Source organism: Streptomyces sp. NPDC014882 (genome assembly GCF_043081325.1).
Classification (GTDB): Bacteria; Actinomycetota; Actinomycetes; order Streptomycetales; family Streptomycetaceae; genus Streptomyces.
In genome coordinates, this window is record NZ_JBIBWL010000006.1 from 363,059 (window position 1) to 412,209 (window position 49,151).

41 protein-coding genes (1 of these 41 cut by a window edge) are annotated in these 49,151 nt (G+C 75.4%); 13 read left to right on the top strand and 28 right to left on the bottom strand.

What is annotated here, in order from left to right; genetic code table 11:
- Positions 1–720: the end of an N-acetylmuramoyl-L-alanine amidase gene (locus ACF09K_RS17590; RefSeq protein ID WP_392244463.1), read on the top strand. It extends 1,287 nt beyond the left edge of the window; only the last 720 of its 2,007 coding nucleotides appear in the window; the start codon falls outside the window, past its left edge; it ends in the stop codon at positions 718–720.
- Positions 721–726: 6 nt separating this feature from the next.
- On the opposite strand, the gene ACF09K_RS17595 is transcribed toward ACF09K_RS17590, so the two are convergent.
- The 5 genes from ACF09K_RS17595 to ACF09K_RS17615 all read right to left on the bottom strand — a co-directional run bounded on the left by ACF09K_RS17595 (position 727) and on the right by ACF09K_RS17615 (position 4,358).
- Positions 727–1,224 (bottom strand): hypothetical protein, encoded by a 498-nt coding sequence (locus ACF09K_RS17595; protein WP_392244465.1) that lies wholly within the window; start codon positions 1,222–1,224, stop codon positions 727–729.
- A 158-nt stretch (positions 1,225–1,382) separates the two neighbouring features.
- A complete protein-coding gene (locus ACF09K_RS17600) occupies positions 1,383–1,982 on the bottom strand; it encodes a CGNR zinc finger domain-containing protein (protein ID WP_392244467.1) in 600 nt (199 codons plus the stop codon).
- A 42-nt stretch (positions 1,983–2,024) separates the two neighbouring features.
- Positions 2,025–2,927, bottom strand: coding sequence for a universal stress protein (locus ACF09K_RS17605; RefSeq protein ID WP_392244468.1), 903 nt, complete (start codon positions 2,925–2,927; stop codon positions 2,025–2,027).
- Positions 2,928–3,093: 166 nt separating this feature from the next.
- A complete protein-coding gene (locus ACF09K_RS17610) occupies positions 3,094–3,336 on the bottom strand; it encodes a DUF397 domain-containing protein (protein WP_392244470.1) in 243 nt (80 codons plus the stop codon).
- Between the two features lie 155 nt (positions 3,337–3,491).
- A complete protein-coding gene (locus tag ACF09K_RS17615) occupies positions 3,492–4,358 on the bottom strand; it encodes an alpha/beta fold hydrolase (protein ID WP_392244472.1) in 867 nt (288 codons plus the stop codon).
- Between the two features lie 167 nt (positions 4,359–4,525).
- Between ACF09K_RS17615 and paaK the strand changes: the two genes are divergently transcribed.
- A complete protein-coding gene (paaK, locus tag ACF09K_RS17620; protein ID WP_392244474.1) occupies positions 4,526–5,824 on the top strand; it encodes a phenylacetate--CoA ligase PaaK in 1,299 nt (432 codons plus the stop codon).
- Between the two features lie 104 nt (positions 5,825–5,928).
- On the opposite strand, the gene ACF09K_RS17625 is transcribed toward paaK, so the two are convergent.
- The 3 genes from ACF09K_RS17625 to ACF09K_RS17635 form a co-directional block, all read right to left on the bottom strand.
- Complete coding sequence (locus tag ACF09K_RS17625) at positions 5,929–7,428, bottom strand: acyl-CoA synthetase (RefSeq protein ID WP_392244476.1); 1,500 nt, start codon at positions 7,426–7,428, stop codon at positions 5,929–5,931.
- A gap of 182 nt (positions 7,429–7,610) precedes the next feature.
- Positions 7,611–9,188 (bottom strand): phytoene desaturase family protein, encoded by a 1,578-nt coding sequence (locus ACF09K_RS17630; RefSeq protein ID WP_392244478.1) that lies wholly within the window; start codon positions 9,186–9,188, stop codon positions 7,611–7,613.
- Between the two features lie 204 nt (positions 9,189–9,392).
- Positions 9,393–10,721, bottom strand: coding sequence for a phosphoribosyltransferase family protein (locus ACF09K_RS17635; protein WP_392244479.1), 1,329 nt, complete (start codon positions 10,719–10,721; stop codon positions 9,393–9,395).
- Between the two features lie 551 nt (positions 10,722–11,272).
- Here ACF09K_RS17635 and ACF09K_RS17640 point away from each other — a divergent pair.
- Complete coding sequence (locus ACF09K_RS17640) at positions 11,273–12,799, top strand: ATP-binding protein (RefSeq protein ID WP_392244480.1); 1,527 nt, start codon at positions 11,273–11,275, stop codon at positions 12,797–12,799.
- Between the two features lie 344 nt (positions 12,800–13,143).
- Here ACF09K_RS17640 and ACF09K_RS17645 read toward each other — a convergent pair whose 3' ends face one another.
- From ACF09K_RS17645 to ACF09K_RS17660, 4 genes are all read right to left on the bottom strand, one after another.
- On the bottom strand, positions 13,144–14,052 hold the full coding sequence (locus tag ACF09K_RS17645) for a universal stress protein (protein ID WP_392244481.1): 909 nt from the start codon (positions 14,050–14,052) through the stop codon (positions 13,144–13,146).
- 195 nt (positions 14,053–14,247) lie between these two features.
- Positions 14,248–15,162 (bottom strand): universal stress protein, encoded by a 915-nt coding sequence (locus ACF09K_RS17650; protein ID WP_392244483.1) that lies wholly within the window; start codon positions 15,160–15,162, stop codon positions 14,248–14,250.
- Positions 15,163–15,506: 344 nt separating this feature from the next.
- The gene (locus tag ACF09K_RS17655) at positions 15,507–17,000 is read right to left on the bottom strand and encodes a sensor histidine kinase (RefSeq protein ID WP_392244551.1); all 1,494 of its coding nucleotides are present in this window, start codon (positions 16,998–17,000) and stop codon (positions 15,507–15,509) included.
- Between the two features lie 77 nt (positions 17,001–17,077).
- The gene (locus ACF09K_RS17660; RefSeq protein ID WP_392244484.1) at positions 17,078–17,827 is read right to left on the bottom strand and encodes a response regulator transcription factor; all 750 of its coding nucleotides are present in this window, start codon (positions 17,825–17,827) and stop codon (positions 17,078–17,080) included.
- Positions 17,828–18,109: 282 nt separating this feature from the next.
- Between ACF09K_RS17660 and ACF09K_RS17665 the strand changes: the two genes are divergently transcribed.
- The 3 genes from ACF09K_RS17665 to ACF09K_RS17675 all read left to right on the top strand — a co-directional run bounded on the left by ACF09K_RS17665 (position 18,110) and on the right by ACF09K_RS17675 (position 20,611).
- Positions 18,110–19,471 carry a ferric reductase-like transmembrane domain-containing protein gene (locus ACF09K_RS17665; protein ID WP_392244485.1) on the top strand — a complete coding sequence of 454 codons (1,362 nt, stop codon included), beginning with the start codon at positions 18,110–18,112 and terminating at the stop codon, positions 19,469–19,471.
- A gap of 7 nt (positions 19,472–19,478) precedes the next feature.
- Positions 19,479–19,982 carry an FMN-binding protein gene (locus ACF09K_RS17670; protein WP_392244487.1) on the top strand — a complete coding sequence of 168 codons (504 nt, stop codon included), beginning with the start codon at positions 19,479–19,481 and terminating at the stop codon, positions 19,980–19,982.
- 140 nt (positions 19,983–20,122) lie between these two features.
- Entirely contained in the window at positions 20,123–20,611 is a 489-nt protein-coding gene (locus ACF09K_RS17675; RefSeq protein WP_392244489.1) for a pyridoxamine 5'-phosphate oxidase family protein, read from the top strand.
- A gap of 213 nt (positions 20,612–20,824) precedes the next feature.
- Here ACF09K_RS17675 and ACF09K_RS17680 read toward each other — a convergent pair whose 3' ends face one another.
- From ACF09K_RS17680 to ACF09K_RS17690, 3 genes are all read right to left on the bottom strand, one after another.
- Positions 20,825–21,709 (bottom strand): universal stress protein, encoded by an 885-nt coding sequence (locus ACF09K_RS17680; RefSeq protein WP_392244491.1) that lies wholly within the window; start codon positions 21,707–21,709, stop codon positions 20,825–20,827.
- 114 nt (positions 21,710–21,823) lie between these two features.
- Complete coding sequence (locus ACF09K_RS17685; protein ID WP_392244492.1) at positions 21,824–22,729, bottom strand: universal stress protein; 906 nt, start codon at positions 22,727–22,729, stop codon at positions 21,824–21,826.
- A 281-nt stretch (positions 22,730–23,010) separates the two neighbouring features.
- Positions 23,011–23,385 (bottom strand): ferredoxin, encoded by a 375-nt coding sequence (locus tag ACF09K_RS17690; RefSeq protein ID WP_392244494.1) that lies wholly within the window; start codon positions 23,383–23,385, stop codon positions 23,011–23,013.
- Positions 23,386–23,678: 293 nt separating this feature from the next.
- Here ACF09K_RS17690 and ACF09K_RS17695 point away from each other — a divergent pair, with 293 nt between their 5' ends.
- Positions 23,679–24,044 carry a DUF6479 family protein gene (locus ACF09K_RS17695; protein ID WP_392244496.1) on the top strand — a complete coding sequence of 122 codons (366 nt, stop codon included), beginning with the start codon at positions 23,679–23,681 and terminating at the stop codon, positions 24,042–24,044.
- 36 nt (positions 24,045–24,080) lie between these two features.
- On the opposite strand, the gene ACF09K_RS17700 is transcribed toward ACF09K_RS17695, so the two are convergent.
- Positions 24,081–26,468 (bottom strand): ATP-binding cassette domain-containing protein, encoded by a 2,388-nt coding sequence (locus ACF09K_RS17700; RefSeq protein ID WP_392244498.1) that lies wholly within the window; start codon positions 26,466–26,468, stop codon positions 24,081–24,083.
- Between the two features lie 317 nt (positions 26,469–26,785).
- Here ACF09K_RS17700 and ACF09K_RS17705 point away from each other — a divergent pair, with 317 nt between their 5' ends.
- Positions 26,786–28,324 (top strand): PAS domain S-box protein, encoded by a 1,539-nt coding sequence (locus ACF09K_RS17705; RefSeq protein ID WP_392244553.1) that lies wholly within the window; start codon positions 26,786–26,788, stop codon positions 28,322–28,324.
- Positions 28,325–28,489: 165 nt separating this feature from the next.
- Here the strand turns inward: ACF09K_RS17705 and ACF09K_RS17710 are convergent, their stop codons facing one another.
- The 4 genes from ACF09K_RS17710 to ACF09K_RS17725 form a co-directional block, all read right to left on the bottom strand.
- Positions 28,490–29,506: a RimK family alpha-L-glutamate ligase gene (locus tag ACF09K_RS17710; RefSeq protein WP_392244500.1), complete on the bottom strand. Its 1,017-nt coding sequence runs from the start codon at positions 29,504–29,506 to the stop codon at positions 28,490–28,492.
- A gap of 406 nt (positions 29,507–29,912) precedes the next feature.
- Positions 29,913–32,297, bottom strand: a complete 2,385-nt coding sequence (locus ACF09K_RS17715) for a phosphoketolase (RefSeq protein WP_392244502.1) — start codon at positions 32,295–32,297, stop codon at positions 29,913–29,915.
- Positions 32,298–32,714: 417 nt separating this feature from the next.
- A complete protein-coding gene (locus ACF09K_RS17720; protein ID WP_392244503.1) occupies positions 32,715–33,203 on the bottom strand; it encodes an RpiB/LacA/LacB family sugar-phosphate isomerase in 489 nt (162 codons plus the stop codon).
- Between the two features lie 330 nt (positions 33,204–33,533).
- Positions 33,534–34,472: a hypothetical protein gene (locus ACF09K_RS17725; protein ID WP_392244504.1), complete on the bottom strand. Its 939-nt coding sequence runs from the start codon at positions 34,470–34,472 to the stop codon at positions 33,534–33,536.
- 167 nt (positions 34,473–34,639) lie between these two features.
- On the opposite strand from ACF09K_RS17725, the gene ACF09K_RS17730 reads away from it, so the two are divergent.
- Together ACF09K_RS17730 and ACF09K_RS17735 are read left to right on the top strand one after the other, a co-directional pair.
- Entirely contained in the window at positions 34,640–35,383 is a 744-nt protein-coding gene (locus ACF09K_RS17730) for a hypothetical protein (protein ID WP_392244505.1), read from the top strand.
- Positions 35,344–36,081 (top strand): DUF1775 domain-containing protein, encoded by a 738-nt coding sequence (locus ACF09K_RS17735; RefSeq protein ID WP_392244507.1) that lies wholly within the window; start codon positions 35,344–35,346, stop codon positions 36,079–36,081. Before ACF09K_RS17730 ends, ACF09K_RS17735 begins: the two co-directional genes overlap by 40 nt.
- Before the next feature lie 187 nt (positions 36,082–36,268).
- On the opposite strand, the gene ACF09K_RS17740 is transcribed toward ACF09K_RS17735, so the two are convergent.
- Positions 36,269–36,628 (bottom strand): ArsR/SmtB family transcription factor, encoded by a 360-nt coding sequence (locus tag ACF09K_RS17740; protein WP_392244509.1) that lies wholly within the window; start codon positions 36,626–36,628, stop codon positions 36,269–36,271.
- A 275-nt stretch (positions 36,629–36,903) separates the two neighbouring features.
- On the opposite strand from ACF09K_RS17740, the gene ACF09K_RS17745 reads away from it, so the two are divergent.
- The gene (locus ACF09K_RS17745; RefSeq protein ID WP_392244511.1) at positions 36,904–38,250 is read left to right on the top strand and encodes an MFS transporter; all 1,347 of its coding nucleotides are present in this window, start codon (positions 36,904–36,906) and stop codon (positions 38,248–38,250) included.
- A 505-nt stretch (positions 38,251–38,755) separates the two neighbouring features.
- Here the strand turns inward: ACF09K_RS17745 and ACF09K_RS17750 are convergent.
- Positions 38,756–38,971 carry a hypothetical protein gene (locus tag ACF09K_RS17750; protein WP_392244513.1) on the bottom strand — a complete coding sequence of 72 codons (216 nt, stop codon included), beginning with the start codon at positions 38,969–38,971 and terminating at the stop codon, positions 38,756–38,758.
- A 61-nt stretch (positions 38,972–39,032) separates the two neighbouring features.
- Positions 39,033–39,629, bottom strand: coding sequence for a TetR/AcrR family transcriptional regulator (locus tag ACF09K_RS17755; RefSeq protein ID WP_392244514.1), 597 nt, complete (start codon positions 39,627–39,629; stop codon positions 39,033–39,035).
- A gap of 143 nt (positions 39,630–39,772) precedes the next feature.
- Here ACF09K_RS17755 and ACF09K_RS17760 point away from each other — a divergent pair, with 143 nt between their 5' ends.
- Positions 39,773–40,648, top strand: a complete 876-nt coding sequence (locus ACF09K_RS17760; RefSeq protein WP_392244555.1) for an NAD(P)-dependent oxidoreductase — start codon at positions 39,773–39,775, stop codon at positions 40,646–40,648.
- 109 nt (positions 40,649–40,757) lie between these two features.
- Here the strand turns inward: ACF09K_RS17760 and ACF09K_RS17765 are convergent, their stop codons facing one another.
- Positions 40,758–41,924: a PucR family transcriptional regulator gene (locus ACF09K_RS17765; protein WP_392244515.1), complete on the bottom strand. Its 1,167-nt coding sequence runs from the start codon at positions 41,922–41,924 to the stop codon at positions 40,758–40,760.
- A 158-nt stretch (positions 41,925–42,082) separates the two neighbouring features.
- On the opposite strand from ACF09K_RS17765, the gene ACF09K_RS17770 reads away from it, so the two are divergent.
- The gene (locus ACF09K_RS17770; RefSeq protein WP_392244516.1) at positions 42,083–43,576 is read left to right on the top strand and encodes a long-chain fatty acid--CoA ligase; all 1,494 of its coding nucleotides are present in this window, start codon (positions 42,083–42,085) and stop codon (positions 43,574–43,576) included.
- Positions 43,577–43,919: 343 nt separating this feature from the next.
- On the opposite strand, the gene ACF09K_RS17775 is transcribed toward ACF09K_RS17770, so the two are convergent.
- The 4 genes from ACF09K_RS17775 to ACF09K_RS17790 form a co-directional block, all read right to left on the bottom strand.
- Positions 43,920–44,654, bottom strand: a complete 735-nt coding sequence (locus ACF09K_RS17775) for a response regulator (protein ID WP_392244518.1) — start codon at positions 44,652–44,654, stop codon at positions 43,920–43,922.
- Positions 44,651–46,039: a sensor histidine kinase gene (locus ACF09K_RS17780; RefSeq protein WP_392244520.1), complete on the bottom strand. Its 1,389-nt coding sequence runs from the start codon at positions 46,037–46,039 to the stop codon at positions 44,651–44,653. The genes ACF09K_RS17775 and ACF09K_RS17780 overlap by 4 nt, the downstream gene beginning before the upstream one ends.
- A gap of 209 nt (positions 46,040–46,248) precedes the next feature.
- Positions 46,249–47,472: an FAD-dependent monooxygenase gene (locus tag ACF09K_RS17785; protein ID WP_392244522.1), complete on the bottom strand. Its 1,224-nt coding sequence runs from the start codon at positions 47,470–47,472 to the stop codon at positions 46,249–46,251.
- On the bottom strand, positions 47,469–48,884 hold the full coding sequence (locus tag ACF09K_RS17790; RefSeq protein WP_392244523.1) for an MFS transporter: 1,416 nt from the start codon (positions 48,882–48,884) through the stop codon (positions 47,469–47,471). The genes ACF09K_RS17785 and ACF09K_RS17790 overlap by 4 nt, the downstream gene beginning before the upstream one ends.
- Positions 48,885–49,151 lie beyond the last annotated feature (267 nt).

The following is a 49,151-nucleotide window of genomic DNA, read 5'->3' on the forward strand; positions in this document are numbered from 1 at the left end:
CCGGGCATGCACACCGACCCGGGGCCGTACTGGGACTGGCGGCACTACTTCGAGCTGCTGGGCCGGCCGTTCAGGGCCGCGGCCCGCGAGAACGCCGGGGCGGTGACGATCCTGCCGGACTACTCCGCCAACCGGCCGGTGTACACGGGCTGCACGGCGAAGGGCGAGCCGTGCGCGGCGCACGGGTCGAGCGCGGTGCGGCTGTACTCCGACCACGACGAGAACTCCGCCCTGATCACGGACGTCGGCCTCGGCACGGCCCCGACGACGGGCGTGAACGACCTCTCCTCGCGGGTCTCCACCGGCCAGCAGTACGCGGTCGCCGACCGCTTCGGCGACTGGACGGCGATCTGGTACCTGGGCCAGAAGGCCTGGTTCCGCAACCCCGCGGCGCGGCCGACGGCCGTGCCCGCCGAGGCGCTGCTGGTGACCCCGAAGGACGGTGCCGACAGCGTGCCGGTCTACGGGCGCGCCTACCCGGAGGCGTCGGCGTACCCGGCGGACGTGCCCGTCCAGTCGGTGTCGCCGCTGCCGTACCGGCTGCCGGCGGGACAGAAGTACGTGGCCGGTGCCAAGGTGCCCGGCGAGTACTACTACGCGGTCGACTTCACCGGCGACTCGCACCGGGTGGTCGTCGGCGAGGACCTGTACTACGAGATCCAGTACGGGCACCGGGTGGCGTTCGTCCGGGCCGCGGACGTACGGCCGACGGCGCCGTAGGTCCGGTCAGCCCTGCTGGAAAAGCTCCGCCGGGAGCGGCTTCAGCAGGGCGTACAGGTCGTCGGTGATGGGGCGGTCCCAGGCGGCGATGGTCACCAGGACGTTGTCGCTGCGGTCGAACTGCACGCAGGAGATGCGGCTCTCGGAGAGCTTGAGGCGGCGCACGATGAGGAGGTTGTCGCCCTGCATCACCGGCATGTCCTCGGTGCCGACGACGGTCACCTCCTCCTCGTTCTCCAGCGCGAGCAGCAGCTGGGCCACCTCGAAGGGGACCTCGCCCTGAGCGACCTCGCGGGCCGGCGAGCCCTCGGGGAGGTTGCCGATGATCATCGCGGGGCCGCGGCCGCCGAAGAGGTCGTAGCGCAGGAAGACGCCCTGGCACGTGCCGTCGGGGGCGGGCAGCAGGCCGGCGCCGAGGTTGCCGGGCCAGTCACCCGGGTCCATGGCCAGGACGTCGAAGTCGGGCCCGGCGGGCGTGGCACTGCGGCGGCGGAGGAACGACATGGGGCCATGGTACGGGTACGGGGGCCGTCGGCGTCCTGCGGGCGGTCGCCCGTCCGGGGCGGCCGCGCGGCTCTCACCGGGGTGCGGCCGGGCGGCGGCCGTCCGGAGGCCGTTCGGGGTGTTCCAGGGCCGTCCGGGGGTCTTCGGCGCCTCTCGGGTCACGAGGCCCGCCTGTGGCGTTCGTGGTGGCGGGCCACCCGGGCGCGGTTCCCGCAGGACGGTCCGCACCACTCCTGGCGCGGGTGGTCCTCGAGGAAGCAGCGGACGCAGCGCGGGGCGTGGCAGGCGCGCAGGCGCTGCCGGTCCGGGCCGCCCAGGAAGGCGATCACGGCCTGGGCGAGGGCGGCCCCGAGGTCGTCGCCGTCCGGTACGGGCCGCCGGCCGACGCGCGGACCGGCGCCGTCGCCCCGGTGCAGGACGGGGACGGTGGGCAGGCGGGCGGCGGCCGTGTCGAGGCGGTCCAGGGCGTCGGCCGCGGACGGCAGCCGGGCGGCGTCGGCGGGGTTCGGCGCGCCGGGGCGCACGGCGTGCGCGAAGAGGGCCCGGACGGCGGCGCGCAGATCGCGTACGGCGGTGAGGTCCCGGGCGTCGGCGGCGTAGCCCGGAGCGACCGGAAGGACGTCGGCGTGGCCGCGGACCCAGGCGGTGAGTCCCGCGGGGTCGGAGAGGTCGTCGGCGACCCCGCCGTGACCGTCGTGCCGGACGGTCAGCGCGAGGTCGGGGGCGAGGCGGCCGTCGCCGGGGAGCGCGTCCTGCATGCGGCCGATGACAGGCCGCCGGGGTTCACCGGCGGGGGCGGCTCATTCCTCCGCGGGCGTCGGCGGTACCACCGCCACCGGGCTCGCCGCGTGCAGCAGGACCGCGTGGGTGACGGAGCCCAGCATGCGGGCGGGCGCAAGCAGGCGCCGGCGGTGGCGGCCCACCACGACCAGCTCGGCGTCCCGGGAGGCGGCGACGAGGTGGCCGGCCGCGTCGCCGGGGGCGGGGTACGGCTCCACGCGGACCTCGGGGTGGCGCTGCCGGTGCGCGGCGAGGAAGCCGTCGACGAGGGTGCGGGTCTCGTGTTCGAGGGCACCCCGGTCGATGCCGGCCGGGAGGAGTTCGCCGACGGGGGCGGCCCAGGTCTGGACGGGCCAGGGATAGGCGGCGACCACCTGGAGCCGGGCGTCGCGCAGGGCGGCCTCGGTGAAGGCGAGGGCGAGGGCGGCGTCGTCGGGGCTGTCGACGTTGAGGCCGACGACGACCCGCGGGCCGGGTCCGGGCGGCGGGCCGTCCACCTCGCGGCCGGGCCGGGGCACGATCACGACGGGGCACTCGGCGTCGCGGGCGGCGGTCATGCCGTTGGAGCCGAGCAGCAGGCTCCGGAAACCGCCCCGTCCCCGGGACCCGAGCACGAGCAGTTCGGCCTCGGCGCCCAGTTCGGGCAGCAGCACGCCCGGCGCCCCGTCGAGACCGACGTACTCCACGTCCGTGCCGTCCGCCGTCCCCTCCAGCCGGGCGCGCGCGTCGGCGAGGACGGGGTCCTCGTCCGGGGGCGGGGGCGGGGTCACGGGCACGCCGGGCTGGGTCCACGCGGCGTAGTGGCGGACGTGGCAGACGCGCAGGGCCGTCCGGCGCCGACGTGCGGCGTCCACGGCCCAGTCGAGGGCCCGCGTACTGTCCTCGGAACCGTCGACCGCCACGGCGACCGGCAGTGTGCTCATGGTCCTCACCTCCGGGAGACGAACGTCGTCCTGCTGGGGCCAGCCTGGCTCAGGCGTCGGCCCCGGCCGGCTCTCCCCGGCCGCGTGTCCGGAAAATGAGGGCCCGCACCGCCGGTTCGGCCCGCCGCGGCGACGGGCCCGGCGCGGTCGGCGGGGTCGGCGGGGCTCAGGTCAGGTCGAACTCCCCCTCGCGCGCCCCCGAGACGAACGCGCCCCACTCGGCGGGCGTGAAGATCAGGGAGGGGTTCTCGGGGCGGCCGCTGTTGCGCATCGCGACGAATCCCTCGACGAAGGCGATCTGGACATCACCCCGGCCCCTGCTGCCGGACCGCCACTCGGCGTTGCTGAGGTCCAGCTCCGGCTTGTCCCAGCTCGCGAGCGGCTGCTGCTGGATCGTGCTCTCGGCCACGTCCGTGCTCCTCCCGGTTCGTCGTCCGCGGCCAGCCTAGCGACCGGTCCCCGGCGCCGACAGGGCACGTGAGGGGGACCTTCGCGGATCACGGCGGCGTTCCCCCGAGCCGCACGGACCAGGACCGCGCCCCGCCGTCGCGGGCGGGCGCGGGGCTACTCCGCCGCGGCCGGAGGCGGCGCCTCGCCGGCCAGGAAGGCCTCGGTGCGGGCGGTGAACCACGCCGGGTCGTCCAGCCACGGGTAGTGGGCGGCGCCGGGCTGTACGGCGAATTCGGCGTGGGGGAAGGCGTCGGCGAGGAGCCGGGCCGGTTCCGGGCGGGGGCCGCCGTCCAGTTCACCGGCGAGCACGAGCACGGGGGCGTCGACGCCGGCGAGGGCGGCCCGCACCGCGGGCGGGTCGTAGGCGGCCGGGTCGTGGAAGCGGCCCTCGGCCTCCTCGTCGGTCTGCTCGTCCGCGGCGGCCGCGTGGGCGCGGGCGGTGTCGTCCCAGCGGCCGTAGAAGAAGGCGTCGACGGCCGTGAGGTCGACGTCCTCCCCGCCGGCCGTCCAGGCCTCGAAGGCGGGGAAGGCCGTCGTGAACCACGGCTCGTCCGCGCGCAGCCGTGCCGCCGCCAGCCGTTCCCCGGGGGTTGCCGGCCGGCCCAGGACCCGGGGGATGACGGTCACGAGGACGAGCCGGGCCACGCGCCGGGGGTGGCGGGCCGCGTAGAGCAGGGCGAGGCTGCCGCCCGCCGAGTGCGCCAGGAGGTCCATCCGTTCGAGGCCGAGATGGACCCGCAGCGCCTCCACGTCCTCGACCTGGCGGTCGCAGCGGTACGTCGCCGGGTCCGCCGGGGCCGAGGAGTCGCCGGTGCCGCGCAGGTCGAGCAGGATCAGCCGGCGGCGGGCGGCGAGGCCACCGAGGTCGCCGAGGTACTCCGAGGCCCGCATCGGCCCGCCGGGCAGGACGACGAGGGGCTCGCCCTCGCCCCGGACGTGGTAGGCGAGCGGGGTCCCGTCGGGTGCGGTGAAGATCGGCATGCCCGCATCCTGGGGGTCGGCCGGGGCCGGACGCAACGGCGTTCCCCGAGGTCCCGAAAGTACGGCCCGGCCCCTTGCCTCACCGGTGCGCGTCTGGATCAATGGCCCGTGAGGCGTCGACCGAATGATCGGTCGTCCGGATCGGCACGGTCGGCGAGGAGGTGTCCGTGGTGACGGCGAGGGACCTGCGGGACGAGGGCGAACGGCTCGGCCTGGACGCGCTGCGCGCGCTCCAACTGGAGCGCCTGCGGGCCTCGTTGCGGCACGCGTACGCCCACGTCCCGTTCTACCGGGACGCGTTCGACAAGGCGGGGGTCCACCCCGACGACTGCCGCGAACTCGCCGACCTGTCCCGGTTCCCCTTCACCACCAAGGCGGACCTGCGGGAGAACTACCCGTACGGGATGTTCGCCGTGCCGCGCGAGCGGATCCGGCGCATCCACGCCTCCAGCGGCACCACCGGCCGTCCCACCGTCGTCGGGTACACGGAGAACGACCTGTCCCTGTGGGCGGACATGGTGGCCCGCTCGATCCGGGCGGCGGGCGGACGCCCCGGCGACACGGTCCACGTGGCGTACGGCTACGGCCTGTTCACCGGCGGTCTGGGCGCCCACTACGGCGCCGAACGGCTCGGCTGCACGGTCGTCCCCGCCTCCGGCGGCATGACGGCGCGGCAGGTCCAGCTGATCCAGGACCTGAAGCCGGGGATCATCATGGTGACCCCGTCCTACATGCTCACGCTGCTCGACGAGTTCGAGCGGCAGGGCGTCGACCCCCGCGGCACCTCCCTGCGGGTGGGGATCTTCGGCGCCGAGCCGTGGACGGAGGAGATGCGCCGGGAGATCGAGGAGCGGTTCGCGATCGACGCGGTCGACATATACGGGCTGTCGGAGGTGATCGGCCCCGGTGTCGCCCAGGAGTGCGTGGAGACCAAGGACGGGCTGCACGTCTGGGAGGACCACTTCTACCCGGAGATCGTCGACCCGCTCACCGGCGAGGTGCTGCCGGAGGGCGAGGAGGGCGAGCTGGTGTTCACCTCGCTCACCAAGGAGGCGATGCCCGTGGTGCGGTACCGGACCCGGGACCTGACCCGGCTGCTGCCCGGCACGGCGCGGGAGTTCCGGCGGATGCGGAAGGTGACCGGCCGCAGTGACGACCTGGTGATCCTGCGCGGGGTGAACCTCTTCCCCACCCAGATCGAGGAGATCGTGCTGCGCACCCCGGGGGTCGCCCCGCACTTCCAGCTGCGGCTGACCCGCGAGGGCCGCCTCGACGCCCTCACGGTCCGCGCCGAGGCCCGCCCCGACGCCTCGCCCGAGGACCGTGACACGGCCGCCCGTTCGATCGCGGCGGCCGTGAAGGACGGCGTCGGGGTCTCGGTCGCCGTCGAGGTCGTGGACCCGGAGTCGCTGGAGCGGTCGGTGGGGAAGATCCGCCGGATCGTCGACCTGCGCCCGCGCGGGTAGGGACGGCCGGGCGACGGGACGGCGGGGACGGGACGGTCAGGGATGGCGGGGACCGGACGGCCGGGGACGGGACGGTCAGGGGCCGGAGCGACGCGGCCGCGCGCCTACGCTCCGGAGAAGCGGTCGCGCAGCTCCCGCTTGAGGATCTTCCCGCTGGCGTTGCGCGGCAGTCCGTCCACGAACAGCACCCGCTTGGGCGCCTTGAACGCGGCGAGCCTCTCGCGGGCGTGGGCGACGAGTTCGTCCTCCGTGACCTCCCCGCGGGGGACGACGACCGCGGTGACGGCCTCGATCCACTTCTCGTCGGGCAGGCCGACCACGGCGGCCTCGGCGACGGCCTCGTGCGTGTAGAGGACGTCCTCGACCTGCCGCGAGGCGACCAGGACGCCACCGGAGTTGATGACGTCCTTCACCCGGTCGACGATCGTGAAGTAGCCGTGGGCGTCCCGCACGGCGAGGTCGCCGGAGTGGAACCAGCCGTCGCGGAAGGCCTCGGCGGTCTCCTCGGGCTTGTCCCAGTAGCCCTCGCACAACTGCGGGGAGCGGTAGACGATCTCGCCCGGAGTGCCGTCGGGCACGTCCTCGCCGTCGCCGTCGACCACGCGCGCGTCCACGAACAGGACGGTGCGTCCGCAGGAGTCCATGCGGCCCTCGTGCTCGTCGGGGGCCAGGACGGTGGCGAGGGGGCCGATCTCGCTCTGCCCGAAGCAGTTGTAGAAGGCGAGCCCCGGCAGGCGCTCGCGCAGCCGTTCCAGGACCGGTACCGGCATGACCGACGCACCGTAGTAGGCCTTGCGCAGCCCGCCGAGGTCGCGGGTGCCGAAGTCGGGCCGGTCGGCCAGGCCGATCCACACGGTGGGCGGGGCGAAGAGGCTGTCGACCCGGCCCGCCTCGATCAGGTCGAACAGGAGGTCGCCGTCGGGCGCGTCGAGGATGACGTTGGTGGCGCCCACCGCGAGGTACGGGAGCAGGAAGACGTGCATCTGCGCCGAGTGGTAGAGGGGCAGCGAGTGCGCGGGGCGGTCGCCGGCGCTCAGGTCGAGGGCGGTGATCGCGCTGAGGTACTCGTGGACCAGGGCGCGGTGCGTCATCATCGCGCCCTTGGGGAGGGCCGTCGTGCCGGAGGTGTAGAGGAGCTGGACCAGGTCCTCGGAGCGCGGCTCGGGGCCGTCGTGGGCGGGGGCGGCCGCCAGCAGGGTGAGGAGCGAGTCGTCGGCGTCGCGCAGCGGCAGCGTCCGCACGCCGTCGGGGAGCCGGCCGGCGAGGCCGGGGTCGGTGAGGACCAGGGTGCTGCCCGACTGGCCGACGAGGTAGGCGAGGTCGTCGCCGGTGAGGTTCTGGTTGACGGGGACGTGCACCAGGCCGGCGCGGGCGCAGGCGAGGAACGCGACGAGGTAGGCGTCGGAGTTGTGGCCGTAGGCGGCCACCCGGTCGCCGGGGGCGAGGCCCCGGCCGAGCAGGACGCTCGCCGCGCGGGAGACCGCCTCGTCGAGTTCCCCGTAGGTCCAGGTGCGGTCGCGGTACTCCACCGCGACGCGTGCGGGAGTGCGTCGGGCGCTGCGGCGCAGCACCCCGTCGACGGTGCTGCCGTGTCCGGGCGTCATGGCACATGATCCTCGGCTCGCCGCCGGGTCGGGTCAAGCCCGGCGGAGCGGGAACGTGTCCGCGCCCGGTCCGCGCCGCGCACGCCCCCGCCCGCCCCGCCCGTCCCGCGAGCGTCCGGGCCGCCGTCGACCGGGCCGTGGAGCCGTACGGCGGGCTCGGCGTCGCCTTCGACGGCGAGGCCTCATCCGGCGAGGTCCTCCAGGACCGCCATCGCCGCGTTGTGCCCCGGCACCCCGCTGACCCCTCCCCCGCGCACCGCGCCGGCGCCGCAGAGCAGCACGTTGGCGTGCGCGGTCCCGACGCCCCAGCGGCCGGCGCCCTCCTGGGCGTACGGCCAGGCCAGGTCGCGGTGGAAGATGTGGCCGCCGGGCAGCCCGAGGTCGCGCTCCAGGTCCAGCGGGGTCCTCGCCTCGATGCAGGGACGGCCGTCGGCGTCGGTGGCCAGGCAGTCGGCGAGCGGCTCGGCGAGGTGCGCGTCGAGTTGGGCGAGGGTGGCCCCGAGCAGTTCCTCGCGTACGGCGTCGTTGTCCCGTTCGAACAGCCGGGCGGGGGTGTGCAGGCCGAACAGGGTGAGCGTCTGGAAGCCGCGCCGGGCCAGGTCCGGGCCGAGGATCGTCGGGTCGGTCAGGGAGTGGCAGTAGATCTCCGACGGCGGGGCGGCGGGCAGGTCGCCGGCCGCGGACTGGGCGTGGGCGGCGGCCAGTTGGGCGTAGCCCTCGGCGATGTGGAAGGTGCCGGCGAAGGCCTCGCGCGGGTCGACGGAGGTGTCGCGGAGCCGGGGCAGCCGGCTCAGCAGCATGTTCACCTTGAGCTGGGCGCCCTCGGCGGGGGCCGGCGGGGTGTCCCCGGTGAGGGCGGCGAGCGCCTGCGGGGAGGCGTTGACGAGGACGTGCCGGGCGGCGGTGACGCCCTCGCCGTCGGCGGTGCGGTGGACGACCTCGGCGCCGCGGCCGTCGGTGTCGATCCGGACGGCCTCGTGCCCGGTGGCGAGGACGGCGCCCGCGCTCCGGGCGGCGTCGGCCAGGGCGTCGGTGAGCGCCCCCATCCCTCCGACGGGCACGTCCCAGGCGCCGGTGCCGCCGCCGATCACGTGGTAGAGGAAGCAGCGGTTCTGCTTGAGGGAGGCGTCGTGGGCGTCGGCGAAGGTGCCGATCAGCGCGTCCGTCAGGACGACGCCCCGCACCAGGTCGTCCGTGAAGTGCTCCTCGACGGCGACGCCGAGGGGCTCCTCGAAGACCGTCCGCCAGGCCTCCTCGTCGTCGACGCGCCGGCGCAACTCCTCGCGGGTGGGCAGCGGTTCGGTGAGCGTCGGGAAGATCCGTCCGGCCAGGCGCCCGGTCCTGCCGTAGAAGCGCCGCCAGGCCGCGTACTCCCGCTCGCCGCCGGTCAGCCGCGCGAACGCCGCGCGGGTGCGCGCCTCGCCGCCGCCCACGAGCAGCCCGGTCGGCCGCCCGTCGCGCTCGGCGGGCGTGTAGGAGGAGATGGTGCGCCCGCGGACCCGGAAGTCCAGCCCGAGGTCCCGCACGATCTTCGAGGGCAGCAGGCTGACCAGGTACGAGTAGCGTGACAGCCGGGCGTCCACGCCGGCGAACGGCCGGGTGGAGACGGCGGCGCCCCCGGTGTGGTCCAGCCGCTCCAGCACCAGCACGGACCGCCCGGCCCGCGCCAGGTAGGCCGCGGCGACCAGCCCGTTGTGACCGCCGCCGACGATGACGACGTCGTAGGAACGACGTCCGGGGTTCCCCTCGCGCGCAGACATGGTCCTTCGTAGCACGGGGCGCTCGGGCCCGGCCAGGGGGCGGCCGCCGGGCGGGGCCGCCGTCCCGGTGTCCGCCACCGTGCCGTCGACCGGTGTCGTCGGCCGGTGTCGTCGACCGGTGTCGTCGACCGGAGCCGTGCCTTCGCTCCCGTCGCCGTCGTCCCGGCCCTCCAGGCCGTCGCCGTGGGCTTCCGCCCGCGTCCCTCACCTCGCGGTGTGCGGAACCGGGGCCATGTGATCGGTGAACCAGCCCCCGGCCAGCTCCGTGACCTGCTCCAGGGCGCCGGGCTCCTCGAACAGGTGGGTGGCGCCGGGGACGACCGTCAGCCGGTTCTCGCAACGCAGTCGGGCCTGGGCCTCGCGGTTGAGGTCGAGCACCAGCCGATCGTGGCCTCCGACGATCAGCAGCGTGGGCGCTGTCACCGCCGGCAGCCGCGGCCCGGCCAGGTCGGGCCTGCCGCCCCGGGAGACGACCGCGGCGATCCGCGCGCCCGGCTCGGCGGCCGCCCACAGAGCGGCCGCGGCACCGGTGCTGGCGCCGAAGTACCCGACCGCCGGCTCCTCGGTCCCGGGCCGTCCGCGCAGCCAGGCGGTGGCGTCCGCCAGACGGCGGGCCAGCAGCCCGGTGTCGAACACGTTGGCCCGGTGGATCTCCTCCTCCTCGGTGAGCAGGTCGAACACCAGGGTGCCCAGCCCCGCCCGGTTCAGCCCGGCCGCGACGAACCGGTTGCGCGGGCTGTGCCGGCTGCTGCCGCTCCCGTGCGCGAACAGCACCACCCCGGCCGCGTCCTCGGGCACGGTCAGCCGCCCGCGCAGCACCACCGCACCGGCCCGGACGTCCACCTCCCGGTCCTCGGGCACGACGTGACGCCGCCCGGTCCGGCGGGTGCTCACGGCGCGGGCGAGCGCCGCTTCCAGACAGGCGACGACCTCGTCGTCCTCGGTCTGGTCGAAATCCGCGTAGAACTGTCCGACGGCGAAGAAGTCCCGCGGGGTGTGCGGGCACACCAGTTCGTCGGCGTCCTCGCCGAGCCGCGCGGTCCAGTCGTGCGGCGCCACGGGGACCGCCAGCACGATCCGTGCCGCCCCGCGGGCCCGGGCGATCCGGCAGGCCGCGCGCGCCGTCGACCCCGTGGCCACCCCGTCGTCGACCACCAGCACGGTGCGGCCCCGCAGCCCGACCGGCTCCCGCCCGCCCCGGTAGCGCCGGGCGCGCGCGTCCAGCACCTCCCGCTCACGGGCTTCGACCTCGGCCAGTTCCTCGGGGGTGACCCGCGCCGTGCGCACCACGTCGTCGTTGATCACCCGCACCCCGCCCTCACCGATCGCGCCCATCCCCAGTTCCGGCTGGAAGGGCACCCCCAGCTTCCGCACCAGGCACACGTCCAGCGGCGCGCCGAGCGCCTCGGCGACTTCCACCGCGACCGGAACCCCGCCACGGGGCAGGCCCAGCACCACCACCTCGGTCCCTTTCAGGTGCCCGAGCAGGGCCGCGAGTTTCCGGCCGGCGTCACGACGATCCAGGAAGAACACGATCCGACCTCCTCGTCCCGGAGGGAGACGATGGCGACGAGCGCGCCCCGTCATCCCATCCTCACTCCTGCGGGGAACGAATGCGCACCGCTGCGAGGCGCGCTCTCGGGGGTGGAGTACGGGCTCGGGCGCCGTGAGGCGACGAGCCCCGCCTGGGCGCGCCCTCCGGCCGGGCGGGCCGGCGTACGCGCCGCGCCGACGGGTCCCGCCCGTCGCACGGCGGCCGGGGGCCGCGCCGGTCCCGGCGGAGTGCGGCACGACGGCGCCGGGGCACGGTGCACGAGGCGCCGGCCGCCCCGGCCGGGCAGCGGCCCCGCCATGGCCTGCCGCAACCCGGGTGCCTCCGCGGGCAGCCCCACCGGCCGGGGCGCGGACGGCGCCCCTGCCGCTCACGAGGATCGGGGCGCGGCCCCGGACCCGCGGGGGACGGTCCGGGGGCTGGACCGGCCGCCGGACGCGGCACCCGCCGCGTGGGTGTCCGCGCGTGTCGCGGCGTCCGGCATTCGAGGTTGTACTGGTGGCAGGAGTGCTGCCGAGCGAGGGGAGCGGCCGTGTCGCCGTTCGACGTTTCCCGCCCCGCGAAGCCGGAGACGGTGTTCGACCGCGACGCCGAGTGGGACGCGCTCGTCGCGTTCGCCTGTGACGCCCGGCCCGGTGCCGGACTCGGGATCGTGTCGGGACGGCTGCGGCAGGGGAAGACACACCTCCTGAAGGCACTCACCGCCGCCCTGGGCGGCTTCTGCTTCGGGGCGCAGCAGGCGGCCCGGGCCGAGTCCCTGCACCGCCTCGGCGACGAGCTCGCCCGGTACACGGGCGAAGCGCCGCCCGGTCGCCCGTCCCGATGGGAGGACGCCGTCGACGCGCTGCTCGCGCTGGGCGAGCGGGGGCGTCCCGTGCCGGTCGTCATCGACGAGTTCCCCGACCTGGTGCGGCAGAGCCCCGAGCTTCCCTCCGTCCTCCACAGCGCCTACCGGCGGCTGCGCGAAACGGGGCGGGAGAACCGTATCCGCCTGCTGCTCAGCGGCAGTTCCCTGACCGTGATGCACCGGCTGTTCGGCGCGGCCGCACCGCTGCACGGCCTGGCCGACCTGGAACTCGCCCTCCGTCCGCTGGACTTCCGGCAGGCCGCGCGGTTCTGGGGCATCGACGACCCCCGCCTCGCCCTGTCGGTCCACGCCGTCGTGGGCGGAACCCCCGCCTACCGGCGCTACACGGCGGACGACACCCCCGGCGGGCGGGACGACTTCGACGCCTGGGTGTGCAGGACCGTCCTGGACCCCCGGACCCCCTTGTACCTGGAACCGCGTCACCTGCTGCAGGAGGAGACCGACCACGGGGACCGCGCGCTGTGCCACTCCGCGCTCGCCGCCATCGCCTCGGGCTGCTCGACGCAGGGCGAGATCGCGGAGTGTCTCGGCACCCCGCTCACCGACGCCTCGCACTGTCTGGCGCTCCTGCGGGCGAACGGCCTGCTGTACGACGAACCCGACGCCTTCCGGCCGAACCTGGTCCGGCTGCGTATCGCGGAGCCGCTGCTCGCCTTCGAACACGCGGCCGTCCGGCCCCTGCGCTCGGCGCTGGAACAGCAGGACGCCGTCGAGGTCTGGCGACGCGCACGTCCCGTCTTCGACTCCGCCGTGGCCGGCCCCCACTTCGCGCGGATCTGCCGGGACTGGGTCCTGGACTTCGCCGGCCGGGACGTCTTCGGCGCGCTCCCCGCGTCGGCGGCCCACGGCTCGCTCTCCGATCCGGAGCAACGTGCCGGTCCGGACGTGGAAGCCGATGTCGTCGTGCGCGGCCGTGCGGACGCCCGTCCCGGGCCTGTGCTGTCGGTGGGGCTGGCGCGCTGGGACGAGGTGATGGACCTGCGCCACCTGGAAGACGTCCGCCGCCTCCTCGCGCTGCTCGCCGCCCGCGACGAGGACGTCACCCGCGCCCGTCCGGCCTGTTACAGCGGTGTCGGCTTCACTCCCGCGCTCCGCGCGGCCGAAGCCGACGGACAGGTGGTGCTCGTCGACCCGGCCCGCCTGTACCGGGGCGACCGGCCCGACGGCGAGGACGCGCGGCGCCGGCGGTGATCCGGTCCGGCCGGGGACTCCGTCCGACGTCCCGTGTCCGACGTCCCGCGGCCCGCGGCCGCGGTGCCGGGCGCGCCCCGGGACCGGGCAGGCCCGCGGGACGTGCCGGGGCGGCGGCCGCCGCCCCGGGCGTGCCGGAACGGCGCACGGGTGCGGCGCGCAGAGGCGGGGCGCGCGGACGGGGGTGCGTGGAGGCCGGCGACCCCGTCACGGGATCGCCGTGCGCCTGCCGGTCACGCCGGCCGGACCGTACGGGCCGGGGTCGGCGCCCGTACCTGCAGCGCGTTCGGGACCGGTGCCCGACGCCGCCGTCCGGACCCGCCCCGCGGGCACGGGCGCTCCCCTCAGGAGTGCGGGACGACGGCCACCGGGCAGCCGACGTGGTGGATCGCGGCGTGGGTGACGGGTCCGGTACGGGGGCCGACCGGGCGTTCGGTGACGCGGTGGCCGACGACGAGGAGACCCGCTCCGGTCGCCGCCCTCACGAGCGCGCTCGACGGCCTGTCCTCCACCACCGTCTCCAGGACCTCCACGTCGGGGTACTTGTCCCGCCACACCTGGAGCACGGCCTTGAGGAAGCCGAGCCATTCCTCGCCCTGCCAGGACTCCCGCACCAGGCCGATGTCGCCGGTGCCGAGGCCGAGGCCGACCGGGCCCGCCGTGTGCCAGGCGTGCACGGCGCGCAGGCGCGCGTCGCGGAGCCGGGCCGCCTCGAAGGCGAACTCGATGACCTCGTCGCAGGCCTCGCCGAGGTCGACGGCGAGCACGACGTCCCGGTGTCCGGTGTCCGTCGAGGCGCCTCCGTCGCCGGCCGGCAGGTGTTCGTCCGCCTCCTCCTCGTCCGCCCGCACGAGGACCACGGGGCACGCGGCCCTCGCGACCACGCCGAGCGCGACGGAGCCGACGAGGAATCCGGTGAAACCGCTCAGCCCGCGTGAGCCGAGGACCAGCAGGCCCGACCGGTCCGCGGCCTTGAGCAGGGCCGCGGTGGCCGGGCCCTCCAGCTGCTCGTCGGTGAGGCGCACACCGGGGCGTTCGGCGCGGACCCGTTCCTCCGCCTGCCGCAGGGCGCGCCGGGCCAGATGCCGCCCGGCGGCGCCCGTGCTGTCGTCGTCCCGGCGCTGGGGGTGCCAGGCCAGGGCGTGCACCAGGTGCAGTGGCCGGTCCTGCCGGGCGGCCTCGCGGGCCGCCCAGGCGGCGGCGGCCAGGCTCTCGGCGGATCCGTCGACTCCGGCGGTCACGGGCAGAAGCATCTCCGCACCTCCCACATTCGCTCTGTGTTCCGGTGCCAGCGTCGCGCGGCGGGCGATGCGGGGGCAGAGGCTGCCCGGTCCCCTCCGGTGGGCCGTCCGGCCCTTTTCCCCGACACGCCGTCAGACCTTTCCGGCCCGGGCGCGGTTGCGGCCGGACGCCCGTGCCGGTACCGGCGGACATCCGGCCGCGGCGGGTCAGTCGTGCGGGACCACCGCGACCGGCGCGGAGGCGTGCTGCAGCACCGCGTGCGTCACCGGACCGACGCGCCCGCCGACCGGCGCCCGGCGCGTCCTGCGTCCGACGACGACCAGGGAGGCGTCCCTCGACGCGTGCACGAGATGACGGCCGGCGCCGCCGATGACGGCCTGCTCCCGCACCTCCACGCCCGGGAACTTGTCCTGCCAGGGCCGCAGGACGTCACTGAGCCCGTGCCGTGCCTCTTCCGACGGTTCGGCGTCGGGTCCCGGTTCCGGGACGGCGCCGTGGCCCTGGTCGACCGCCGGGTTCCAGCCGTGGACCACCCGCAGGCCCGCCGCACGGCGCCGGGCGGCCTCGAACGCGAACTCGAGGACGGCGTCGGCCGGGCTCCGCGGGTCCAGCCCCAGCACGACCTCGCGGTAGGGCGTGGTGGTCGCGCCGGCGCCCGTGGCGTCCGGCAGGTGCTCGTCCTCGGGGCTGCCGTCGGCCCGGACGAGGACGACGGGGTGTTCGGCACGCGCCACCGTGGCGAGGGCGACGGAGCCGACCAGGAAGCCCGACACCGTGCCGAGGCGCCGGGACCCGAGGACCAGCAGGTCGGTGTCCTCCCCGGCCGCCAGCAGGGCCGGGACCACCGGGTCGTCGGTCTGCCGGGTGCTGATCCGCAGGCCGGGGTGGCGTTCCGCGAGCCGGGCGGCGGTCTCGCTCAGCAGCTGGGTCGCCCACGCGCGTTGCGCGTCGAGCACGCCCGGTGCCGGAAGGCCCGCGAGCGGCGCGTAGAGCGGGCGCGGCGGGTCCCCGGCGTGCAGGAGGCACAGGGGCGTCTCTCGTTGTGCCGCCTCGCGAGCGGCCCAGTCGGCGGCGGCAAGGCTTTCGGGCGAGCCGTCGAGACCGACGGTGATGGCGAGCATGTACGGACCTCCTTCAGGGGCGCGCCCCCATTCTGGTGGGCCGCGCGTGCGGGCCGGCAGGGCCGGAGGTCCCCGCCGGGAGCCGAACGGCCCCGGCGCGTCGCCGGGGTTCCCCCGCGCGGCGGCCGTCCGGCCGCGGCCGGTGCGGTACGGGTGGTCGCGGCCCGTGCGGCGGCGGCCCGGCAGCGGACGGCGAGCCCGTCGAGGGCCGCGGCGAGGGGCCACGTCAGGGCGGAGGGCCGCATGAGCCGAGGGAGCCGAGGGGGTCGAGGGGGTCGAGGGGGCCGGGCCAGGGGGGTGAGGGCCGCCCCTCCCGGGATCGCCGGTCGGTGTCCGGCCGTCCGTCACGGGCGATCGGCCGCGGGCGGCCGGACCGGGAGCCGTACGGTGAAGGTGGTCGACCCCGGGACGCTGTCGAGGGTGACGTCGCCGCCGTGGGCCTCCGTCACGGCGGCCACGATCGACAGGCCGAGGCCGGTGCCGGTTCCGGTGCCGCCCGGCGCGTCTTCCGTACGGCGGCGCTCCCCGTGGGCGAAGCGTTCGAAGACCCGGGGGCGGACGTCCGCGGGGACGCCGGGGCCGTCGTCGTGGACCTTCAGCTCCGCCGTCGTGCCGTCGGTCTCGACCGAGACGGTGATCGTGGTGCCGACGGGTGTGTGCAGGCGCGCGTTGGCCAGCAGGTTGGCCAGTACCTGGTGGAGGCGGTGGGCGTCGCCCGTCACCGTCACCGGTTCCTCGGGCAGTTCCAGCGTCCAGCGGTGTCCGGGGCCCGCGGCCTGCGCGTCCGTCACGGCGTCCAGGACCAGCCGGGTCAGGTCGACGGGCAGACGCTCCAGGGGACGGCCCGCGTCGAGGCGGGCGAGGAGCAGCAGGTCGTCGACCATCTCGCCCATGCGGGCCGCCTCGGCCTCGATGCGTTCCAGGGCCCGCACCACCTTCGGCGGCACCGGACCGGGGTGCAGCAGCGCCAGCTCCGCGTGGCCGCGGACCGTCGCCACGGGCGTGCGCAGCTCGTGGCTGGCGTCGGCGGCGAAGCTGCGCAGCCGCTCCTCGCTCGCCTGCCGCTTGGTCAGCGCGTCCTCGACGTGGCCGAGCATGGTGTTGAAGGCGTCGGCGACCCGCCCCACCTCGCTGCGCGGGTCGGCCTCGGGCGCGCGCGGCCAGAGCCCCACCTCGCCGCTGGACAGCGGAAGCCGGCTGACCCGGGTGGCGGTCGCGGCCACCCGGCTGAGCGGTCGCAGCGACCAGCGCACCCACAGGGCCCCGGCGAAGCCGGCGACGAGCAGCGCCGCGCCGAAGACGACCGTGGCGACCAGCTCCAGCCGGTGGACGGTGGCCTCCACCGGTTCCATGGGGAGCCCGGTGACCAGGACGTCGCCGTCCGCGCCGGGGAACGCCATCAGGCGGTACTCGCCGAGGGAGGAGAGCTCGGTCGTGTGCCCGTCGCCGTCGGCCGGCAGTCCGGCCAGCCGGCGGCTGTCGCGCTCCCCGAGCGACACGCTCACCGTGCCCGTACGGCCGCCGGACGCGACCACCGCGGCGTTGGTGACCGTGTCCCCGACGAGCCGGGCGCCGAAGGTCCCGACGGTCTGCCGGCGGGTGTCGCCGTCGCCGTCCTCGTCGCCGTCGTGGTCCGAGGGCAGCCTCCCGACGTGCTCCAGACTGGCGGGGAAGCGTACGCCCGCCTCCCGCAGCTGCTGGTCGAGGCGGCCGGTGAGGAAGCCGTTCAGCTCCAGCACCGCCGCCACCCCGACGGCCGCGCAGCTGACCGCGAGCAGGACGACCAGTCCGGCGGTGAGCCGCGCCCGCAGCGTGTGCGGCCAGGGCGGACGCGGCAGCCGCCGCGCCGTCCCGCGCGGGCGCGGCCGGCGTGCGGAAGCCCGTCGCGGTCCGGCGCCCACCGGGTCACCGGCGCTCACCGGGTCACCGGCTTGAGCACGTATCCGGCGCCCCGCACCGTGTGGATCATGGGCGGGCGGCCCGCGTCCACCTTCTTGCGCAGGTAGGAGATGTACAGCTCGACGACGTGGGCCTGGCCGCCGAAGTCGTAGGACCACACGCGGTCGAGGATCTGGGCCTTGCTGAGCACCCGCCGCGGATTGCGCATCAGCAGCCGCAGCAGTTCGAACTCGGTCGGGGACAGCTCCACGAGGTCGCCGCCGCGGGTGACCTCGCGGGCCTCCTCGTCCATGACCAGGTCGCCGACGGTCAGCCGCGGCCCGTCCTCGCTCTGCCGGGCCATGCCGGCCCGGCGCAGCAGACCGCGCAGCCGGGCCACGACCTCCTCCAGGCTGAACGGTTTCGTCACGTAGTCGTCGCCGCCCGCCGTGATGCCCGCGATGCGGTCCTCGACGGCGTCCCGCGCGGTCAGGAAGAGCACGCACACGTCGGGGCGCACGCCGTGCAGCGAGCGCAGCACGGAGAAGCCGTCGGTGTCCGGGAGCATCACGTCGAGGACGACGGCGTCGGGCAGCAGCTCGCGGGCCTCGGCGACGGCCGAGACACCGTCGCCCGCCGTGCGCACCTCCCAGCCCTCGTAGCGCAGGGCGCCGGAGAGCACCTCCGCGAGGTCGGGGTCGTCGTCGACGACGAGGACCCGGAGGGGGGTGCCGTCGGTCCGGGTGAGGGCGGGGCGGCCGGAGCCGCGGTGGCGGGGAGTGTTCATCTCACGTACCAGGATGCGGTCCCGCCGGGACGGGGGCTGTCTCCCGGACCTCTGAGTTCGCTCTGAGTCCGCTCTGAGTCCGCCCGGCCGCCGCTCCGCCCGATCGTCCCGGCGACCCCTCCCACCTGCGGCGGAGCCGCGCCGGGGCGGTCGCGCGCTGAGAGCGGACTCAGAGGTTGCCTCGGCACAGTGGCGTCCCGGACGGCCTCGGCGGACGTACGGAGAAGCCGGAAAAGCCGGGGGAAGCCGGGAAAAGCCGGGGAAAGCCGAAGGGACACACGGATGACGACGACGTACGCGCGGCCAGGGGTCGCCCCCGCGCCCGCCCCGCCTCCCGCGCCCGGGCGTTCCCCGGCGGGCCCCGTGCTGGCCGCCCTGTGGGGCGGGGCCGCCGCCGTGGTCGCCCTGTGGTGGTACGACACGGGGTCGGTGGTGGGGGCCGCGGGCTGGCTGACGGGAGCCGGGCGGATCGCGGGACTGCTGTCCGGGTACGCCTGCGCCGTGCTCGTCGCCCTGATGGCCCGCGTCCCGCTGCTGGAGCGGCGGATCGGGTCGGACCGGGTGACGCGCTGGCACGCGATGGCGGGCCGCTACACGATCTGCCTGCTGGCGGCCCACGTCGTGCTGATCCTGCTCGGGTACGCCGCCCAGGACCGCTCCTCGATCGTGGCCGAGGCGGTCACGGTGGTCCTGGACTATCCGGAGATGCTCAAGGCCACCGCCGGCACCGTCGTCCTGTTCGCGGTCGGGATCGTCTCGGTCCGCGCGGTGCGCCGCCGGGTCGGCCACGAGTTCTGGTACTACGTGCACCTGCTCACCTACGCAGCGGTCTTCCTCGCCTTCGGCCACCAGCTCGCCCTGGGATCCGACTTCACCGGCAACACTTGGGCACAGGCGGCCTGGTACGCGCTGTACCTGGGGGCCGCGGCCCTGGTGGTGTGGTTCCGGATCCTCGCCCCGGTCCGGCTCAACCTGCGGCACCGGCTGCGGGTGGACTCCGTGCACCGGGAGGCGCCGGGCGTGTACTCCGTCGTCGTCCGCGGCCGGCGGCTGGACGAGATGGGTGCGCTGCCCGGCCAGTTCCTGCGGTGGCGCTTCCTCACCGACGGCATGCGCTGGACCTCGACTCCGTACTCCCTGTCGGCGCCGCCGCGTCGGGACCTGCTGCGGATCACGGTCAAGGCGCTCGGCGACCACAGCGCCGCCGTCTCCCTGCTGCGGCCGGGCACCCGGGTGTGGGCGGAGGGCCCCTACGGGGCGCTGACCGCGGACCGGCGGACCGCTCCCCAGTCCCTGCTGATCGCGGGCGGCGTCGGCATCACCCCGCTGCGGGCCCTGTTCGAGACGCTGCCCGGCGACGTCACGCTCGTCTACCGCGCCCGGACGGCGGAGGACCTCGCCCTGGGCGGGGAGCTGGAGGCCGTCGCACGGTGGCGCGGGGCCAGGGTGCTCTACGCGCTCAACGGCCCGCACGGCCGGCGTCCGGACCTCACGGCGGCGTCCCTGAGCGCGGCCGTCCCCGACCTGGCCGCCCACGACGTGTACCTGTGCGGCCCGCACGGGTTCGCCCGGGGCCTGTACGAGGCGCTGCGCGCCGCGGGGGTCCCGGACCGCCGCATCCACCACGAGTCCTTCGAACTGTGAGGCCGCCTTGCACACCTTGAGGAAGAACCACCCGCTGCGCCGCATCGTGCTGGCGAGCGCCGCGACCGTCTCCGGGGTCGTACTGGTGCTGTCGCTGAAGCCGCACACGGCCCCGGCCGTCGCCGGGCTCGCGCCCTCTCCCGCGGTGTCCGGCAGCTCCGGCGCCTCGGGCGGGACGGCCGGGTCGGGCGGGACGGGGGGTTCCGGCGGATCCGGCGGTTCGACGGTCACGGGGACCCGGACGCTCACCGGGGACGCGGTCCAGACCCGCTACGGCCCCGTCCAGGTCCGCGTCACGCTGGAGGACGGCAGGCTCACCGACGTCACCGCGGTCGCCTACCCCCAGGAGAACCCGAGGGACCAGCAGATCAACGGCTACGCCGTCCCCCAGCTGACCCGGGAGGCGCTCAGCGCCCAGAGCGCGGACATCGACACGGTCTCGGGAGCCACCTACACCAGCGACGGCTACCGCCGGTCGCTCCAGTCGGCGCTGGACTCCGCGAGCGGCTGACGCCCGCCGGGCGGGCCGTCCGGCCCGGCCGGGACCATCGGACGCCCCACAGGGCCGGTCGGCCCTGGTGGGGCGGGCGTCCGCCCGGTTCGAATGACCCGGTCAGGCGCACGCGCGGCCGCGGGAGACAGAGACCTGTGATGGACCCGACGATACGGACACCCACCCTGGCCGGCGACGACCGGCCGGACGCCCCGGAGACACGGACGAGTGTCGAGCTGGACGCCGCCGAGGCGCTGCGGCTGCTGGGCGGCGTGTCCCTGGGGCGGATCGTCTTCACCCGGCACGCGCTGCCGACGGTGCGCCCCGTCAACCACGTCCTGGTCGACGGCGACATCGTCATCCGCACCCACGGGGACGCCGCGCTGATCCGGTACACCCGGCAGACCGGGGCCGAGAGGGCCGTCGTCGCCTACGAGGCCGACGACATCGACCCCGCCACCCATCTCGGCTGGAGCGTGGTCGTCACGGGCTACGCGCGGCTGGTCACCGACCCTGACGAACTCGCCCGCTACCAAGCCCTGTTGCGGCCCTGGGCGACGCAGCGGATGGATCACGCCGTCCGCATCGGCCCCGATCTGGTCACCGGGGTCCGCCTGACGGCCCGCGGTCCGTCCCCGCTCGCGTGAGCCCCGGCGGGGCCGACCGGTCCCGCTCCCCCACCCCCGGCACGGCCGGACGGCCGGTTCTGCCGGACGGCCGGTTCTGCCGGACGGCCGGTTCTGCCGGACGGCCGGTTCTGCCGGACGGCCGGTTCTGCCGGACGGCCGGTCGCTGATTCTGTCGCGCGGCCGGTCTCCGGTTCTCCCGGCCGGCCGGTCGCCGCCCGGCCGGCCGGGTCCTCACGGCCGCTCGGGTACGACCGCCACCGGGCAGGCCGCGTGGTGCAGCACCGCGTGGGCGACGCGCCCCAGCTGGAGTCCGATGTGCCCCGGGGTGCGCCGGGCGCCGACCACCAGCAGGTCCGCCTCGTGCGAGGCCGCCAGGAGCACCCCGCGAGCGGGGCCCTCCGCGGTGCGGCGGCGCAGTTCCAGCTCGGCGGGCACGTCCTCGAGTGCCCGCTCCAGGGTCTCGGCGGCCTGCAGTTCGTGCAGCCTGGCGGGCTCCCCGACGAGCAGGGGGTGGTCGGTGGTCTCGTGCGCGGGGCACCGCCAGGCCCGTACGGCCTCCAGCGTCGCGCCGCGCAGCCGGGCCTCCCGGACGGCGAAACGCAGGGCGGCGGAGTCCGTGCCCTTGTCGCCGACGCCGACGACGACGCGGCCGTGCACACCGGCCCGGACCCGGTTGTCGTGACCGCCGCGCAGCACGATCACCGGGCAGTCCGCGTGGGCGGCGACGCTCAGGCCGACCGAGCCGAGCAGCATCTCGACGAGGCCGCTGCGGCCCCGGTGGCCGAGTACCAGGGCGCAGGCGTTGCGCCCCTCGCGGACGAGCGCGGACTCGGGCTCCTCGGGCAGCACGTCGGTGGAGACCTCGACGTCGGGGTGGCGCAGCGCGGCCCGTCTCGCGGCGACGCGCACGACGGCCTCGGCCGTCACCTGCCCGGTCCGCCCGTCCAGGTCGTCGGTGAGGTCCTCGGCGAGGGAGTCGCCCTCGTACCGCTCCCAGAGGGAGGCGTACACCAGCCGGAGCGGGACCCCGCGCAGGGCGGCCTCGTCGGCCGCCCAGTCCACGGCCCGCAGGCTCGGCTCGGAGCCGTCCACGCCCACCACGAGGGGGAGGTCCATCGCGCTCACCGCCCCTCGTCCGGGACGGCGACGCCACGGGCGGGGACGTCGGCGGCGAGGGGCCCGGCGAACGCTCGGACGACCGCTGCGTTCATGGCTTCTCCTCCTCGGGGGTCAGTCGTGGGGGACCACGGCGACGGGGGCCGTCGAGTGGTGGAGGACCGCGTGCGTGACGTGACCGATGTGGGCGCCGAACGGGCTGCGGCGGATCCGGCGGCCCACCACGACGAGCGAGGCCGCACGGGCGGCGTCCACGACGTGGACGGCCGCGCTGCCGCGGCGGGACACCTCGACGACCCCGACGTCCGGGAACTTGTGCCGCCACGGCCGCAGCGCCTCGGAGAGGGCCCCGGCCGCGCTCAGGCTCAGGGCCTCGTGGCGCGCGGGGTCGGCGGGCCTGCCGTACGCGTGGTACGGCGGCGGGTTCCAGCCGTGGACGACCCGCAGGGAGGTGTCCCGGAGCCTGGCGGCCTCGAAGGCGAACCCGATCAGGGTCTCGTCCGGGTGGTCGGTGTCGAGTCCGAGCACCACCGGCCGGAACGGGGTCGCGGCGGACGGTATCCCCGCCGGGTCGGGCTCGTGTTCGTCGGCGGCCCCCTCCAGCGCGCGGACCAGGACGACGGGGCGCTCCGTGTGCGCGACGGCGGACAGACCCACGGAGCCGATCATGAACCCGCCGATCCCGCTGAGCCCCCGGGAGCCCAGGACGAGCAGCTCGGCGCTGTTCGCCGCCTCGGCGAGGACGTCACCGGCCGGTCCGGAGAGCTGCTCGCCGGTCACCTCGACACCGGGATGGCGCAGGCCGACCCCCGCGGCGGCCTCCCGGGGGATGCGCTCGGTCCAGTGCGCCTGCGTCTCGGCGCCGAGCAGCGGCGCCTGGGCCATCGGTTCCGGGACCGGCTGCCAGACGTGCACGATCCTCAGGGGCAGGCCGCGCAGCTTCGCCTCGCGCGCCGCCCACTCCACGGCGGCGCGGCTCTCACGCGAGCCGTCGAGACCTACGGTGACGGTGCGGAGCATGGTCTCCACCTCCTCGTCGGAGGATCCCGGGCTCAGGATCCGGGACAAGGGACCCGGGACGGGGGGTCCACCACCAGCGTCGCCCCCCGGGGCGCCTCCGGGGCAGGGGCCACTGGTCCCGAGGCGGGGCCGACCGACCTCCGCCCGCCTCGGGCCGTCACCTTCCCGGCGGACCCGCCGGGCGGGGGCCCGCGTCGTGGGCGGGGTGTTCCCCGGCCTGTCCCGGTCGGCCCCGGCCCCGGCACCGGGGCCTCCCTGTCACCGGCACCGAGGCCTCTCCGTCACCGCAGGGTCTGCAGGAAGTCGGTGCAGGCCTGGGCGCACGCGCGGCACACGGCCGCGGCGTCCTCGGCACCCGGGTGCCGGTCGAAGACGTGCGCGGTCTCCAGGCAGACGGTCCGGCACCACTCCACCTGGACCCGGATGCCCGCCTCGTCCACCCGGTTGTCCTCGGACAGCACGCGGCAGGTCGCGTCGCAGACCTCCGCGCACATGATCCCCTTGCGGCGCACGAGTTCCTGCTCCCCGGTTCCGTCCGGACCCACCAGGCTCGCGCGCAGCGCGCTGGCCCGCGCACACGCGGTGCACGCCTGGGCGCACGCGAAGCGGTCCTCCAGAAACCGGAAGAGTTCCTGTTGGGATGTCGTCGAAGTCACACAGCGCGGGTAGCCGCGGCGAGCCGCGCCAAACCCGGCCGCGAGCGGACCACGGCGCCCGCGCCACCGGGCGGGTACGGGACGCGACACCGATCCCGCCCGGGTCCCGCCCGGGCCCGCTCCGGACGCGACACCGGTCCCGCCCTGGCCCGCGCTGAACCGCCCACCGGCCCGGGACCGGACCGGCACCGGGCCGACCACCGGTTCCGCCGCCGGTCCGGCATCACCTTCGTACGGAGAGCGACGGGTTCGGTGAAACGGTTCGCGCCCGATCGGTGGGGTATTCGCCTGATATGACTAGCGCAAACATGCAGTTGGCCGCCACGAGCGGCCTGCTCAGCGTGGCCCTGTTCGTGGTCGGTGTGGCCCTCGTGGCCCTGCTCGCCGGCAGCTTCTGGCTGGGCGCGCGCGTCAAGCAGCGCGAGCTGCCCCGGCCCCGCCCCGAGGAGCAGCCGCACCTGCCCCCGGAGGGGCCCGTGCGCGAGGTCCAGGAGATCCGGGAGCCCGACGAGGTGCCGCGGACCGGAAAGGGGGGCCGCGCCCTCACCCCGTACGAACTGACCAACATGCGGACCCGGCCGAGCACGTCCAAGTCGCGGCCGCGCTGGAGTTCCGGCAGCAGCGGTTCGTTCGGCGGGGGCGGGCTGGGCGGACACTGACCCTCCCCGCCGACGGACTCACCGCGGGGTGGGGCGTCAGGCGCCGACGTACGCCGCCAGGTGCTCGCCGGTGAGGGTGGAGCGGGCGGCGACGAGGTCGGCCGGGGTGCCCTCGAAGACGATCCTGCCGCCGTCGTGTCCCGCGCCGGGACCGAGGTCGATGATCCAGTCGGCGTGCGCCATGACCGCCGGGTGGTGTTCGACGACGACGACCGACTTGCCGGCGTCGACCAGCCGGTCCAGCAGCCCGAGCAGCTGCTCCACGTCGGCGAGGTGCAGGCCGGTGGTCGGCTCGTCGAGGACGTGGACGCCGCCCTTGTCGCCCATGTGGGTGGCGAGCTTGAGCCGCTGCCGCTCGCCGCCGGACAGCGTGGTGAGCGGCTGGCCGAGGGTGAGGTAGCCGAGCCCGACGTCGGCGAGCCGGCCGAGGACGCGCTGCGCGGCCGGGATGCGCGCCTCGCCCGACCCGAAGAACTCCTCGGCCCTGGCCACCGGCATCGCGAGCACCTCGCTGATGTCCCGGCCGCCGAGGCGGTGGTCGAGCACCGCCGCCTGGTAGCGCTTGCCCTCGCAGTCCTCGCAGGTGGCGGCCACGCCGGCCATCATCGCCAGGTCGGTGTAGACGACTCCCGCGCCGTTGCAGGTGGGGCAGGCACCCTCGGAGTTGGCGCTGAACAGGGCCGGCTTGACGCCGTTGGCCTTGGCGAACGCCTTGCGGATGGGGTCGAGCAGTCCGGTGTAGGTCGCCGGGTTGCTGCGCCGCGACCCCCTGATGGGACTCTGGTCGACCCTCACCACTCCCGCGCCGGCGGGGATCGACCCGTGGACGAGCGAACTCTTGCCGGAGCCGGCGACACCCGTGACGACGGTGAGCACGCCGAGCGGGATGTCCACGTCGACGCCCCGGAGGTTGTGCGCCGTCGCGCCGCGGATCTCCAGTGCCCCGGTCGGCCTGCGCACGGAGTCCTTCGGCGCGGTCCGGTCGTCGAGGTGGCGGCCGGTGACGGTGTCACCGGCGCGCAGCCCCTCGACGGTGCCCTCGTAGCAGACGGTGCCGCCCGCGGTGCCGGCGCCGGGGCCGAGGTCGACGACGTGGTCGGCGATCGCGATCGTCTGCGGCTTGTGCTCCACGACGAGGACGGTGTTGCCCTTGTCCCGCAGGCGCAGCAGCAGGTCGTTCATCCGCTGGATGTCGTGGGGGTGCAGGCCGGTGGTGGGCTCGTCGAAGACGTAGGTGACGTCGGTGAGCGAGGAGCCGAGGTGGCGGATCATCCTGACGCGCTGCGCCTCGCCGCCCGACAGGGTGCCGGCCGGCCGGTCGAGCGAGAGGTAGCCGAGGCCGATCTCCGCGAACGAGTCGAGGGTCTGACGCAGCGCCGCCAGCAGCGGCGCCACCGACGGCACGTCGAGATCGCGCACCCACGCGGCGAGGTCGGTGATCTGCATCGCGCAGGCGTCGGCGATGCTGATCCCGTCGATCCTCGACGAACGGGCGCCCTCGCTGAGCCGGGTGCCCCCGCACTCGGGGCAGACGGTGAAGGTCGTGGCCCGCTCCACGAAGGCGCGCACGTGGGGCTGGAGCGCGTCGACGTCCTTGGCGAGCATCGACTTCCGGATCTTCGGGATCAGCCCCTCGTACGTCAGGTTGATGCCGTCGACCTTGATCTTGGTCGGCTCCTTGTGGAGGAGGTCGTGCAGTTCCCTCTCGGTGAACTCGCGGATCGGCCTGTCCGGGTCGAAGAAGCCGCAACCGCTGAAGATGCGGCCGTACCAGCCGTCCACGCTGTAGCCGGGGATCGTCAGCGCGCCCTCGTTGAGGGACTTGCCGGCGTCGTAGAGCTGGGTGAGGTCGATGTCGGAGACCGTGCCCCGGCCCTCGCAGCGGGTGCACATGCCGCCGGTGCGCCGGTAGGTCGCCTTCACCGTCCTCCCGGCGCCGCGCTCGACGGTGATGCTGCCGCCGGCCCGCACCGAGGCGGTGTTGAAGGAGTAGGCGCTGGGCGGACCGATGTGCGGCTCGCCCAGCCGGCTGAAGAGGATGCGCAGCATCGCGTTGGCGTCGGTGGCGGTGCCGACCGTGGAGCGGGGGTCCGCGCCCATCCGCTGCTGGTCGACGATGATCGCGGTGGTCAGTCCGTCGAGCACGTCGACGTCGGGCCTCGCGAGCGTCGGCATGAAGCCCTGCACGAAGGCGCTGTACGTCTCGTTGATCAGCCGTTGCGACTCGGCGGCGATCGTGTCGAAGACCAGCGAGCTCTTGCCCGAGCCGGACACCCCCGTGAAGACGGTCAGCCGGCGCTTCGGGATCTCGACGCTGACGTCCTTGAGGTTGTTCACGCGCGCGCTGTGCACACGGATCATGTCGTGGGTGTCGGCGGCGTGCGGCGCGGACGGCCGACCGTCCGTCCTGTTCGCGGGGCTCATCAACGGTCTCCGTCCGTGTTCCTGGGCGTCGTCCCCACGCTATGTGCCGCCCGCGGCCCGGCGCTTCCCGTTTCCTGATCGGGTCGGACCGTTCCTGTCCGGCCGGGCGGTGCGAAACCGTGCCATACCGTACGGACCGGTGGTGAAGCGGCGCCCGGAGGGCCCGTGGCGCACACCCGGACCATGATCGGCCAGCTTCGGGCGTGAACGGTCAGTAAGCGACATCCCGGAGCGGGGCGGGTGCGAAGACGCTGAGATGGCCTGAATCGTCGCGCAAGGTGAGGTGGAACATGGCCGACTTGGTGCAGGCGGAACCGGTGGAACGACGGTACGGCTGCCGCGCCCCTGTGCGCGAGAAGGTTCCGGGCGGGGCGGAGGAGCGGTTCCGGGGGCTGCTGGAGGCGGCGCCGGACGCGATGGTCATCGTCGACGACCGGGGCGTCATCCGGCTCGTCAACGCCCAGACCGAGACCCTCTTCGGCTATCGCCGCGAGGAACTCCTCGACCAGCCGGTCGAGTTGCTGCTGCCGCACCGCTTCCGCGAGCAGCACACCGGGCACCGCGGGGGCTACACGGCCAACCGCCAGGTCCGGCCCATGGGCGCCGGACTCGAACTGCTCGGACTGCGCAAGGACGGCACCGAGTTCCCCGTCGAGATCAGTCTGAGCCCCCTGGAGACCACGGACGGGCTGCTGGTGTCGGCGGCGGTCCGCGACGTCTCCGACCGCAAGGCCGCCGAGGCCCGCATCAACGAGCTGGCCGCCCTCGTGGAGTCGTCGCAGGACGCCATCCTCGCCCACACCCTGGACGGGTACGTCACCTACTGGAACGCGGCGGCACAGCGCCTGTACGGCTACACCGCCGACGAGGCCGTCGGCCGGCACGTCTCCCTGCTGGCCCCGCCCGAACTGCGCGGCGAGGTCAGGGCGCTGCTGCGGCAGCTCCGGCGGGGCCGGAAGGTGGAGCACTTCGAGACGCTGAAGGTGACCAGCGGCGGCGCACTGCTCGACGTGGACATGACCCTGTGGCCGACCCGGGACACCCGGGGCACGGTGGTCGGGGCGTGCGCGATCGTGCGGGACATCAGCGACCGCAAGCGCGCCCAGGCCGAGCTGACCGAACTGTACGAGCAGCAGCGGCACATCGCCCTCACGCTCCAGCGCAGCCTGATGGGCACCCCGCCCGCGCCGCCCGGCCTGGCCACCGCCAGCCGCTACCGGCCCGCCACGCAGGGCGCCGGGGTGGGCGGCGACTGGTTCGACCTCGTGCCGCTGGACGGCGGCCGGGTGGGGGTGCTCATAGGCGACGTGATGGGGCGTGGTCTGGAGGCCGCAGCCGTGATGGGCCAGTTGCGCTCGGCCGCGCACGCGCTGGCGAAGACCGGCATGCAGCCGCGGCGGCTGATGCGGGCGCTGGACACCTGCGTCGCCGACCTGGACGTGCCCGACCAGCTCGTGACCTGCTGCTACCTGGTCATCGCCCCGAAGGCGGGCACGGTGACGATCTGCTCGGCGGGCCATCTGCCGGTCCTGGTCGCCGGGGCGGGCGAGGGGGTGCGGGCGCTCGACTGCCCCGTCAACGTGCCCCTCGGAGTCGGCGACGGCCCGTTCGAGCAGGCCCGCGTGCACATACCGCCGGGAGCCACCCTGGTGCTGTACACGGACGGCCTGGTCGAGACGCCGGGCAGCGACATCGAGCTGCGCATCGGCGAACTCGCCGTGCTGCTCGAGAAGTCGTTCACCACCGTGCCCTGTCTGGAGACGGCCGCCGACCAGGTGCTCGCCGGCCTCCTGCCGGATCCGGAGAGCCACAACGACGACGTGACCCTCCTGCTGGCGCAGCTCCCGGCGACCTAGGGTCTTCCGCCCGGACCCGCCGGACGCCCGAGTCGGACCGGACATCCGGATCGGCCGGACACCCGGATCGGCCGGACGCCCGAGTCCGCCGACGTCCGGATCGGCCGGACGGGGACGGGTCCTCGGTACGAGGACGCGTCCCCGAACGAGGGCGGACGCCCGGGTTCAGGCCGGGGCGCTGAAGTCCCGGCCGCCGGTGCCGATCGCCTGGGTCGGGTGCGGCCGCCGGGCCGTGCGCGGGCCGCCCGCCGCGCGCGCGTGGGCGTCCAGATGGGCCTTGACGTACGGGAGGGCCACGGTCTCGAGCTCGCCGTCGACGAAGGCGGGCTGGACGTTGACCTCGAAGACGACGCCGCCGTTCTCCACGGCCAGGTCGACCCCGGCGAAGGGCAGGCCGACCGACGCGGTGGCGGCGACGGCGAGTTCGGTGAGCCGGGGCGGCAGGTCCGGCGGGGCGATGGGGACGGGGGTGGCGCCCCGGCAGGTGTTGCAGGGGGTGTCGGCGGCGGGCTGGAGGTGTTCGCGGGCGTGCACGACGCGTCCGCCGAGGACGAAGACACGGAACTGGTGGCGCAGTCCGTCGGCGGTGAAGTTGCCCGCGTCGCGGGAGAGCATCCAGTCGGTGCCGTGCCCGGCGTAGTAACCGGTGGCCTCCTCCAGCCGGGCGCGGGTGGTGACGTGGAAGGTGTCGTCGCCGCCGGTGCCGACGACGGGCCGCGCCCAGGTGTCGCCCCCGAGCCGCTCGAACGCCTCACCGGCCTCCCGCACGGTGGGACGGGACAGGACGACGGTCTCCATCTGGGCGATGCCGTCCCGGCGGAAGCGTTCCACGGTGAGGTTCTTCTCCGTGGCGGTCCGCCAGGCCTCGGGGCCGGTGCCGAGCGTGACCACGTCATGGCGTTCCAGGAGTTGCTGGAAGCCGGCCAGGGCGCGTCGGCGGTGCGGCGGGATCTCGTACAGCAGGACGATGTCGGGCACGAAGTCCAGTCCCTCCTCGGCGACCCGCAGCCGTAAGCGGCCTCCGTCGCGGACACCGCGGCCGGACGCCCCGGTCGCGAAGTGGCGGGCGTCGACGCGCACGGGCGGCGTGCCGGTGAGCAGTTCCACGGCGTCGGCGAGGTACTCCCGGCAGCCTTCGGACGACGTCGGGTCGGCGATCAGGGCGATGCACGGTCGGGACACAGCGGCCTCCAGCGGCTCTCGACGCGCGCTCGTGCCGCGGGCCCGGTCGCGCGGCCCGAACGCCGTCACGGTGTGGTGCCTGTCGCGGTGGTGGCCCCCGCACCCGTCGCCCTTCGGGCCGCGCCGGTGTGCGGGTCGGCCCCGGCCCGGACGACCGCCGGGGCCGGGGACGGCCGGGGACCACGCAAGGATGGGGCTCGCCCCGCCGGAATCCGTGCCGCGGGACGGACCGACCACTGTAGGCACCGGGTCCGGCGCCGTACCAGGGCGCACGCGCGCCCGGCCCCTGCCCCTTCCCCTGCGCCGTCCGCCCCGCCCCGTGCGCCCTGGCCGGTGCGCCCCGGCCGGTTCACCCCTCCCTGTTCGCCCCGCGCCGTGCACCCTGGCCGGTGTGCCGGTGTGCCGGTCAGCCGTCCCAGGTCCAGTCGGCGACCTCCGGCAGATCGGTGCCGTGGACCCGGATCCAGTCGTGGTGGCGCAGCCGGGTGTCCTCCATCCGCTGGCGTACGGCCGCGGCGCGCACCGCGAGGCCGGGGACGCGGTCGATGACGTCCATGACCAGCCGGTAGCGGTCGAGGTCGTTGCGGACGACCATGTCGAACGGCGTGGTCGTCGTACCGATCTCCTTGTAGCCGCGCACGTGCAGGTTGCCGTGGCCGGTGCGGCGGTAGGCGAGCCGGTGGATCAGCCACGGGTAGCCGTGGTACGCGAAGACGACCGGCCTGTCGGTGGTGAACAGGCCGTCGTACTCGAAGTCGTTCATGCCGTGCGGGTGCTCCTCGCTCGGCAGCAGGCGGGCGATGTCGACGACGTTGACCACGCGGACCGCGAGTTCGGGCAGGTGCCGGCGGAGCAGCTGGGCGGCCGCCAGCACCTCCTGGGTCGGCACGTCGCCCGCGCAGCCGAGGACCACGTCCGGTTCGCGGGTGCCGTTCTCGGTTCCCGCCCACTCCCAGACGCCGGCGCCGCGGGCGCAGTGGGCGCGGGCCTGCTCCATCGTCAGCCAGTCGAAGCAGGGTTGTTTCCCGGCCACGACCACGTTGACGTAGTCGCGGCTGCGCAGCACGTGGTCGGCCACCGACAGCAGCGTGTTGGTGTCCGGCGGCAGGTAGACGCGCACGGCTTCGGGGCTCTTGTTGAGGATGTGGTCGACGAAGCCCGGGTCCTGGTGGGAGAAGCCGTTGTGGTCCTGGCGCCAGACGTGCGACGTCAGCAGGTAGTTGAGGGAGGCGATGGGCGCCCGCCAGGGCAGCCGGCGGGTCACGCGCAGCCACTTGATGTGCTGGTTGACCATCGAGTCGACGATGTGCACGAACGCCTCGTAGCACGAGAACATCCCGTGCCGGCCGGTGAGCAGGTACCCCTCCAGCCAGCCCTGGCAGGTGTGTTCGGAGAGGATCTCCATCACCCGGCCGTGCCGGTCGAGGTGTTCGTCGACCTGGAGGGTCTGCGCCTGCCAGGCCTTGCCGCTGGCGCCGTACACGGCCTGGAGCCGGTTGGAGGCGGTCTCGTCGGGGCCGACCAGGCGGAAGTCGCGCCGCTCGGCGGTGGAGCGCATCACCTCCTCCAGCAACTCGCCCAGCACGCGGGTGGGTTCGTGCAGCGTCGTGCCGGGCTTGTCGACGGGGACGGCGTACGACTCCAGGGCGGGCAGGGGGAGTTCGCGCAGCAGCAGTCCGCCGTTGGCGTGCGGGGTGGCGCCGAGGCGGCGGGTGCCCTCGGGGATCCAGGTCAGTACGTCGTGCCGGGGGGCGCCCCGCTCGTCGAAGAGTTCCTCGGGCCGGTAGGAGCGCAGCCACGCCTCCAGTTGGCGCAGGTGCTCCGGATCGTCCCGGACGGCGGAGAGCGGGACCTGGTGGGCGCGCCAGGTGCCCTCCACCGGCAGGCCGTCGACCTGCGCGGGCCCGGTCCAGCCCTTCGGGGTGCGCAGCACGATCACCGGCCAGCGGGGGCGCTCGCCGGCGCCCTCCTCGCGGGCGGCGCGCTGGATCGCGGCGATCCGGTCCAGCGCGGTGTCCATGGCCCCGGCCATCGCGCGGTGCACGGCGGCCGGGTCGTCCCCGGTGACGTGGAGCGGGTCGTGGCCGTAGCCCCGCAGCAGTTCGTCGAGTTCCGGCTCGGGGATCCGGGCCAGCACCGTCGGGTTGGCGATCTTGTAGCCGTTGAGGTGGAGGATCGGCAGGACGGCCCCGTCGTGGACGGGGTCGAGGAACTTGTTGGAGTGCCAGGACGCGGCCAGCGGCCCGGTCTCGGCCTCGCCGTCACCGATCACGCAGGCGACGAGCAGGTCCGGGTTGTCGTAGGCGGCGCCGTAGGCGTGGGAGAGCGCGTAGCCGAGTTCGCCGCCCTCGTGGATGGAACCGGGGGTCTCGGGGGCGACGTGGCTGGGGACGCCGCCCGGGAAGGAGAACTGCTTGAACAGCCGGGCCATGCCCGCCGCGTCGCGCGTGACGTCGGGGTACGTCTCGGTGTACGAGCCCTCCAGCCAGGAGTTGGCGACCACCGCCGGCCCGCCGTGGCCGGGACCCCACACGCACAGGGCGTCGAGGTCACGGCCGCGGACGACGCGGTTGAGGTGGGTGTACACGAGGTTCAGGCCGGGCGAGGTGCCCCAGTGGCCGAGCAGCCGCGGCTTGACGTGCTCCGGCCGCAGCGGCTCGGTGAGCAGGGGGTTGGCCATGAGGTAGATCTGTCCGACGGACAGGTAGTTGGCGGCGCGCCAGTGGGCGTCCAGCGTCCTCAGCTCGTCGTCGGTGAGGCGGTCGGACGCCTGCTGGGTGTCGACGGACATCGGGGGTCCCTTCCGGATCGGTGGTCGGCGGGAGGTGCGGGCGGGTCCGTTCCCTCCCACCCTCTCCCGGCCGCCGGGTACCCGCCAGGGCCGATCGACCCGACCGGCCGAACCGGGAGGCGCCGGGACGGACACCGGGCCCGCCGGGTCCTGCCGTGGCCTTCCCGCCGCCCGCCGTCCGCCCGTCGTCCGCCCGGAGGGCGGGTCCCGCGGCGTCGGGTGCGGCTCCGGGGATCCCCCGGGCGAAGACGGGGGTGCCGGGCCCCGGGCCCCGTACGGGACGCGCCCGGGTCGGGCCCCGGTGGGGCGAGGAGGCGTGCGGGGAGGCGCGGGGCGGGGCGTCGCGGGGCGGGGCGTCACGGGGCGGGCGGGGAGGCGACGACAGGGCCTGGGGCGGGTGCGCGCCGCGGGCGGCCGTCAGGGCGCCGCGTCGTCGCCGGCCCGGCCGCCACGGCCACCACGGCCACCACGGTCGAGGCGGTCGACGTGCAGGACGTTGCCCCGGTCCTCGGGGTCCTCGCTGGGCTCAGCGGCGAACCAGGCGTCGAGGATCTCCCTCAGCAACGGCTCGGAGGTCAGGCGCAGGCCGAGGGCGAGCACGTTCGCGTCGTTCCAGCGGCGGGCGCCCTCGGCCGTGGCGGCGTCGGTGCACAGGGCCGCGCGGACGCCGGGCACCTTGTTCGCGGCGATGGACGCCCCCGTGCCCGTCCAGCAGCACACCACGGCCTGTTCCGAGGTCCCGTCGGCCACCTCCCGGGCCGCCGCCTCCGAACACACCGCCCACCGCGCGTCCGCACCGGGCAGCAGCGCACCGTGCGGCACGACGTCGTGCCCTCGCCCGCGCAGTTCCGCGACGAGCGCGCGGGCGACGGGTTCGTCCATGTCGGAGGAAACGGAGATCCGCATGGTTCGGAGGGTACTGAGGCGGGGCGGTCGGCGTCGCGCCGGGCAGCACGGAACACGCCACACCGGACGGGTCGCTCGGCCCGGCGACGGCCGGCCGAGGAGCCCGCTCGTCCCGGCGACGGCCGGTCCAGGAGCCCGCGCAGGACAGCGCCGGCCCCCTCGGCGCGCAACCGGTCCGGCGGCGCATGACGCCACACGGCGGCGGATGGCGAGGAGGGCGTCAGTCGCCGGGCCGTACGCGTGTTCATCCGCAGTCGTTCGCAGTCGCCCGTCGTCGTCCGCCGTCGTCCGCCGTCGCCGGGCAGCTTCGCCGGCGCGACCCGCGCGCGCTCAGACCGGAGTGCTCTCCGACGCGACTGTCTCCCCGTCGCCCGCCCCCGCTCCTCCCGGTTTCTCCGTCTCCGTCTCCGTCGCCGCCGGGAGGCCCACCGGGTTGCCGTCCGGGATGAGGCCCGACTCGCGGACGGTGCGGGCCAGGGGGGCGAGGAGGCCGCCGAGGCGGGCGGTGGCGTCGGGGCCCAGGGCCGTCCAGGGGGAAGCCGCGGCGGCGTCCGTCCCGGCCTCGACGGCCGCGCGGGCCGCCTCCCCGGCGGGGGTGAGCCGGCCGTCGCCGTCGAGCCAGCCGCGGCCGAGCAGTTCGGCCTGCGCCGCCCGCCACGCCGTGAGGTCCCACTTGCGGGTCTGCCGCAGGACCTCCTCGTCCGACTCGCCCGCCGCGCACTTCAGCGCCATCGCCGCGACCGGGCCCAGGCCGTGGCCGACCAGGGCGGCGATGTGCCCGTCGCCCCGGTGTTCGCGCAGGGTGGTGACCGCCTGCCAGAGCCGGACGTGCGGCTGTGCGGGCCGCGGGAGTGCCTGGTTGGCGGCGCCGAGGACGCGTCCCGCCGTGTCGGCGGCCTGCGCCGCCTCCCAGGCGAGGTCGGCGGCCTCGGCCATCGCGGCGGAACCGACCGTGTCCGGCCCCAGCACGCGGGTCATCGCGGCGTCCATGGCCCGTTCGCGCGCCGAGAGGACGTCGGCAGGATCGGCGTATCCCCAGGCGTCGGGGACGGCACGCGCCACCCGGTCGGGGTGGAAGACGTAGAAGGAGCTGGTGACGACGGCGGCCGGAACGGGGCCGAGGGGGGCGGCGCGGAGGGCGAAGTAGCCCATCCAGAAGCCGCGCAGGCCGAGTTCACCGGCGGCCCGGTGCGCCTCGGGGGCGAAGTAGACCAGGTCGTGGACGAGTTCGAACCGCTCCCACATCGTCCGCACGACTGCGCCGTCCACCACATGCCTCCCGGTTCGCGATCTCCTGCCCGCCGGAGGCAGCATGCGCCATGGCGACCGCGGCGGACAAGCCCCGCCGGGCCGCCCGGCTCGGCCCCGCTGCCGATCGGCCACTTTTCCCGGGCCGCGCACCCGGCACACGGCCGGTACCGCATGATGAGCGGGCCATGCAGCTGCCCGCGACGACACCACGGCCGCCGCTGCCCGTCCTGCGGGCCGCGGTGTTCGCCGTCGTCGGCACGGTGCTGGGAACCGGCGCGCACCAGCTGTTCGCGGAGCGGCCGGTGCCGTGGGCGCGGGGCGCGACCGCGGCCGCCGTGCTGTTCGGCGTGGGGCTCGCCGGCGCGCGCCGCCCGCGCCGTCCGGCCACGGTCGTCGTCATCGGTGTCCTCGCGCAGTGCGGGCTGCACCGGTGGCTGACGCACACCGGGCGCCCGGGGACGTCGACCGCCGCGCACGACGTGCACGCCGCCTCGCACGACGTCCACGGCGCCTGGCACGTGCGGCCGCACGACTCCCTGGCCATGACGGCGGCCCACGCCCTGGTCGCGGCGGGCGCCGCCGTCCTGCTGCACCGCGCGGACACGGTGTGCTGGTCGCCGGCGCGCGGGCTGACGGCCGCCCTCGACGCCGTCCGCGCCCGTCTGCGTCTCGGGGCGACGCGACGCGTGGGTTCCGCGACCGGTGCGCCGGTCGCCCCCGTCACGGCGGAGGGGGACCGGCTGCCCTCCTTCGGGCCGGTGCTGGCGCACGCGCTGGTCCGGCGGGGGCCTCCCCGGCCGGGGTCCGGCCTCGTCGACCGACCTCGTGGGGGCGCCCGTTCGGCAACGGCCGGACGGCCCCCGCCACCCTCCCGTGCCTGGAGAGACCCATGTCCCGCATCACCCTGCCGCGCGGTGCGCGGCCCCTGACCCTCGCGACGGCCGCCGCGACGACCGCCGTCCTGCTGGCCGCCGTTCCGGCCGCCGCCCACGTCGAGGTCGAGTCGGCCGGCGCGCAGGCCCTCGCCGAGAACGTCCGGCTCACCTTCGTGGCCGAGTCGGAGTCCGCCACCGCCGGCATCACCGAACTGCGGGTGGTCCTGCCCGAGGGCATCCGGCCGGCCGACGTGACCTACGCCGGGGGCCCGGCGGGCTGGGAGTTCGCCGCCACCGCCGACGGCTACCGCGTCGAGGGCCCGGCCGTGAAGGTCGGCGAGGACGCCGAACACTCGGTGGTCGTCAGGCAGTTGCCCGACGCGAAGGAGTTGGCGTTCAAGACGCTCCAGACCTACGGCGACGGGAAGGTCGACCGCTGGATCGAGCTGGGCGGGTCCGGCGACGACGGCCACGGGCACGGCAACGAGGCGCCCGTCCTGAAGCTGAGGGCGGCCGCGCCCGGCGCGCACACCGTCAGCCCCTCCCCCGGTGTCCCGGCGAGTCCCACGGCGACCCCGGTGCCGACGGCCGGGGAAACCGCCACGGGCCCCTCCCCGCAGGCGGCCGACACCGCGGAGGACGACGAGGGCGGCCTGTCCGCGGGCGCCTGGACCGGCATCGTCGCGGCGGCGCTGGCCGCGGCAGCGGTCGCGGCGTTCCTCGTCCGTCGCCGGGGCGCCGCCCGGGAGTAGCCGGACGCGCGGCCGAGGGCCTTCGCACACGGGTGTGCGGCGGCCCTCGGCCCGCCGCGCGGACGCCCCGCCGGCCACGCCGCCCGGGCGCTCCCCGGCACATGTCAGCCGTGCGCCGCACGTCTCCTCACCCGACGCGTCGGCCGTACGGCGCCCGCCCGCGTCAGCCGTACCGCGCCCGTGCGCGTCAGCCGTGCGGCGCCTGTCCGCTCACCCGGTGGTCGGCGTGGCTCAGCGCCTCCAGGACCAGGCGCCGCAGGTGGCCGTCGCTGAGCCGGTAATGGATGTGCCGGCCGTCGCGGCGGGTGTCCACGAGCCCGGCGAGCCGCAGCTTCCCGAGGTGCTGGCTGACCGCCGTCCGGGAGGCGCCGCAGCGTTCGGTGAGGGAGCCGACGTCCGACTCGCCCTGCGCCAGCAGCCACAGCAGGTGCAGCCTGGTGGCGTCCGACAGCATCGCGAACACCCCGGTGGCCTCGGCCAGCCGCGCGCTGTCGGGGGCTCGCAGGTGCACGTCGGTCGCAGGTGGGACGGGGTGGCTGTCGGACATGGGGCCAGCCTAGAGCCATCCGTGCGCGGGGCGGCCATCCGCCCGAGGGCGCCCGGGGGCGCCCGGGAGGCCGTCGGACCCCCGGGAGGCCGTCGGGAGCGCCCGAGCGGCATCGAGCGGGCGAGCGGCGGGCGGGCGAGCCGCGGCCGAGCGACGGTCGGGCATCGCGAGCGCCCGGACCCGCGCGCACCTCACTTCATCATGTGCACAGATGCGCACATGACGGCTACACTCGTGGCACCGACACGGACCGCGCCGCCGAGAGGGCCTCCCGCATGCTCGCCGTCCTGCGCAACCGCAGCTACCGCCACCTCTTCGCGGCCCAGGTCGTCGCCCTGGTCGGCACGGGTCTGGCGACCGTGGCCCTCGGGCTGCTGGCCTACGACCTCGCGGGCCCCGACGCCGGTTCGGTGCTCGGCACCGCGCTCGCGATCAAGATGGCCGCGTACGTGACGATCGCCCCGGCCGTGGGCGCGCTGGCCGACGGCCTCCCGCGCAAGGTCCTCATGCTGTCGGCGGACCTCACCCGTGCCGGGGTCGCCCTGCTGCTCCCCTTCGTCGACCAGGTGTGGCAGGTGTACGTCCTGGTCTTCGTGCTCCAGTCCGCCTCGGCCGCGTTCACCCCGGCCTTCCAGGCCGTCGTCCCCGAGGTGCTGCCCGAGGAGCGCGACTACACGCGGGCGCTGTCGATGTCCCGGCTCGCCTACGACCTGGAGAGCCTGTTCTCACCGGCCCTGGCGGCGGCCCTGCTGTCCGTCATCACCTACGACGGGCTGTTCACGGGCACCGCCCTGGGTTTCCTCGCGTCGGCCGCACTCGTGGTGTCCGCGGTCCTGCCCCCGGCCCGCCGGGTGCGGGCGGGCGGCGCCCGCGCCCGGGCCGCGGCGGGCACCCGGCTGTTCCGCACCGTCCCCGCGCTGCGGGCGCTGCTCGCGCTCGACCTCGCGGTGGCCGCGGCGAGCGCGACGGTGACCGTCAACACCGTCGTCTACGTACGCGGCTTCCTGGACCTGCCGACCGGCGCCGTGCCCCTCGCGCTGGGTGCGTACGGCGCCGGCTCGATGGCCGTGGCCCTGGTCCTGCCCCGGCTCCTCGACCGGGTGCCGGACCGGACGGTGATGGTGCGCGGGGCCGCACTGCTCGTGGTCGTCTTCGCCGCGCTCGGCGCCGTCACCGGCTCGGGCGGCGCGGGCGGCACGGGCGGCGGCGCGGGCGGCGACTGGCAGTGGGCCGCCCTGCTCGCCCTGTGGGCCGCCTTCGGTGCGGCCTGTGCCATGGTCCTGACACCGACCGGGCGGCTGATCCGCCGTGCGGCGCCGGCCGAGGCGCGGACGGCGGCCTTCGCTGCGCACTTCTCGCTGTCGCACGGCTGCTGGCTGCTGACGTACCCGCTGGCGGGCCTGCTCGGGGCGACGGCCGGGCTCGGCTGGGCGGTGGCCGCGCTGGGCTCGATCACCCTGGGAGCCGCACTGGCGGCGGCACGGCTGTGGCCGGCGCCGCCGCCTCCCCCACTCCCGGGCCTGCCCGCGGGCCACCCGCACCCGGCGCGCGGCCGAGGCGTGCGGCCGGGCCGGCGCCGCCGCCACGGCACCCTCACGGACGGGGCGCGCGCCCGCTCGTAGCCCTCTCGCGCACCGCTCGTCCCGGGATGTTCCGGCGCTTTCCGGGTAGGGCTGCCCCAGGCGACCCGGAGGAGCCCATGCCCCCTGCGACACGACGTGCGGCCCGCTGGGCGGCCACCGCCGCCGCTCTCGTCCTCACCGGCGCCTGCGGCGGAGGCGGAGGCGACGACACGGCGCGGACGGCGCCGACACCACCGCCCACCGGCTCCACGGCGGCACCGACCCCGGCCCGCGGTTCCCCGCCGCCCACCACCCGGTCCCCCATCGTCCAGTCCCCCACGGGCACCGCCCCGGCGGACCCGGACACGGCCGAGCGGGACATCCGGGCCGCGTGGGAGACCCTCTTCGCCCCGGACTCCTCCGTGGACGACCGGAGCGGGGCGGTCGAGGACGGCCCCCAGAACGCCCTCATGATCGAGAACCTCTTCGCCGACCGCCTCGGCAGCCGTCTGCGCGCCACGGTGACCTCGGTGGCGTACACGACGTCCCAGGACGCCGCCGTCGGCTACGCCCTCACCCGCGACGACCGGGAGCTGGACCCCGGCGGGCGGGGTGCGGCGGTCCGGCAGGGCGGCACCTGGAAGGTCGCGCTGCGCACGGTCTGCGCCCTGACCCGGTACGCCGAGGACGCGCCCAGGGCGCCGAGGTGCGACGAGCCCGCGTCGCCGTCGGCCACCGCCACCACCGGTACGGCCACCGCCGTCACCACCGCTACGGCCACGGCGGGGGCGCGGCCCTGGCCGGCAACGGCGGGGCGCGGCCGTAGCGGCGTCCGCCGTCGTTCAGTCCTCGCGGCTCACCGCCGCGTCGAGCAGCGGGCCGAGTTCGCGGACCGCGTTCGTCAGCGCGCGCACGTCCTGCTCGGCACGGGCGATGAGGATCGCCCCCTCCAGGGCTCCGATCATGAGGGTGGCCAGCGGTGCGGCCCGTTCCGGCGGGACGCCCATGCCGGTCAGGGCGTCGGCCACGGCGGCGTTCCAGGCGGCGAACGCGGCGGACGCGGCCTCCCGCGTGGACTCGACGGACTCGGCGCAGTCCACCGTGGCCGCGGCGACGGGGCAGCCGCCCGCGAACCCGGCCGACGCGTACTCGTCGGTCCACTGCCGCACCATCGCGCCGAACAGGGCGCTCGGCGTCGGCTCGGGCAGCGCGGCCAGGAACCGGGGCACCCGGCCGGCCGCGTACCGGCCGGCCCAGGCCAGCGCCTCGTTGACCAGTTGCTCCTTGCCGCCGGGGAAGTAGTGCTGGAGCGATCCCCGGGGCGCCCCCGCGTGGGCGGCCACCTCGCGCATGCCGGTGGCGCCGACGCCGTCGCGCCGGATGAGCTGGGCCGCGCTGAAGACCATCCGCTCGCGGGGCCCCCGTCCGGACGGCGCCATGGTCGACCTCCAGGATGTCGCGACTGACCGGCGCCCACTCTATGACAGCCGTCATGAGAGCGCCTACCATGACGACTGTCATAGTCGCCGGCCCGCGGCGACGGCAACGGCCCCGCCTCGGCACGGGCCGGGAAAGGCAGGACATGACGTACGTCGGTTTCCTCGGCCTCGGGGTCATGGGGCAGCCCATGGCGCTCCACCTCGCCCGGTCCGCGACACCCCTGCTCGTGTGGAACCGCACCCCCGGCCGCTGCGATCCCCTGCGCGCCGCCGGGGCCGAGGTCGCGGCGAGCCCCGCCGAGGTCTTCGAACGGGCCGGCACGGTGTTCCTCATGCTGGCCGACGAGACGGCCCTCGACACGGTCCTCGGCCGCGGCACCCCGGACTTCGCCCCCCGCGTCGCCGGACGCACCGTCGTGCACATGGGCACGACCGCGCCCGAGCACTCCGGCGGACTGCGGGACGACGTCCTGGCCGCGGGCGGCCGCTACGTGGAGGCGCCGGTCTCCGGCTCCCGGGTACCGGCGGAGCGGGGCGAGTTGGTCGCCATGCTGGCCGGGGACGACGACGCCGTGGCGGACGTGCGCCCGCTGCTCGCCCCGCTGTGCCGCGAGACCTTCGCGTGCGGTCCGGTCCCGGGCGCGCTGCTGATGAAGTTCTCGGTGAACCTCTTCCTCATCACCCTGGTCACCGGTCTGGCCGAGGCCTTCCACTTCGCCGACCGGCACGGACTCGACCGGAACCTGCTGCGGGACGTCCTGGACGCGGGCCCGATGGCCAGCGCGGTCTCCCGGGGGAAGGCGCCCAAACTGCTGGCCCGCGACTTCACCGTCCAGGCGGCGGCCGCGGACGCCCTGAAGAACAACCGCCTGATCGCGCGGGCCGCCCGCACGGCGGGCCTCGCCTCCCCGCTCCTCGACGTCTGCCACTCCCTCTACGCGGAGACCGTCGACCAGGGCCACGGCGACGAGGACATGGTGGCCGTCCTGCGCGCCCTGGAGACCCGCACCCGGGGCTGAGGCGCACCCGGCGCCGCACGCCCGCACGTCGCCCCCGGCCGCGGACGCCCGGGCGGTCCCGGCCCGGGGGCTGTTCTCCTGCCGCCACGGCGGCCGGACCCGAGGGGCTTCACCGCGGCAGCAGCCGCAAGGTGTGCAGGGCGGTGCCCAGGTCGGCGAGGGCGACCGGGTCGGACAGGGAGCGTCCCGTCAGCTCCTCGACGCGCCGCAGCCGGTAGCGCACCGTGTTGGGGTGGACGTACAGCCGCTTCGCCGCCTCCGCCGCCACGCCGCCCGCGGTGAACCACTGCCCCAGGGTGTCGAGCAGACGCGCACGCTCCGCGACGGGCACGGCCAGCACCGGACCCAGAACGACCTCCACCAGACGTTTCGCCTCCGCCGGCGCGGCCGCCACCAGCATCGCGAGCGGGCTGTCGTCGAAGCGGGCCACGCCGGGGCCGTCGCCCGGCACCCGATGGAGGGCGAGCCGGGCGAAGCGCAGGGCCTGCGGCGTGTCGCGCAGCGAGTCGAAGAGCGGGCTGACGCCCGCCCGCGCGCCGTGACGGCGCAGCAGGCGCAGGCCCACCGTCTCGGCGCCGGGGTGCCCCAGCGAGAGCACCCCGATCTGCGCGTCGGGCAGCAGCCGCCAGGCCGAGGGGACATGGGCCTCACGCAGCGTCCCCTCGATCCCCGGCAGCGACTCCTGCCCGGGGTCCGGTACGGCCGCGGCCACCACCGCGTAGGGTCCGCGCTCACTCAGGCCGAGCTGGCCGGCCGCCTCCCACAGCGTCGTGCGGTCCGCCAGGGCCCCGGTGAACAGCGCCTCGACCAGGGCCGAGCGGCGTGCTTCACGGCGCAGCGCCAGGTCCGCGCTGGTCTCCCGGTAGGAGGCGGCCACGGCCTCGGCGTACCGGCCGGACAGCGCCCACACCTGCGACGAGCCCGCCACCAGCTGGGCGTCCGCGACCCCGGGGTGCCGCCGGGCCTCGTCGATCATCTCCGACCAGAGATACTCGAACCCCACCCGGAAGGCGTGCAGGGTGTCCGGCAGGGGAACGCCCTGCTCGGCGCGCAGGTGGCCGGTCTCGTGCGCGGACCGCACGTCCGCCTCCGTGCCGAAGGCGAGATGCCCGAGCACCATGTCGGCGTTGGCCGTGCAGGAGTCACGCAGCGATGCGTAGGGGATCAGCGTCTCGTCGGTGTACGACTCGACGTCGGCGCGAATGCGCCGCGCCATGGTCTCGCCCAGTTCCGGCAGGCGCGCACGCAAGGCCGAAGCCACCTCCGAAAGTCCCATACGCGCAGCCTACGACCCCTTGATTGTCCGCGGCGACAAATGAGCGGGACCGCTGCTGTCCTCCGCGCCATGGACCCGTCCGGCCCCGGGCGTGACCATTCCCGCAGCGACGACGACGGCGGGACCCGTGGGTCGCAAGCGGGATGCGAGGAGGCATCATGACCAATCTGGCGGAGTTCCTGGTGGACACGGCACGTCGGCAGCCCGAGCGGCCTGCGCTGCGCCTGGGCACGGCGACCACCACCTATGCCGAACTGGACCGGCTGAGCGCCCAGGCCGCGGCGCTGCTGCGCACCGAAGGCCTGCGCACCGGGGACCGGGTCGCCCTCATGCTGCCGAACGTGCCCGAATTCGTCGTGCTCTACTACGGCATCCTGCGCGCCGGGGGCATCGTGGTGCCGATGAACCCGCTGCTCAAGGCCCGGGAGACCGAGTACCACCTGCGGGACTCCGGCGCCGTACTGCTCTTCGAGTGGCACGCGGCCCCCGGTGAGGGGGCGCAGGGCGCGGTCGCCGCCGGGGTGCGGCACATCACGGTCGAACCCGCCGCCTTCGCGGCGGAACTGGCGCCGCTGGAGCCGTACCACGACACCGCCGCGGTGGCCGGCGACGACGTCGCCGTCCTGCTGTACACCTCCGGCACCACCGGACGTCCCAAGGGGGCCGCGCTCACCCACGCGGGACTGCGCCACAACACGGAGGTCAACGTCACCGACGTGCAGGGGCTCACGCCCGAGGACGTCATCGTGGGGTGCCTGCCGCTGTTCCACATCTTCGGCCAGACCTGCACGATGAACACGGCGGTCCTCAGCGGCGCCTCGCTCACGCTCATCCCGCGTTTCGACCCGCCCGTCGTGTTCGAGGCCATCGCCCGCGACGGGGCGACCGTGTTCGAGGGGGTGCCCACGATGTACGCGGCTCTCCTCCAGCACCCGGCCGGCGCCGGGGCCGAGGTCTCCACCCTGCGCATGTGCGTCTCGGGCGGCGCCTCCCTGCCGGTGGAACTGCTCCACGGGTTCGAGCGCCGTTTCGGCTGTACCGTGCTGGAGGGCTTCGGCATGTCCGAGACCAGCCCGGTCGTCTCCTTCAACCACGCCGACCGCCCGCGCAAGGCCGGATCCATCGGCACGCCCATCCGTGACGTCGAGGTCCGGCTGCTCGACGACGAGGGCCGGGACGTGGCTCCCGGCGAGGTCGGCGAACTGGCCGTACGGGGGCCGAACGTGATGAAGGAGTACTGGAACCGTCCGGAGGAGACCGCGGCCACGGTGCCCGACGGCTGGCTGCGCACCGGCGACCTGGCCCGGCAGGACGAGGACGGCTACCTCTTCGTCGTCGACCGCAAGAAGGACCTCATCATCCGGGGCGGGTACAACGTCTACCCGCGCGAGATCGAGGAGGTGCTGCACGAGCACCCGGCGGTCGCCCTCGCCGCCGTCGTCGGGGTCCCCCACGAGCGGCTCGGCGAGGAGGTCGCCGCTGCGGTCGTCCCGCGCGCGGGGGCCGAGGTGACGGCCGCGGAACTGCAGGAGTTCGTGCGGGAGCGGGTGGCCGCGTACAAGTACCCGCGCCGGATCTGGCTGACGGACTCACTGCCGATGGGGCCCAGCGGCAAGATCCTCAAGCGGGAGATCGCCGCCCCCTCCTCCTGAGGAGCGCGTGGTCCTGCCCGCGGCACCACGGGGACGGGTGAGGCCGGACCGGCGGCGTCGTCGTCGCCGTGCTCCCGTCGAGCGCGGCGACGTCCTCCCGTCGGGCACGGCACCGCCCGGAGGGCCGGCGGGCGCCGGACCGCGGCTCCGGCCGCCGCGCGCACACCGGCGGCGCCGTTCGGCCCACGGCCGGCCCGCTCCCCCGTCGGCGGACGGCGGGCCGGCCCCGCCCCCCCCCACACACACACGGCAGGTGCGACGGGGCGGGACCGTTCGTCGCCGCCGGCACGGGCGGGCCTTCACGGCTCCCCGGTGGGACCGGTGGCGGTGCCGTCGGTGACCCTCACCGTGGCGGACCGTCCCGCGAGGGGCTCCCGGTACCGGACCACGACGGGCGGTCGGTGCCGTCGTCGGGGGTGGCGTGGACCAGGCCCGTCCGGTAGGCGATGACGACGAGTTGCGCCCGGTCGCGGGCCCCCAGCTTGGTCATGGCGCGCTGTACGTGGGCGCGGACGGTGAAGGGACTGAGGAACATCCGCTCGGCGATCTCCTGGTTGGACAGGCCGGTCGCCACCGCGGCCGCCATCTCGCGTTCGCGCGGGGTGAGCGCGGCGAGCCGTTCGGCGTGGTGGGGCGGGACCGCCTCCGGCGTGGCCAGGAAACGGGCCACCAGGGAGCGGGTGGCGGCGGGGGACAGGAGGGTGTCGCCGTCGGCGACGGTACGCACGGCGTCCGCCAGCTCCTCGGCCCCGATGCCCTTGCCGATGAAACCGCCGGCCCCCGCGCGCAGCGCCCGGGCGACGTACTCGTCGGTCTCGTACGTGGTGAGGACCAGTATGCGGGTGGCACGCAGTTCCGGGTCCGCGCAGATCTCGGCCGTGGCGGTGAGACCGTCCACCTCGGGCATGCGGATGTCCATGACCACCACGTCCGGGCGCAGCTCCCGGGTGAGTCGGACGGCCTGCCTGCCGTCGCCGGCCTCGCCGACCACGGTGATGTCGTCGGTGCTGTCGAGGAGCATCCGGAAGGCGCCGCGCAGCAGGGCCTGATCGTCGGCGAGCAGCACTCTGAGCGTCACGGCGCCTCCCCGGCCGCTGCGTCGCCCGTCCGTCCGTCGCCCGTCGCTGCGTCGCCCGTCGCTGCGTCGCCCGTCGCTGCGTCACCCGTCGCTCCGTCGGCCGTCCGTCCCCCGGCGGTCGGTGCTCCCTCGGTCCTTTGCGCCGTGTCCTTGGCGGACGGGAGAGGCAGTCGGGCGGAGACGAGGAAGCCGCCTTCGGGACGCCTGCCCGCAAAGAGGCTCCCCCCGACCGCGGTGGCACGCTCCCGCATGCCGATCAGACCGTGACCGGGCGGACGGTCCGGCGCCGTCGACGCGCTCGGTCCCGGCGACGCGCTCGGTCCCGTGGAGGCGGCCGGCGCCGTGCGAGCGCCCCCTCCGTCGTCGGCGACGGTGACGGTGACGCGATCGCGTCTCCAGACGAGGCGCACCCGGGCGCCACCGGTACCGGCGTGCTTGGTCACGTTGGTCAGGGCCTCCTGGACGATGCGGTAGGCGGTGAGGTCCACTCCCGGCGGCAGCGGCCTGGCCGTGCCCTCCTGATGCACCGACACCTCCAGACCCGCGTGGCGGAAGGACTCGAGGAGCGCGGGAAGCCGGGACAGGCCGGGCGCCGGTTCGGCGGGCGAGGAGGCGTCCCCGGACTGGCGCAGCAGACCGACCGTGGCCCGCAGGTCGTCGAGCGCGTCGGCGGTGGTCTCGACGAGTTCCTCGAGGCTCTTGCGGGTCTGCTCCGGGCGGGTGTCGAGGAAGTGGGCGGCGACCGTGGCCTGCGCGTTGGCCAGGGTGATCTGATGGGCCACGAGGTCGTGCAGTTCCCGGGCGATGCGCAGCCGCTCCTCGGCCACTCTCCGGCGCGCCTCGCTGTCCCGGCTCTCCTCGGCCCGCCGGGCCCGCTCCTCCACGGCCCCCAGGTAGGCCCGCCGGTTCCGCACCGAGTGCCCCAGTACGCCGGCCGCCAGCGGGAACACCGCCACCACTCCCATCCTGCTCGCGTCCTTCCACGAGACGTCCTCGAACAGGGGGATGGCGGCGGCCAGCGCCGCGGAAGCGAGCAACACCGCCCTCGCCGCGCGCCGTTCGGTGCGCGCGGCGAGCGAGCAGGAGTAAGCGGTGAGCACGGCGGGGGCCACGATGAACGGGGTGAGCAGGAGACCCAGGGGCGGCACCAGCAGACCGGCCGCTGTCGTGGCCGCCAGGGCGGCCAGGGGCGCCCGGTGCCGCAGCGGCAACACGGCACAGGACACCACCGCGATGAGGTAGGCGGCGGCAGGCGGCGCCGACAGCGTGTCGTCAGCCTGCATCACCCCGCCGAGCAGACAGCACGCGAACGTCGTCGCCGTGACCGCTCCCTCCCGCCGCCACGCGCCGCGCGGTCGCCGGCCACCGTCCCCCGTGTTCGTCATGGCCGGCCCGGTCCCGGCCGGACGGGAGCCGCCGGCACCGCCGCGCCGAGCCCGGTCGCGGGGACCGGGACGTGCCGGCTCGGTGCCCCACCCTCGATGTCCGCGTTCGGCAGCACAGGGTTCAGGGTACGAGGCGACCGCCGGGCCCGGTGGCCGATCGGTTCCGGAACCGCGTGGACCACCGGGCCGGCTGCGACTGCCGTACCGGGTCACGGCATCGGGCCGAACGGGGGCAGCGTGAGGGCCGAGTGGGCCGGTCGCGGCATCGCGGGAGGCAGGGTGACGAGGTCGCGCAGCCTGGCGTCGCGCTGCTCCAGGGCTCGTGCCGTGGTGGGGAAGAGGGTGGCCGCACCGTTGTCGGCCAGTGCCTGGTTCACGGCCACGAACTCCCGGACGTGGCGTTCGTAGGCGGCGAAGGCCGCGGTGTGGTTCCGGTTCGCGGCCAGGGCGTCGGCGAGCACGTAGGCACCGGCCAGCGCGAGGCTCGTGCCCTGTCCGGTGAGGAACGAGGGGGCGTACGCGGCGTCGCCGACGAGCGCGACGCGGCCGCTGGACCAGTGGGGCATGCGGATCTGACCGGCCGTGTCGAAGAACAGGTCGTCCGCGTCGCGCATGGCGTCGATCATGCCGGGGACCTCCCATCCCGCGTCGGCGAAGACCGCGGCGACCAGGTCCCGCTGGGCACCGGGATCCCGGAGGGCCTCGGACGGCGGTTCCGGCTGGTGAAAGGCCAGGAAGGCGTGCAGGTCGTCGTCGTCCCCGACGGCGTAGAGGGCCGCGGCTCTCCCCGGGGTGTTCCACAGCTTGAGCTCGTGGGAGAGCCCGAAGGTGTTCGGCATGGTGAAGACGGCGAAGCAGTGGCCGAGGTGACGGTGGAACCGTTCTTCGGGCCCGAACAGGGACTTCCGGGTGGACGAGTGCGTGCCGTCGGCGCCGACCACCAGGTCGAACGTGCGCTGTCGCCCACTGCGGAAGGTGACATCGGCCCCTGGTCCGGACTGGTCCAGGGTGGCGATGGAGTCGTCGAACAGGAATTCCACGTCGTCGCGGACCATCGCGTGGAGGATCGAGACCAGGTCCCCGCGACGCACCTCGATGTCCTGTCCCTCGACACCGCCGGCGACGGCGTGCGGGGCGACCGAGGCGACTTCGCCGCCCTCGGCGTCGAGGAAGGTGCAGCGACGCGTCTCGACGTGCGCGTCCCGCAGTCGCGGCAGTGCCCCCATCCGCCGGACCACCTCGATCGCGGTGCCGCGGACGTCGACCGGGTAGCCGCCGTCGCGCGGTGCGCCCGCCTTCTCCACCACGGTGACCGCGTGTCCGGACCGGTGCAGCCAGTACGCCAGCGCGGGTCCGGAGACACCGGCCCCGGAGATGAGGACCGAGCGCTTCGCGGGAGTGCTCGCGTCCGTCGACGGACCGGTGGGTGTCATGCGTGGGCCTCTTTCCCCTTGATGCGGACGACGAGCAGTGACAGCGCGGCGACGAGGCCGGCGACGGTGAAACCCGTGGCGAAGGCCGCTTCGGCCGGCCGGCCCGTCATCGGGTCGGCCCCGGCGGCGAGGATCGCGCCGCCGACCTGGACGCCCAGGGCGACGCCGATCACGCGTGTCACGACGAGCAGGCCGGTGGCGATGCCGGTGTCCTTCGTCTCGACGACGGTGGCGGTGCCGGCGAGCAACGCCGTGGTGGCGGCGCCCGCGGCGAACGCGGTCAGCACCTTCGCGAGGACGAGCTGCCACGCCTCGGTGTGCAGCGACGCCAGGGCGATGACCGTGGCCGCCGTGACGACGCCGCCCCCGACGACCACGGCGTACGGGCCGAAACGCCTCGCGGCGATCCCGCCGACCGAATCGCTCACCGCCCCGGCGACGGCGCCCGGCAGCAGGAACAGTCCGATGTCGGTGGTGCCGGCTCCGAAGCCGTACCCGTCGGCCGACACCGCGAACAGCTGCGGGAGCAGAAGGAGCACCATCCCCGAGGTGATGGTGATGACGAGGGTGAGCACGCACGAACGCCACACCGCGGGCTTCGCCAGCATGCGCAGGTCGACCATCGGCGAAGCCGCCCGGCGCTCGACGGCGACCCATCCGGTCGCGAGGGCGGCCACGGCCACCACGAGGGCACCGACCGCGAGCGGCGGCAGGCCTCCGTCCCTCGTCACCGTCACGAGTCCGAGCATGAACGCGAGCAGCGTGCCGCTCAGCAGAACCACGCCGGGCCAGTCGATCCCGTGGTCCGACCGGATCGGCGGGTCATGCGGCATCAGCCGGGCCACGAACGATGTCGTCACGACGATCGCGATCGTCGGGAGCGCGAACATCCAGTGCCAGGACAGTCCTTCCGCGAGCGGCCCGGCGATCAGCGTTCCCACCATGCCGCCGCCCGTGAAGAGCGCGACGACCAGCCCCATCGCGACCTGCGACTGCCCTGCCGTGAGGTGTTTGCGCACCAGGATGAAGGAGAGGGGCAGCGCGCCCACCATGACGCCCTGCAGTACCTGGCCGAGCAGCAGCACCGGCAGGTTCGGCGCCAGTGCGGCCAGCAGACCACCGGCCGCGACCACCGCCATCAGCCGGACCAGCACCCGTTTCCCGCCGTAGCGGTCGCCGAGTTTGCCCGCGACGGGTGTGACGACCGCGCCGGTGACGAGTAACGCGTTGCCGATCAACGCCCCTTCGGCGGGGCTGACCCCCAGCTCACGTTGCAGCAGCGGGAGCGCGGGCTCCACCACCGACTGCAGGGCGCCGAGGGCGAGTGCCAGGATGCCGAGGGCCGCGCCCGCCGACCTCCCGATGCGGACCGGGGACACCACGGCTTCGGACGCCAACGTCTTCTTCGACACCTGTCGATCACTCCAGACACCGCCGGGGAATGGGGAATGCGCGGGATTCACGCGCCTCCCACACTCCCCTCCGGCGCCCTGCCGGGCATCGTCCCCCGCCACCGTCCTCCCCCGGTGTGCCCGCACCAGCCGCTCACACGGCCTGGTGCCCACGCACTATGCGAAACACGCTCTAGTCTTCTGAGTCAGGAATTCTGTTCAGATAGTTGGCGAGACGTTCGAGGATCTCGTCCGCGGTCTTCGTCCAGATGTAGGGCTTGGGGTCGG

Excerpts from the sequence above, each read along its gene's own strand:
- ACF09K_RS17595 (WP_392244465.1), bottom strand. The coding sequence starts at position 1,224 with ATGTCGTTCCTCCGCCGCCGCAGTGCCACGCCCGCCGGGCCCGACTTC.
- ACF09K_RS17600 (WP_392244467.1), bottom strand. The coding sequence starts at position 1,982 with ATGCAGGACGCGCTCCCCGGCGACGGCCGCCTCGCCCCCGACCTCGCG.
- ACF09K_RS17605 (WP_392244468.1), bottom strand. The coding sequence starts at position 2,927 with ATGAGCACACTGCCGGTCGCCGTGGCGGTCGACGGTTCCGAGGACAGT.
- ACF09K_RS17615 (WP_392244472.1), bottom strand. The coding sequence starts at position 4,358 with ATGCCGATCTTCACCGCACCCGACGGGACCCCGCTCGCCTACCACGTC.
- ACF09K_RS17625 (WP_392244476.1), bottom strand. The coding sequence starts at position 7,428 with ATGACGCCCGGACACGGCAGCACCGTCGACGGGGTGCTGCGCCGCAGC.
- ACF09K_RS17630 (WP_392244478.1), bottom strand. The coding sequence starts at position 9,188 with ATGTCTGCGCGCGAGGGGAACCCCGGACGTCGTTCCTACGACGTCGTC.
- ACF09K_RS17645 (WP_392244481.1), bottom strand. The coding sequence starts at position 14,052 with ATGCTTCTGCCCGTGACCGCCGGAGTCGACGGATCCGCCGAGAGCCTG.
- ACF09K_RS17650 (WP_392244483.1), bottom strand. The coding sequence starts at position 15,162 with ATGCTCGCCATCACCGTCGGTCTCGACGGCTCGCCCGAAAGCCTTGCC.
- ACF09K_RS17660 (WP_392244484.1), bottom strand. The coding sequence starts at position 17,827 with ATGAACACTCCCCGCCACCGCGGCTCCGGCCGCCCCGCCCTCACCCGG.
- ACF09K_RS17665 (WP_392244485.1), top strand. The coding sequence starts at position 18,110 with ATGACGACGACGTACGCGCGGCCAGGGGTCGCCCCCGCGCCCGCCCCG.
- ACF09K_RS17675 (WP_392244489.1), top strand. The coding sequence starts at position 20,123 with ATGGACCCGACGATACGGACACCCACCCTGGCCGGCGACGACCGGCCG.
- ACF09K_RS17680 (WP_392244491.1), bottom strand. The coding sequence starts at position 21,709 with ATGGACCTCCCCCTCGTGGTGGGCGTGGACGGCTCCGAGCCGAGCCTG.
- ACF09K_RS17685 (WP_392244492.1), bottom strand. The coding sequence starts at position 22,729 with ATGCTCCGCACCGTCACCGTAGGTCTCGACGGCTCGCGTGAGAGCCGC.
- ACF09K_RS17695 (WP_392244496.1), top strand. The coding sequence starts at position 23,679 with ATGACTAGCGCAAACATGCAGTTGGCCGCCACGAGCGGCCTGCTCAGC.
- ACF09K_RS17700 (WP_392244498.1), bottom strand. The coding sequence starts at position 26,468 with ATGAGCCCCGCGAACAGGACGGACGGTCGGCCGTCCGCGCCGCACGCC.
- ACF09K_RS17715 (WP_392244502.1), bottom strand. The coding sequence starts at position 32,297 with ATGTCCGTCGACACCCAGCAGGCGTCCGACCGCCTCACCGACGACGAG.
- ACF09K_RS17720 (WP_392244503.1), bottom strand. The coding sequence starts at position 33,203 with ATGCGGATCTCCGTTTCCTCCGACATGGACGAACCCGTCGCCCGCGCG.
- ACF09K_RS17730 (WP_392244505.1), top strand. The coding sequence starts at position 34,640 with ATGCAGCTGCCCGCGACGACACCACGGCCGCCGCTGCCCGTCCTGCGG.
- ACF09K_RS17735 (WP_392244507.1), top strand. The coding sequence starts at position 35,344 with ATGTCCCGCATCACCCTGCCGCGCGGTGCGCGGCCCCTGACCCTCGCG.
- ACF09K_RS17740 (WP_392244509.1), bottom strand. The coding sequence starts at position 36,628 with ATGTCCGACAGCCACCCCGTCCCACCTGCGACCGACGTGCACCTGCGA.
- ACF09K_RS17745 (WP_392244511.1), top strand. The coding sequence starts at position 36,904 with ATGCTCGCCGTCCTGCGCAACCGCAGCTACCGCCACCTCTTCGCGGCC.
- ACF09K_RS17755 (WP_392244514.1), bottom strand. The coding sequence starts at position 39,629 with ATGGCGCCGTCCGGACGGGGGCCCCGCGAGCGGATGGTCTTCAGCGCG.
- ACF09K_RS17760 (WP_392244555.1), top strand. The coding sequence starts at position 39,773 with ATGACGTACGTCGGTTTCCTCGGCCTCGGGGTCATGGGGCAGCCCATG.
- ACF09K_RS17765 (WP_392244515.1), bottom strand. The coding sequence starts at position 41,924 with ATGGGACTTTCGGAGGTGGCTTCGGCCTTGCGTGCGCGCCTGCCGGAA.
- ACF09K_RS17770 (WP_392244516.1), top strand. The coding sequence starts at position 42,083 with ATGACCAATCTGGCGGAGTTCCTGGTGGACACGGCACGTCGGCAGCCC.
- ACF09K_RS17780 (WP_392244520.1), bottom strand. The coding sequence starts at position 46,039 with ATGACGAACACGGGGGACGGTGGCCGGCGACCGCGCGGCGCGTGGCGG.
- ACF09K_RS17785 (WP_392244522.1), bottom strand. The coding sequence starts at position 47,472 with ATGACACCCACCGGTCCGTCGACGGACGCGAGCACTCCCGCGAAGCGC.